Annotated in this window: 53 protein-coding genes (2 of these 53 only partly in view); 31 read left to right on the forward strand and 22 right to left on the reverse strand. The window is 70.5% G+C overall.

Annotation, left to right across the window (positions count from 1 at the left end):
* The 3 genes in view from ACWDNU_RS02795 to ACWDNU_RS02805 are tightly spaced (at most 9 nt apart) and all read right to left on the reverse strand, a layout consistent with a single transcriptional unit that may run on beyond the window.
* Positions 1-55, reverse strand: partial view of a fumarylacetoacetate hydrolase family protein gene (locus ACWDNU_RS02795; protein WP_449667481.1) — the 5' portion only. 857 nt of this gene lie to the left of the window's left edge; only the first 55 of its 912 coding nucleotides appear in the window; the start codon lies at positions 53-55; its stop codon lies off the left edge, out of view.
* Positions 52-834 (reverse strand): cyclase family protein, encoded by a 783-nt coding sequence (locus tag ACWDNU_RS02800; RefSeq protein ID WP_449667482.1) that lies wholly within the window; start codon positions 832-834, stop codon positions 52-54. Before ACWDNU_RS02800 ends, ACWDNU_RS02795 begins: the two co-directional genes overlap by 4 nt.
* Positions 835-843: 9 nt before the next feature.
* Positions 844-2,361, reverse strand: a complete 1,518-nt coding sequence (locus ACWDNU_RS02805; RefSeq protein ID WP_449667483.1) for a CocE/NonD family hydrolase — start codon at positions 2,359-2,361, stop codon at positions 844-846.
* A gap of 107 nt (positions 2,362-2,468) precedes the next feature.
* Between ACWDNU_RS02805 and ACWDNU_RS02810 the strand changes: the two genes are divergently transcribed.
* Positions 2,469-3,086 (forward strand): TetR-like C-terminal domain-containing protein, encoded by a 618-nt coding sequence (locus ACWDNU_RS02810; RefSeq protein WP_449667484.1) that lies wholly within the window; start codon positions 2,469-2,471, stop codon positions 3,084-3,086.
* A 263-nt stretch (positions 3,087-3,349) separates the two neighbouring features.
* Here the strand turns inward: ACWDNU_RS02810 and ACWDNU_RS02815 are convergent, their stop codons facing one another.
* On the reverse strand, positions 3,350-3,997 hold the full coding sequence (locus ACWDNU_RS02815) for an SWIM zinc finger family protein (RefSeq protein ID WP_370937031.1): 648 nt from the start codon (positions 3,995-3,997) through the stop codon (positions 3,350-3,352).
* Entirely contained in the window at positions 3,994-6,462 is a 2,469-nt protein-coding gene (locus tag ACWDNU_RS02820; protein ID WP_449667485.1) for an SNF2-related protein, read from the reverse strand. Before ACWDNU_RS02820 ends, ACWDNU_RS02815 begins: the two co-directional genes overlap by 4 nt.
* A 106-nt stretch (positions 6,463-6,568) precedes the next feature.
* Between ACWDNU_RS02820 and ACWDNU_RS02825 the strand changes: the two genes are divergently transcribed.
* The 5 genes from ACWDNU_RS02825 to ACWDNU_RS02845 all read left to right on the forward strand — a co-directional run bounded on the left by ACWDNU_RS02825 (position 6,569) and on the right by ACWDNU_RS02845 (position 10,368).
* Positions 6,569-7,318, forward strand: coding sequence for a TetR/AcrR family transcriptional regulator (locus tag ACWDNU_RS02825; RefSeq protein ID WP_449667486.1), 750 nt, complete (start codon positions 6,569-6,571; stop codon positions 7,316-7,318).
* Positions 7,319-7,405: 87 nt separating this feature from the next.
* Entirely contained in the window at positions 7,406-8,728 is a 1,323-nt protein-coding gene (locus ACWDNU_RS02830; RefSeq protein ID WP_449667487.1) for an RNA polymerase sigma factor, read from the forward strand.
* Complete coding sequence (locus ACWDNU_RS02835) at positions 8,725-9,543, forward strand: alpha/beta fold hydrolase (protein WP_449667488.1); 819 nt, start codon at positions 8,725-8,727, stop codon at positions 9,541-9,543. The genes ACWDNU_RS02830 and ACWDNU_RS02835 overlap by 4 nt, the downstream gene beginning before the upstream one ends.
* Positions 9,528-9,851 carry a YciI family protein gene (locus tag ACWDNU_RS02840; RefSeq protein ID WP_354741815.1) on the forward strand — a complete coding sequence of 108 codons (324 nt, stop codon included), beginning with the start codon at positions 9,528-9,530 and terminating at the stop codon, positions 9,849-9,851. Before ACWDNU_RS02835 ends, ACWDNU_RS02840 begins: the two co-directional genes overlap by 16 nt.
* 28 nt (positions 9,852-9,879) lie before the next feature.
* Positions 9,880-10,368 carry a GyrI-like domain-containing protein gene (locus tag ACWDNU_RS02845; protein ID WP_449667489.1) on the forward strand — a complete coding sequence of 163 codons (489 nt, stop codon included), beginning with the start codon at positions 9,880-9,882 and terminating at the stop codon, positions 10,366-10,368.
* Between the two features lie 18 nt (positions 10,369-10,386).
* Here the strand turns inward: ACWDNU_RS02845 and ACWDNU_RS02850 are convergent, their stop codons facing one another.
* A complete protein-coding gene (locus tag ACWDNU_RS02850) occupies positions 10,387-10,863 on the reverse strand; it encodes an anthrone oxygenase family protein (protein WP_449667565.1) in 477 nt (158 codons plus the stop codon).
* 114 nt (positions 10,864-10,977) lie between these two features.
* Between ACWDNU_RS02850 and ACWDNU_RS02855 the strand changes: the two genes are divergently transcribed.
* Positions 10,978-11,817 (forward strand): alpha/beta fold hydrolase, encoded by an 840-nt coding sequence (locus ACWDNU_RS02855; RefSeq protein WP_449667490.1) that lies wholly within the window; start codon positions 10,978-10,980, stop codon positions 11,815-11,817.
* A gap of 340 nt (positions 11,818-12,157) precedes the next feature.
* On the forward strand, positions 12,158-13,093 hold the full coding sequence (locus ACWDNU_RS02860) for an AraC family transcriptional regulator (RefSeq protein WP_449667491.1): 936 nt from the start codon (positions 12,158-12,160) through the stop codon (positions 13,091-13,093).
* 86 nt (positions 13,094-13,179) lie between these two features.
* Here the strand turns inward: ACWDNU_RS02860 and ACWDNU_RS02865 are convergent, their stop codons facing one another.
* On the reverse strand, positions 13,180-14,316 hold the full coding sequence (locus ACWDNU_RS02865; protein ID WP_449667492.1) for an FAD-dependent oxidoreductase: 1,137 nt from the start codon (positions 14,314-14,316) through the stop codon (positions 13,180-13,182).
* A gap of 83 nt (positions 14,317-14,399) precedes the next feature.
* Between ACWDNU_RS02865 and ACWDNU_RS02870 the strand changes: the two genes are divergently transcribed.
* The 3 genes from ACWDNU_RS02870 (at position 14,400) to ACWDNU_RS02880 (ending at position 16,746) form a co-directional block, all read left to right on the forward strand.
* Positions 14,400-15,086 carry a TetR/AcrR family transcriptional regulator gene (locus ACWDNU_RS02870; RefSeq protein ID WP_449667493.1) on the forward strand — a complete coding sequence of 229 codons (687 nt, stop codon included), beginning with the start codon at positions 14,400-14,402 and terminating at the stop codon, positions 15,084-15,086.
* A gap of 27 nt (positions 15,087-15,113) precedes the next feature.
* The gene (locus ACWDNU_RS02875; RefSeq protein ID WP_449667494.1) at positions 15,114-15,857 is read left to right on the forward strand and encodes a hypothetical protein; all 744 of its coding nucleotides are present in this window, start codon (positions 15,114-15,116) and stop codon (positions 15,855-15,857) included.
* 82 nt (positions 15,858-15,939) lie between these two features.
* Entirely contained in the window at positions 15,940-16,746 is an 807-nt protein-coding gene (locus ACWDNU_RS02880; RefSeq protein ID WP_449667495.1) for an MBL fold metallo-hydrolase, read from the forward strand.
* Here ACWDNU_RS02880 and ACWDNU_RS02885 read toward each other — a convergent pair whose 3' ends face one another.
* Both ACWDNU_RS02885 and ACWDNU_RS02890 read right to left on the reverse strand, forming a co-directional pair.
* Positions 16,747-17,910, reverse strand: a complete 1,164-nt coding sequence (locus ACWDNU_RS02885; protein ID WP_449667496.1) for a tyrosine-type recombinase/integrase — start codon at positions 17,908-17,910, stop codon at positions 16,747-16,749.
* Positions 17,907-18,602: a TetR/AcrR family transcriptional regulator gene (locus ACWDNU_RS02890; protein ID WP_370937018.1), complete on the reverse strand. Its 696-nt coding sequence runs from the start codon at positions 18,600-18,602 to the stop codon at positions 17,907-17,909. Before ACWDNU_RS02890 ends, ACWDNU_RS02885 begins: the two co-directional genes overlap by 4 nt.
* A gap of 80 nt (positions 18,603-18,682) precedes the next feature.
* Here ACWDNU_RS02890 and ACWDNU_RS02895 point away from each other — a divergent pair, with 80 nt between their 5' ends.
* A complete protein-coding gene (locus tag ACWDNU_RS02895; RefSeq protein ID WP_449667497.1) occupies positions 18,683-19,804 on the forward strand; it encodes an FAD-dependent oxidoreductase in 1,122 nt (373 codons plus the stop codon).
* A gap of 72 nt (positions 19,805-19,876) precedes the next feature.
* Here the strand turns inward: ACWDNU_RS02895 and ACWDNU_RS02900 are convergent, their stop codons facing one another.
* Complete coding sequence (locus tag ACWDNU_RS02900) at positions 19,877-20,575, reverse strand: flavodoxin family protein (protein ID WP_449667498.1); 699 nt, start codon at positions 20,573-20,575, stop codon at positions 19,877-19,879.
* Positions 20,576-20,707: 132 nt separating this feature from the next.
* Here ACWDNU_RS02900 and ACWDNU_RS02905 point away from each other — a divergent pair, with 132 nt between their 5' ends.
* A complete protein-coding gene (locus tag ACWDNU_RS02905) occupies positions 20,708-21,598 on the forward strand; it encodes a LysR family transcriptional regulator (RefSeq protein WP_449667499.1) in 891 nt (296 codons plus the stop codon).
* Here the strand turns inward: ACWDNU_RS02905 and ACWDNU_RS02910 are convergent.
* Complete coding sequence (locus tag ACWDNU_RS02910) at positions 21,595-22,338, reverse strand: AfsR/SARP family transcriptional regulator (RefSeq protein ID WP_449667500.1); 744 nt, start codon at positions 22,336-22,338, stop codon at positions 21,595-21,597. The genes ACWDNU_RS02905 and ACWDNU_RS02910 overlap by 4 nt on opposite strands.
* A gap of 304 nt (positions 22,339-22,642) precedes the next feature.
* Here ACWDNU_RS02910 and ACWDNU_RS02915 point away from each other — a divergent pair, with 304 nt between their 5' ends.
* From ACWDNU_RS02915 to ACWDNU_RS02930, 4 genes are all read left to right on the forward strand, one after another.
* On the forward strand, positions 22,643-23,833 hold the full coding sequence (locus ACWDNU_RS02915) for a cytochrome P450 (protein WP_449667566.1): 1,191 nt from the start codon (positions 22,643-22,645) through the stop codon (positions 23,831-23,833).
* A gap of 40 nt (positions 23,834-23,873) precedes the next feature.
* Positions 23,874-24,848: a GNAT family N-acetyltransferase gene (locus ACWDNU_RS02920; RefSeq protein WP_449667501.1), complete on the forward strand. Its 975-nt coding sequence runs from the start codon at positions 23,874-23,876 to the stop codon at positions 24,846-24,848.
* Between the two features lie 219 nt (positions 24,849-25,067).
* Positions 25,068-28,133, forward strand: a complete 3,066-nt coding sequence (locus tag ACWDNU_RS02925; RefSeq protein WP_449667502.1) for a Tn3 family transposase — start codon at positions 25,068-25,070, stop codon at positions 28,131-28,133.
* A gap of 481 nt (positions 28,134-28,614) precedes the next feature.
* Positions 28,615-29,043, forward strand: coding sequence for a hypothetical protein (locus ACWDNU_RS02930; RefSeq protein ID WP_345408837.1), 429 nt, complete (start codon positions 28,615-28,617; stop codon positions 29,041-29,043).
* Between the two features lie 35 nt (positions 29,044-29,078).
* On the opposite strand, the gene ACWDNU_RS02935 is transcribed toward ACWDNU_RS02930, so the two are convergent.
* Positions 29,079-30,425, reverse strand: a complete 1,347-nt coding sequence (locus tag ACWDNU_RS02935) for an FAD-binding oxidoreductase (protein ID WP_449667503.1) — start codon at positions 30,423-30,425, stop codon at positions 29,079-29,081.
* 51 nt (positions 30,426-30,476) lie between these two features.
* Here ACWDNU_RS02935 and ACWDNU_RS02940 point away from each other — a divergent pair, with 51 nt between their 5' ends.
* The 4 genes from ACWDNU_RS02940 to ACWDNU_RS02955 all read left to right on the forward strand — a co-directional run bounded on the left by ACWDNU_RS02940 (position 30,477) and on the right by ACWDNU_RS02955 (position 34,373).
* Entirely contained in the window at positions 30,477-31,448 is a 972-nt protein-coding gene (locus ACWDNU_RS02940; RefSeq protein WP_345408841.1) for a helix-turn-helix transcriptional regulator, read from the forward strand.
* A 56-nt stretch (positions 31,449-31,504) separates the two neighbouring features.
* Complete coding sequence (locus ACWDNU_RS02945; RefSeq protein WP_449667504.1) at positions 31,505-32,185, forward strand: recombinase family protein; 681 nt, start codon at positions 31,505-31,507, stop codon at positions 32,183-32,185.
* A gap of 500 nt (positions 32,186-32,685) precedes the next feature.
* Complete coding sequence (locus ACWDNU_RS02950; protein ID WP_449667505.1) at positions 32,686-33,714, forward strand: hypothetical protein; 1,029 nt, start codon at positions 32,686-32,688, stop codon at positions 33,712-33,714.
* 170 nt (positions 33,715-33,884) lie between these two features.
* Positions 33,885-34,373 carry a DinB family protein gene (locus ACWDNU_RS02955; RefSeq protein ID WP_370937011.1) on the forward strand — a complete coding sequence of 163 codons (489 nt, stop codon included), beginning with the start codon at positions 33,885-33,887 and terminating at the stop codon, positions 34,371-34,373.
* 128 nt (positions 34,374-34,501) lie between these two features.
* On the opposite strand, the gene ACWDNU_RS02960 is transcribed toward ACWDNU_RS02955, so the two are convergent.
* On the reverse strand, positions 34,502-35,347 hold the full coding sequence (locus ACWDNU_RS02960) for an NmrA/HSCARG family protein (RefSeq protein WP_449667506.1): 846 nt from the start codon (positions 35,345-35,347) through the stop codon (positions 34,502-34,504).
* 102 nt (positions 35,348-35,449) lie between these two features.
* Here ACWDNU_RS02960 and ACWDNU_RS02965 point away from each other — a divergent pair, with 102 nt between their 5' ends.
* Positions 35,450-35,989: a TetR/AcrR family transcriptional regulator gene (locus ACWDNU_RS02965; protein WP_449667507.1), complete on the forward strand. Its 540-nt coding sequence runs from the start codon at positions 35,450-35,452 to the stop codon at positions 35,987-35,989.
* A gap of 3 nt (positions 35,990-35,992) precedes the next feature.
* On the opposite strand, the gene ACWDNU_RS02970 is transcribed toward ACWDNU_RS02965, so the two are convergent.
* Together ACWDNU_RS02970 and ACWDNU_RS02975 are read right to left on the reverse strand one after the other, a co-directional pair.
* Positions 35,993-36,598, reverse strand: coding sequence for a response regulator transcription factor (locus ACWDNU_RS02970; protein WP_370937008.1), 606 nt, complete (start codon positions 36,596-36,598; stop codon positions 35,993-35,995).
* A complete protein-coding gene (locus tag ACWDNU_RS02975; RefSeq protein ID WP_449667508.1) occupies positions 36,595-37,797 on the reverse strand; it encodes a sensor histidine kinase in 1,203 nt (400 codons plus the stop codon). Before ACWDNU_RS02975 ends, ACWDNU_RS02970 begins: the two co-directional genes overlap by 4 nt.
* Before the next feature lie 77 nt (positions 37,798-37,874).
* Between ACWDNU_RS02975 and ACWDNU_RS02980 the strand changes: the two genes are divergently transcribed.
* On the forward strand, positions 37,875-38,279 hold the full coding sequence (locus ACWDNU_RS02980; RefSeq protein ID WP_449667509.1) for a hypothetical protein: 405 nt from the start codon (positions 37,875-37,877) through the stop codon (positions 38,277-38,279).
* A gap of 46 nt (positions 38,280-38,325) precedes the next feature.
* The gene (locus ACWDNU_RS02985; RefSeq protein WP_449667510.1) at positions 38,326-39,126 is read left to right on the forward strand and encodes a pentapeptide repeat-containing protein; all 801 of its coding nucleotides are present in this window, start codon (positions 38,326-38,328) and stop codon (positions 39,124-39,126) included.
* A gap of 345 nt (positions 39,127-39,471) precedes the next feature.
* Here the strand turns inward: ACWDNU_RS02985 and ACWDNU_RS02990 are convergent, their stop codons facing one another.
* Positions 39,472-40,971 (reverse strand): DHA2 family efflux MFS transporter permease subunit, encoded by a 1,500-nt coding sequence (locus ACWDNU_RS02990; protein WP_449667511.1) that lies wholly within the window; start codon positions 40,969-40,971, stop codon positions 39,472-39,474.
* A gap of 99 nt (positions 40,972-41,070) precedes the next feature.
* Here ACWDNU_RS02990 and ACWDNU_RS02995 point away from each other — a divergent pair, with 99 nt between their 5' ends.
* Positions 41,071-41,706 (forward strand): TetR/AcrR family transcriptional regulator, encoded by a 636-nt coding sequence (locus ACWDNU_RS02995; RefSeq protein WP_449667512.1) that lies wholly within the window; start codon positions 41,071-41,073, stop codon positions 41,704-41,706.
* Between the two features lie 103 nt (positions 41,707-41,809).
* Positions 41,810-43,468: an FAD-dependent monooxygenase gene (locus ACWDNU_RS03000; protein ID WP_449667513.1), complete on the forward strand. Its 1,659-nt coding sequence runs from the start codon at positions 41,810-41,812 to the stop codon at positions 43,466-43,468.
* Positions 43,469-43,492: 24 nt separating this feature from the next.
* Here the strand turns inward: ACWDNU_RS03000 and ACWDNU_RS03005 are convergent, their stop codons facing one another.
* From ACWDNU_RS03005 to ACWDNU_RS03025, 5 genes are all read right to left on the reverse strand, one after another.
* Positions 43,493-44,425 (reverse strand): SRPBCC family protein, encoded by a 933-nt coding sequence (locus ACWDNU_RS03005; RefSeq protein ID WP_449667514.1) that lies wholly within the window; start codon positions 44,423-44,425, stop codon positions 43,493-43,495.
* Between the two features lie 12 nt (positions 44,426-44,437).
* Positions 44,438-45,655, reverse strand: coding sequence for a cytochrome P450 (locus ACWDNU_RS03010; protein WP_449667515.1), 1,218 nt, complete (start codon positions 45,653-45,655; stop codon positions 44,438-44,440).
* Positions 45,656-45,824: 169 nt separating this feature from the next.
* A complete protein-coding gene (locus tag ACWDNU_RS03015; protein WP_449667516.1) occupies positions 45,825-46,859 on the reverse strand; it encodes a methyltransferase in 1,035 nt (344 codons plus the stop codon).
* Entirely contained in the window at positions 46,856-47,170 is a 315-nt protein-coding gene (locus tag ACWDNU_RS03020) for an antibiotic biosynthesis monooxygenase family protein (RefSeq protein WP_449667517.1), read from the reverse strand. The genes ACWDNU_RS03015 and ACWDNU_RS03020 overlap by 4 nt, the downstream gene beginning before the upstream one ends.
* A gap of 3 nt (positions 47,171-47,173) precedes the next feature.
* Complete coding sequence (locus ACWDNU_RS03025; RefSeq protein WP_449667518.1) at positions 47,174-48,760, reverse strand: AMP-binding protein; 1,587 nt, start codon at positions 48,758-48,760, stop codon at positions 47,174-47,176.
* 122 nt (positions 48,761-48,882) lie between these two features.
* Between ACWDNU_RS03025 and ACWDNU_RS03030 the strand changes: the two genes are divergently transcribed.
* Both ACWDNU_RS03030 and ACWDNU_RS03035 read left to right on the forward strand, forming a co-directional pair.
* On the forward strand, positions 48,883-50,511 hold the full coding sequence (locus ACWDNU_RS03030; RefSeq protein ID WP_449667519.1) for an FAD-dependent oxidoreductase: 1,629 nt from the start codon (positions 48,883-48,885) through the stop codon (positions 50,509-50,511).
* 13 nt (positions 50,512-50,524) lie between these two features.
* Positions 50,525-51,298, forward strand: a complete 774-nt coding sequence (locus ACWDNU_RS03035) for a cyclase family protein (protein WP_449667520.1) — start codon at positions 50,525-50,527, stop codon at positions 51,296-51,298.
* A 19-nt stretch (positions 51,299-51,317) separates the two neighbouring features.
* Here the strand turns inward: ACWDNU_RS03035 and ACWDNU_RS03040 are convergent, their stop codons facing one another.
* Entirely contained in the window at positions 51,318-51,767 is a 450-nt protein-coding gene (locus ACWDNU_RS03040; protein WP_449667521.1) for a nuclear transport factor 2 family protein, read from the reverse strand.
* A gap of 177 nt (positions 51,768-51,944) precedes the next feature.
* On the opposite strand from ACWDNU_RS03040, the gene ACWDNU_RS03045 reads away from it, so the two are divergent.
* From ACWDNU_RS03045 to ACWDNU_RS03055, 3 genes are all read left to right on the forward strand, one after another.
* On the forward strand, positions 51,945-52,883 hold the full coding sequence (locus tag ACWDNU_RS03045) for an aromatase/cyclase (RefSeq protein ID WP_449667522.1): 939 nt from the start codon (positions 51,945-51,947) through the stop codon (positions 52,881-52,883).
* A 56-nt stretch (positions 52,884-52,939) separates the two neighbouring features.
* On the forward strand, positions 52,940-53,995 hold the full coding sequence (locus ACWDNU_RS03050; protein WP_449667523.1) for a ParB/RepB/Spo0J family partition protein: 1,056 nt from the start codon (positions 52,940-52,942) through the stop codon (positions 53,993-53,995).
* 245 nt (positions 53,996-54,240) lie between these two features.
* Positions 54,241-56,099 carry the 5' portion of a KedN5 family methylcobalamin-dependent radical SAM C-methyltransferase gene (locus tag ACWDNU_RS03055; RefSeq protein ID WP_449667524.1) on the forward strand. The gene runs 118 nt beyond the window's last position, so only the first 1,859 of its 1,977 coding nucleotides appear in the window; the start codon lies at positions 54,241-54,243; its stop codon lies off the right edge, out of view.

The raw sequence follows: 56,099 nt of genomic DNA on the forward strand, positions 1-56,099 counted from the left end.
AGTCGACGATGCCGTAGCGCTGAACATCGTCGACGAGCAAGGAACCGATTCTCATGCCGTCTCCTCGTCGAAAATCGCCACCGCGCGCGTCCAGCCCGCCGATGCCGCGTGGATCTTGACCGGGAAGCAGGCGATCTGGAATCCGGTGGCCGGGAGGCTCTCCAGGTTGTGCAGCTTCTCGAGGTGGCAGTAGCCGATCTCGCGGCCGGCTCGATGTCCCTCCCAAATGACAGAGGCATCGTGGTCGCGGGCATAGCGCTCGGCGGTGAACACGAAGGGAGTGTCCCAGCTCCAGGCGTCGGTTCCGGTCACCCGCACCCCTTGTTCGAGCAGGTGCAGGGTCGCGGCGCGGCCGACTCCGCAGCCGGAATCCACGTAGTCGTCCTGGCCGTAGCGGGCGCCGGCCCGGGTGTTGACCACCACGATGTCGAGCGGGCGCAGCCGGTGGCCGATCCGGTCGAGCTCGGCGTCGATGTCCGCCGGGGTGACGACGTGCCCGTCGGGCAGGCGCCGGAAGTCGAGTTTGACGCCCTGCTGGAAGCACCAGTGCAGCGGCACCTCGTCGATTGTCATGGCCCGGCGGCCTCCGTCCATAGTGGACGCGTAGTGGTATGGGGCGTCGAGATGGGTGCCGGTGTGGGTGGTGGCCTCGATCCGCTCGATCGCCCAGCCTTCGCCGTCGGGCAGGTCCGCGGCCGTCGCGCCCGGGAAGAAGCGGAGCAGGTCCGGGACTGACTGCTGGTGGTCGACGTAGGTGATCGAGGGACGGTGGCAGGGCGGGTCCGACGCGATCCCGCCCTGCAGCGGGACCGAAATGTCCACGAGCTGTCGCATGACGGCTCCTTATCGCGGGATGACGGGGACGAGCAGGTGGGAGGCGTGGTCGCCGCCGAGGTGGATGACCGCGCCGGTCGCCGGGCGGTGGAGACCGGGATGGTCGTGGGTCATGAAGCCGAGGTCGCTGTCCCCGGTGACCAGTTCGAGGCGCAGCCGCTCCCCCGGGGCGAGGGTGATGCTGGTGGGCCAGATCTCGACCTCCAGCAGGGTCGGTTCGCCGGGCACCAAGGGAATTTCGCGGGCGTGGGTGTGCCACGGCCGGTGCGGCAGCGACCGCTCGGGGTCGGTCTCGCGGTGCGAAGCCTTGAGCCAGCCCATGGTCATCGGGACCGGATCGCCCTGGGGGCCGACGCCCGGGATCGGCTCGCCGTCGGCGCCGATGTGTTGCACCCGCGCGAAGACGTCGAGGTCGTCCTGCTCGGCGCTGAGCCACAGCCGCAGCGCGACCGGACCGGTCAGCTCGAGCGGCTCGGACACCGGGGCGGTGTCGAAGCTGGCGGGATAGGGCACCGTCGCGGCGTCCGCGGGCGGGTCCCAGCCGAGGACTCCGTCGCCGAGGTGAAGCTCGCGCCACTGCGTCTGCGGGAGCGGGAAATCCGCGGCGTCCCGCCATTCGACCTCGCGCCCGTGCCGGATCGCCAGCCGCACCGGGGCCACGCCGTCCATCCGCTCTGGCTGGTCTTTGAGGAACCGGTCGAGGAAACGCAGCTGCAGATCCAGCGCCCAGTCGGCGTAGTAGGGATCGATATGGGTGCCGGTGTGCACCACGAGCCACTTGTCCCGCGACGCCGCGCGAGCCCAGCCTTCGATGTTGCCGCGCAGGTGCACATGGAGGGCACCCCAGTTGCCTGCCGACAGCACCGGCACCGTGACCCGGTCGAGGTTGACGATGCGCGCCTGGTGGTAGTCGTCGAGCACGGGGCGCTGCGGGAGCACCTCGCGCCAGTCGTCTCCGTCGTCGCCGTTGCGCTGCGGGGTGATCTGGCGGTTCCACCAGAACTCGACGAAGCCGTGGGCGTACAGGCCGCCCTGGTAGATGAAGTCGCGGTAGAAGTCGGTCGCGCCTTCCCAGGCCACGATCGCGGCGAGGTGCGGCGGCTGGAGCTCCGCCACCCGCCAGCCCATCATCGCGAGCCACGAGATGCCGCTGGACGCCACCTTGCCGTTCGACCACGGCTGTCCGGCCGCCCATTCGACGACGTCGTAGAAGTCCTCGGAATCGCTGGGGCTCATCAGGTCCATCCGGCCGGGCGACTTGCCGGTCCCCCGCGTGTCGGCGCGCAGCACGGCGTAGCCGCGGGCCGTCCACCACTCCGGATCCGGGGTCTCCCAGACCATGTGCTCGCTCTGCGGCACGAGGTCGTAGAGCGGATAGCGGTCCGGCCAGTGCACGTCCTTGCCGTACGGGCTGATCGACGCCAGCACCGGAAACGCGCCGTCGCCGGGGTCGTCGGGAAGGAACAGATCGGCCAGGATCGGCGAGCCGGTGCGGGCGGGGACCTCGATGTCCCGTTCGATGCGCATCTCAGTACTCCAGGGGGGCGTGAGCATTAAAGCAAGTCGGCTTGCGTCAAGGAGTATGGCGACCGGCGCGCGTTAAAGCAAGCGGACTTGTATTAGAGTGGTGCCCCGTGAGCGATGCGGACGTCCGGCGACGGCCCGGTGGACGCGCGGCCCGGGTGCGCGCCGCGGTCATCGAGGCGACCAACGAGCTCCTGCGGGACCAAGGCCTGACGGGCCTGAAAGTGTCCGAGGTGGCGCGGCTCGCGCAGGTGAACGAGACGTCGATCTTCCGGCGGTGGGGCACCCGCGAGAACCTCGTCATCGACGCCCTGCTCGCCGACGCCGCCGAACAGCTTCCGGTGCCCGACAACGGGAATGTGCGCGACGACCTGATCGTCTACGCCACCTCGCTCGCGAACTACCTGACTTCGCCCGCGGGCAATGCCCTGGACCGAACCCTGGCCTCGGCCGGCGACGACCCGATCACCCGGCAGCTGCGCGACCAGTACTGGGACGCCCGCTACGCCCAGTCCGGCCAGATCGCCGAGCGGGCGATCAAGCGCGGAGAGCTGCCCGAGGCGACCGATCCCCGCTTCGTGCTGGAGATGCTCGTCGCACCGTTGCATTTCAGGATCGTGCTCACCCGCGAGCCGCTCGAGCCGGACTTGCCCGAACGCATCGTCGACGCCCTTCTCCGCGGACTCCCCTCGGCCGCCGACGGCCCGCCGGGGTCGCGATCCTCCTGAGGCGGGCAGAGACGAATGCCTCCGCTGGACGTGGGTTCGCCCGTCTGGTGCGACTGCGTTCGCTCGTGAGCGGCGACCGCACGCTGCGCTGCGGCGACCCTGGTCGCGCGGTCACTCCTCGACGGACATTGCCCATGCGCAACGCCGTGAGCACTCCGTTTCCCCCAGCCCAAACCACCGGACGGCCGCCGCTGCCGGGACCAGCAACGCCATACCGCCAGCGCTCTCCCGAGCGCCGCGGAGACCCCGGCTGCGCGAGGGTTTCAGCGGACGCGGGGCACGAACTCCGCGAGATCCGGCAACGGCGGCACCTCCCGTGCGTACGCGTCGGCGGCCAGCACTCCCGTGGTGACCCGGGTGGCGGTGCGGCGGCCGAGTTCGTCCAGGATTTCCTGCTCGGTCCGGCCCCGCGCGAGCAGCAGCAGGAACGGGTCGGCGTCGAGCAGCCACGCGACCTGGAACGACAGCGCGGCGGCGTGCCGGCACGGGAGTTCCCAGCCGGGGCAGTCGCAGTCCGGGTCGAGGTCGCCGATGCCGGGCAGCAGCGGGACGACCTCGGCCAGCTCCGGCGGCAGATGCCGGTCGAGCAGCGCGGCGAGGTGCCCGGAGTGGTCGGCGGCGCGGTCGAGCAGCAGCTCCCAGTCCGTTGCGGACAGTTCGGCCAGGTGCACGCCGGTGCGGTACGGGCCGTCGTCGGCGTCCTCGGTGGTCGCGGTGATCAGGCCCGGGCTGACCGTGATCGGGCCGACCAGCCCGGCCGCGGCGTAGCTCCGGCCCTTCTTCAGCTGCCGCAGGTCGAGCGCGGTGTCCTCCATCGCCTGCAGCCACGCGCGGCCCCACCAGGTGCGGGCGAACGGGCCGCGGCCAGGGCGGGCGGGGAACGCGGGGAATCCGCGGACCCGGTCGGTCATCGCTGCCTCCGGAGGGTCACGAGCTCGGCCAGCTCGTCGTCGGTGAGTTCGGTGAGCGCGGCCTCGCCCGAGGTGAGCACCGCGTCGGCGAGCGCGCGTTTTTCCCGCAGCATCACCGCGATCCGGTCCTCCACCGTGCCTTCCGCGACCAGCCGGTGGACCTGCACCGGCCGCGTCTGCCCGATCCGGTACGCGCGGTCGGTCGCCTGGTCCTCGACCGCCGGGTTCCACCACCGGTCGTAGTGCACGACGTGATCGGCGCGCGTGAGGGTGAGCCCGGTGCCCGCGGCTTTGAGCGACAACAGGAACACCGGCACGGTGCCGTTCTGGAAGCCGCGCACCAGCTCCTCGCGCCGCGCGACCGGGGTGCCGCCGTGCAGCAGCTGCGCCGGAACGCCGCGCGCGGCCAGGTGCCGCTCCAGCAGCCGCGCCATCACGACGTACTGGGTGAACACCAGCACCGCGCCGTCCTCGGCGAGGATCGTGTCGAGCAGTTCGTCCAGCAGCTCGAGTTTCCCTGACCGGCCGGAGAGCGTGCTGTCGTCGGGCTCGCCGAGATACTGCGCGGGGTGGTTGCAGATCTGCTTGAGCGCGGTGAGCAGCTTGACGACCCGGCCGCGGCGGGCCATGCCGTCGCTCGCGGAGATGTCCGCCATCAGCTCGCGCACGGTGGCCTCGTACAGCGACGCCTGCTCGGCGGTGAGCGACACCGGCCGGTCGGTCTCGGTCTTGGCGGGCAGCTCGGGCGCGATGCCCGGGTCGGATTTGCGGCGGCGCAACAGGAACGGCCGCAGCAGCCGGGACAACTGCTCGGCGACCGCCGGGTCGGCACCGGATTCGACCGGCTTTCCCCAGCGGCGGCGGAAATCGGCGAGCGGGCCGAGCAGACCCGGCGTGGTCCAGTCGAGGATCGCCCACAGTTCGGTGAGGGTGTTCTCCACCGGTGTGCCGGTGAGCGCGACTTTCGCCGCGGAAGGCAGCAGCCGCAACGCTTTCGCCGTGTCGGAGCGGTGGTTCTTCACGTGCTGTGCCTCGTCGGCGACCAGCAGATCCCAGCCCACCTCGGCCAGCGGCGCGGGATCGGTGCGCAGGGTGCCGTAGGTGGTGAGGACGAAGCCGCCGTCGAGTTCGTCCAGCGACCGCGAGCTGCCATGGAACCGGCGCACCGCAACTCCGGGCGCGAACCGGCGGATCTCGGTTTCCCACGTGCCCAGCAGCGAAGCCGGGCACACGACCAGCGTCGGCCCGGTGCTCCGGTGCAGGTGCAGGGCGATGAGCGTGACGGTTTTGCCGAGCCCCATGTCGTCGGCGAGACAGCCGCCGAGCCCCAGACCGGTGACGGTGTCGAGCCAGTGCAGGCCGCGCAGCTGATAGTCGCGCAGGGTCGCGGCCAGCCCGGCCGGCTGCGGCACCGGCTCGGGATCGGCCGACAGCCGCGCGCGCAGGTCTTCCAGCCAGCCGTCGGTGCGGACGTCGACCAGCTCGCCGTCGACCTCGGTGCGGCCGGTGAGCGCGACGCCGAGTGCCTCGATCGCGGTCAACGGCTTGAGCGTGCGATCCCGGGCGCGGTCGGCGATGGTGCGGTCCAGCAGCACCCACCGGTCCCGCAGCCGGACGACCGGACGCTGCGCCTCGGCGAGCGCGTCGAGTTCCGCGACGCTCAGCTCGCTGTCGCCCAGCGCGAGCTGCCAGTCGAACTGCAGCACCCGGTCGCCGCCGAAGAACGACCGCGCGTCGGACGGCGCGTCTCCCGGCCGGACGACCGCGCGCGCGGCGAGCCCGGTCAGCTCGGCGGGCCAGTGCACCGCCAGCTCCGCGGCGTCGAGGGCACCGGCGAGCAGTTCGGCGATCTCGCGGTCTCCCAGCGCGACCGACGACGGAACCGCCGCCGACAGCAGCGGAGCCAGCGCGGGCCACACCTCGGCCCCGTGCCGCAACGCCAGCAGGACCTCGTGCCGGGCCTCCTGGCTTCCGGTGCGCCACAGCTCTTCCGCGTCGACCAGCGGCTCGGTCCCGCCGTGCACCTGGACGACGGCGCGGAACCGGCCGCCCGCCAGATCGTCGGACTCGATCCGCAGCGACACGCGCAGCGCGGGCTCCACTCCAGCGACGTCTGCGACGAACCGCATCAGCAGCGGATACGACTCCGGCAACCGCGCCGGGTCGCCAGGGATCGGCGTCGCGTGGGCGTGCGGCGGCATCGCGTCGGCAAGCCGGCGCAGCCACGCTTCCTCGGCCGGGTCGAGCGGTCCGGTCCACCCGGCCGAGGCGAGTCGCTCCGCTGCGTCGGCGGCCAGCGCCCAGAACCGCGCCGACGGATCCGTGAGCGCGCGCAGCACCGGCACCGCTTCCGCGGTCGGCAACCGCAGCGCGGGCACCGTGCGCACCCCGTCCGGCAGCACGACCTCGACCGTGCCGGGCGCCCCGGGACCGTCCGGCTCCGCGCCGTCCGGTCTCCAGAACACGATCCGGCCCGGCTCCACCACTACAGAATTCAGTGCTCCGCCCTCCCCTGGCTGGCCTGTCCGGGATAGTCTACCGGAAAACTCTGTACTGCGTACAAGGAGCGAAATGGACACCGAGGAGCCGGGCGATCCGCGGCGGACCATCGAACTGCTGTGGGGCGTGCCCGGTCCCCCGCGCCGCGGCCCGAAACCGAAGCTGTCGGTCGAGCACGTGGTGGCGGCCGGGATCCGGGTCGCGGACGCGGACGGGCTGGACGCGGTCACCATGCGCCGGATCGCCGACGAGCTGGGCGTCGCGACGATGTCGCTCTACACCTACGTGCCCGGCCGCGAGGAACTGCTGGAGCTGATGCTCGACCACGCGCACGGCGAACTCCCCGGCGAGCTGCCGGAAGGCTGGCGGGCTGGGCTCGCCGCGGTCGCCGAGGACCTCTGGCGGCTCTACCACCGGCATCCGTGGCTGCTGGAGATCCGCGTCGGCCGTCCGACGCTGGGCCCGCACACCTTCGCCAAATACGAGCGCGAACTGGCCGCGATGGACGAACTCGACCTCGACGACGTGCAGCTCGACGCGATCGTCAGCCTGCTCAACGGACTGGTGGCGGGGGCGGCGCGCGGTTCGGTGGACGCGACCCGTGCCGCGCGGCGCAGCGGGATGACCGACTTCGACTGGTGGAACCGCTCCGCGCCGGTGCTGGCCGAGATCCCGGCGGCGGATCCGGTGCACTTCCCGCGCGCGAGCCGGGTCGGCACGACCGCCGGGCAGACCTACGGCGGTTCTTCGGATCCCGAGCACCACTTCCGGTTCGGGCTCGGCCGCATCCTCGACGGGATCGGGCAGCTCGCCGGAGCCTGATCGCGCGAAATTGTCGGTGGCCCGGTTTACCGTTCGGAGGGTGTCGGCGGAACGGGTCCGCCGACCGGCACGAGAAGGGAGCGCGCGGTGACCGGGCAGCACGACGTGGTCGAAGCCGCTGTCGCGCAGGCGTTCCGCGATGAGTGGGGCTCCGTCGTGGCCACGCTCATCCGCGTCACCGGCGACTGGGACCTGGCCGAGGAATGTGCGCAGGACGCGTTCGCGCTCGCCGTGCGGACCTGGCCGCGCGACGGCGTTCCCGACCGCCCCGGAGCGTGGCTCACCACCGCCGCGCGCAACCGTGCCGTCGACCGGCTCCGGCGGGCGGCGGCGGGAGAGGGCAAACTCCGGGAAGCCGCGCGGCTGGCGGTCGCGGACGAACCGGCCACTGTCCACAGTGGAGCCAGCGGAGCCAGTGGGGTAGCGGACGACCGGCTCCGGCTCATTTTCACCTGCTGCCACCCCGCGCTCGCCTTCGAAGCGCAGGTCGCGCTCGCGCTGCGCACCCTCGTCGGGCTCAGCACCGCGGAGATCGCCCGCGCGTTCCTGGTGTCCGAATCGACGATGTCGCAGCGTCTCGTCCGGGTGAAACGCAAGATCCGCGCCGCCGGGATCCCGTACCGGGTGCCGCCCGCCCATCTGCTGCCCGAGCGCACCGCCGCGGTGCTCGGCGTGCTGTACCTGTTGTTCAACGAGGGCTACTCGGCCAGCGAGGGCGACGATCTCCAGCGCCCCGACCTCGCGGGCGAAGCCATCCGGCTGGCCCGGCTGCTGTGCACCCTGATGCCGGACGAACCCGAGGCCACCGGTCTGCTCGCGCTTCTCCTGCTGCAACACGCCCGCCGCAGCACGAGAAACCGGCCCGACGGCGAGCTGATCCCGCTCGACGAACAAGACCGAACCCGGTGGGACACCGCCGCGATCGCCGAGGGAACCGCGTTGCTCGAGGGAGCGTTGCGCCGGCGCAGTCCCGGGCCGTACCAGGTGCAGGCCGCGATCGCCGCGTGTCACGCCACCGCCGCGCGCGCCGAGGACACCGACTGGGCGCAGATCGCCGGGCTCTACCTCCAGCTGCGACGGTTCCGGCCGGGTCCGGTGGTCGAACTGAACCGCGCGGTCGCGGTCGGGATGGCCACCGGACCGGAAGCCGGGCTCGCCCTCGCCGACCAGTTGAGCGAGGAACTGGCGGACTACCACCTGCTGCCCGCCACCCGCGCGGACTTCCTCCGCCGCCTCGGCCGCACCGAAGAAGCCCAGGTCGCGTACACCGAAGCGCTCGCGTTGGCCCGCACCGGAGCCGAACGCAGCTACCTCCGGAGAAGACTTTCGGAAATTTCTTCGCCGGAGGTGTCTGTCTCGGTCTCTTCCGTTCGTCGGGAAGGCGAACCGACCCCGGAAGGACAGCCATGATCACCAAAACCCTGCGCGTGCCCGGCGCGGAACTCCACTACGACGTCGCGGGCTCCGGACCGCTGCTGCTCCTCGTGCCCGGCGGACCCGCGGACGCCACCGCGTTCACCGCGCTGCGCCCGTATCTCACCGACCGCTACACCGTCGTCACCTTCGACCCGCGCGGCATCTCGCGAAGCCGCACCACAGAACTCGACGACGACCTGGTGGGCCAGCACGCCGAGGACGTGCAGCGGCTGCTCACCGAACTCGGCGGCGGGCCGGTCTCCGTGCTGGCCAACAGCGGCGGCGCGATCACCATGCTCGAACACACCGCCCGCTACCCCGGCGCGGTGCGGACGCTCGTCGCGCACGAACCGCCGGTCAGCCGCTACCTCGGCGAACTGCTGGCCGATTTTCCGGACATCCCGGCGATCTACCGGGAGCAGGGCATCGACGCGGCCGTGGGCGCGTTCATGGCTGCGAGCGGATTCGAGATCCCGCCGCCGCCCGAGCACCCCACCGCCGAGGAAATCGAGCAGGGCAAGCAGATGCGCGGCAACTTCGAGGTGTTCTTCGGCAAGCTGATGGGCGCCATCGGAGCCTGGGAACCCGATCTCGACGCGCTCGCCGCCGCAGCCACCCGGATCGTCGTGGCGGTGGGCGACGCCGTCGGAACCCCGGCGTACGAGGCAGGCGTCGGACTGGCCCGCGCGCTCGGCAGCGAACCCGTCCGCTTCCCTGGAGACCACGGCGGATTCGCCGGCCAACCCGAGGCGTTCGCGGTCCGCCTCGCCGAAACTCTCACCGAGGAGACCTCATGCGCTACCTCCTGATGATCGCCGGGTCCGAAGCACCTACCGAGGAACAGCTCGCGATCGGCTGCGGCGGCTGGTCCGAAGACCTGGTGGAACGCGGCATCCTCGTCGGCGGCGGAGGCCTGCACCCGCCCGCGACGGCCACCACGGTGCGCGTGCGCGACGGCGACGTCCTGCTCAGCGACGGGCCGTTCGCCGAGACCAAGGACCAGATCGGCGGCTACGCCGTGCTCGAATGCGCCGACCTCGACGAGGCCGTCGAGCACGCGTCCCGACATCCCGCCGCCGCATACGGAACGATCGAGGTGCGGCCGCTCCTCGGCTGAGGCGCGCCCCCGAACCGAAAGGAACCCCATGCCCTCCATTGTGGAGAGAAACGAGCAACGCTACGTCGGCTACCGCGCGACGGTCGGATTCGACGGCATGGCCGAGGTCGCGCACCGCATCGCCGCGATCGTCGGCGAGCTCGCCGAACGCGGCCTCGAACCCGCCTGCGCGCCGTTCTTCCGCTATTTGGTGCTCGGCACGGACATGGAGACCGTCACCGTCGAAGTCGGAGTCCCCGTCAAGGACGCCGTCGATCTCGGCGACGACTACTTCAACGCCGCGCTGCCCGCCGGGAAATACGCCCAGGCCACCCACCACGGCGCGCCGAGCGGCCTCTTCGCGGCCACCGCCGACCTGCTCGCCTGGGGCGAGAAGGAGGACGTTCGCTGGGACCGCACCGTCGAGGCCGACGGCGAGCACTGGACCGCCCGGCTCGAGATCTACCGCACCAACCCGCAGGTGGAGCCGGACCCGAACAACTGGGACATCGACCTCTGCTTCCGGCTCGCGGACTGACCGCCCGGTGGCCCGGAGTCACGCGCTCCGGGTCACCAAAGCGCCCACGAGACACCCGAACCCGGCCGCGGACGCCACCGTCCGCACCGTGTTCCACCGCACCCACGGCTCCTCGAACTGCGCCCGCAGCGCGGCGAAATCGACCGAGTCCACGGCGAGCGCGTTGTTCATCGGCACGTTGATCGCACCGGTCACGATCACCATCGCCGCCAGAAGCACCGCACCCGCGATGAGCCACGGCAATCCGCCTCGCGCCCCGCTCGTGAAGTGCAGCACCACCGCCGCGACGGCGAGCAGCGGCGCGCCCAGGAACGACAGCATGAACCAGCCGTTCACGATGACGTCGTTGATCCGGCGCATCGCGGTCACGAACGTGTGGTCGTCGGCCTGGGCGAGGCCGGGCATCACCGACACCGTGTACGCGTAGAACAACCCCGCGATCAGCCCCGCCGCGACCACTGCCGCCACGAGAACCGCCTTCGAAACGATCACCATCGTCGTGCCTTCCGTTTTGTCCCCCAGTACGCCCTCAGTCAACCCAAAGATCGCGAGACGATCCATCGGTTATCCGCTCGGAACCATGCGCGATCGTCTCAGCAGGAGACTCCCATGCAGCACACCCTTCCGAACGGCGTCACGCTCGGCACCGAGCACTTCGGCGACCCGGCCGCACCGCTGGTCCTGCTCGCCGGCGGCCCCACGATGCTGTCCTGGCCGGACGCCCTCTGCGAAGCACTCGCCCGAGGCGGACGGCACGTCGTGCGCTACGACCTCCGCGACGCAGGCACCTCGACCACCGCCGATCCGAACGCCCCGGCCTACACCTTGCGCGACCTCGCCGCCGACGCCGCCGCCCTCGCCCGGGAACTCGACGACCGGCCCGCACACCTGGCCGGGGTCGGGGTCAGCGGGATGGTCGCCCAAGTCGCCGCCCTCGACCACCCGTCCGCCTTTTCCGCCCTCACGCTCTACGGAACACGCCCCGTCGCGCCCGGCCCAGTCGACCCCGATCTGCCCGACCACGACGCGAAAGTCATGCGCAAAGTCTTCGCGCTGCCGATGCCCGATTGGTCAGACCGCGCCGCCGTAGCCGAACGCGCCGCCGTAAGCGCCGAAATTCTCGGCAACGACCCCGGCGCGGCCCGAACCGTCGCTGAACGCGTCTTCGACCGCGCGGCCAGCACGGAGCCGGTGGTGCAGCTGGCGAATCACTTGGGCATGGTGTTCTCCAAACTCGACTGCACGCCGCGATGGCGCGAACGCCTGCCGGAACTCGCCGTCCCGACCGTCGTGCTGCACGGGCGCCGAGACGCGTTCTTCCCGCTCGGCAACGGGGAAGCCCTCGCCCGCGAAATCCCCAATGCGCGGCTGGTCGTCCTGGACGATGCCGCCAGCGCGATTCCGCATGCTGCCGCCGAGGAGATCGCGGCGGCGATGCTCGCTGTTTGAACGGTCGCCGGTTCCGGGGAGGTGCCAGGCGGCCCACGCTCGACCGGTGCGACGTCGGCTTCGGCGCGCGGACTCTTTCGCGAGCGAGCCAGCCTGCTTTGGGTCGTCGCTTGCATTCGGCCGGGGCCTGGAACCGACGCGATGGCTGCCGACTTCGTGATTCTGTCGGCACCTTGCGCCCACGGGATTTCCTTAGCCCGGAATGGAACGGCGGGCCGAGAACAGCGCGCGGCAGGAAACACGCTCCCGCCGCGTTGCCACCCGCCGCACCGCGATCCCAACCAGCCCGGAAACCCCGAACCAGCGAGCTTTCCCTTGCCGCACCGCTACTCTCAGCAGCGTGGACCCGCTCACCGCGTTGCTTGAAGGACCTCGTGCGCACGGCGCGTTCCTGCTCCGGTCCGTCCTGCGGCCGCCGTGGTCGTTGCGGATCGAGGACGAAGCGCCGCTGACCGTGCTCGCCGTCGTGCGCGGCGATGCCTGGCTGGTGCCCGACCACGCCGAAGCCGTCCGTCTGGACGCGGGCGACGTGGCCGTCATCCGGGGGCCCGAGCCGTACCTCGTCGCAGACGAGCCCGGGACGCCGCCGCAAGCGGTGATCCGGCCGGGGCAGGAGTGCGTCACCCCGGACGGCGGGCATCTCACCGACTTGACCGAGTTCGGCGTCCGCACCTGGGGCGGCGACGCGGACGGTCCGACGGTGCTGCTCACCGGCACCTACCCGACCGTCGGCGAAGTCTCGCGCCGATTGCTCGCCGCGGTGCCGGGCGTCGTCACCGCACGCGCCGGGACCAGCCCGGATCCGCTCGTCACGATGCTCGCCGACGAGATCGAGCGCGACGTCCCCGGGCAGGAAGCCGTCCTCGACCGGCTGCTGGACCTCCTGCTCGTCCGCGTCCTGCGCGAATGGCTCGACCGCCCGGCCGCGCCCGCCTGGTACCGCGCGCACGGCGACCCGGTGGCCGGGCACGCGCTGCGTCTCCTGCAGGACCAGCCCGAGCATCCGTGGACCGTCGCCGGGTTGGCCAGCGCGACCGGGGTTTCCCGCGCCGCGCTCGCCCGGCGGTTCACCGACGCCGTAGGCGAGCCGCCGATGACGTACCTCGCCACCTGGCGGCTCGCCCTCGCCGCGGATCTCCTGCGACAGCAACCCGACGCGACGCTCACCGCGATCGCCCGGCAAGTCGGCTACCGCAGCCCCTTCACGCTGAGCACCGCGTTCAAACGGGAGTACGGCCGGAGTCCGCAGCACTACCGCCTGCGCGAACCCGCCTGAACCAGTTCCCGCACGCCGGAAGCAGGATGCCCGCGAAACGCCTGCAGTCGCGGGAAATGGGGCGTGCCAATCCCGGGACGGCTAACTCAGTCCTCTTCCCCGAACATCCGCGCGAACAGGCTCCGCACCTTCTCCGCCGCCCCGTCGGACAGGAACAGCTCCAGGTTGTCCGCCGACATCCGCGCCGCCGGTTCAGCGCGCTCGAACATCGCCTCCTCGAATTTCCGCACGTCGCCGCCCTGAGCGAGAACCAGGGCAAGCTCGGCACCGTCCCGCATCGCGAGGTTCGCGCCCTGTCCGGCGAACGGCGACATGAGATGCGCCGCGTCCCCGATCAGCGTCACGCCCGGCGTCGGGTCCCACCGCAGCCCGACCGGCAGCGCGGTCAGCGGATACACCAGCACCGGACCGGTCGTCGCGTCCAGCAGCGCCAGGAACTCCTCCGGCCATCCGGCGTAGAGCTCCTCCAGCGCGACACGGGCGCGATCTGGGTCCTCGAACGGGATCCCCGACGTCTCCACCCAGTCCTCGGCGCACCGCAGGGTCAGGTGGACGCGGATCGTGCCGTCTCCGTTGCGCTGTGCGGAAAGCGTCTGCTGATCCCCGATCGAGGAGAAGCTGCCTCGTCCGACGAGCGCCGACGCCGCCGGGTGCGTTCGATCCGCGTCGTGGATGACCAGCTCCATCCCGTGCGCGCCGCAATAGGCCGGTTCCGCGTCGGTGAGCAGCGGACGGATTCTCGACCGCGCGCCGTCCGCGCCGATGAGGAAATCGCACTCCAGGGTTCCGCCGTCGGAAAGATGGACCTGATGCCGTCCGTCGCCGAGCGGCTCCGCGCGAGTCACCGTGTGTCCCCAATGGACAGTCCCCTCGGGGAGCGCGTCGAGCAGCAGTTTCCGCAGCGCCGGGCGGTCCGCCTCGGGACGGCCCCAGCGCGCGTCGCCCTCGTCCGGGGTGATTTCCTGCCGCAGCAGGGTTCCCGCGGAGTCGTAGAGGACCATGTCCTGGCCCTCGGGACGGGCGATCGCGCGGTAACCGGCCTCCAGACCTGCCTCGCGCAGCGCCCACTGGCCCTCGTCGACCGTCAGGTCCAGCGTGCCGCCCTGCACTCGGGCCTCCGGGCCGGCGTCGCGTTCGCAGACCACGGCGTCGACGCCGTGCGCCCGCAGCACCCGCGCACAGGTGAGCCCGCCGAGCCCGCCCCCGGCAATGACGATTCGCATGATGACTTCCCCTCGATACACCGTATTGACGAGATACACCGTATCGAAGCCGCCCCGGTACTGTCACCCGAAAAGGAGCGAGCATGGACGAACTGGTGTGGGAACGGCCCGAACCGCCGGCGCGCGCGGCGCCGACGCCGTTGAGCCGCGCCCGCATCGTCGAGACCGCCTGCGCACTCGCCGACGAAGGGGGCCTCGAAGCGGTGTCGCTGCGCAAAGTCGCGGCCGCGCTCGGCTCCGGGCCGATGCGGCTGTACGGCTACCTCGACACCAAAGAAGAGCTGCTCGACCTGATGACCGACGCCGTCTACGGCGAAATCCCGCTGCCGGACCCGGAAACCGAGGGCGTCGCCGCCCTCCGCGCGCTCGCGCACGGCTGCCGCGCGGCCGTCCAGCGGCACGAATGGTTCGCGGACCTGATCGGCGGACGGCCCGGGCTCGGCCCGAACGCGCTCGCCTACCTGGAGGCGTCGCTCGCCGCCGCGGCCGGGCCGGGTCCGATCGAGGACGCCGTGATCACGGTCTTCACCGTGCACTCCTACGTCACCGGGGCCGTGCGCAGCGAGATCCGCGAGCGGCGGCTCATCAGCGACACCGGCCTCGACGAGGAAAGCTGGCAGCGCGCCACCGCGCCGTACCTGCAGCGGATGTTCGACTCCGGCCGCTACCCGACCCTCCTCCGCACCGCGCGCGTCGCCGTCCACCCCGACGGCGACGCGGTCTTCTCCGCCGGCCTCGACCGGGTGCTCTCCGGGCTCTCCCTGAGTTGATTACCGCTTAAGCGGCAAGATGGGCGCATGAACACCGCCGCGCTGGGCCCGACGACCCGCGTCATGCACGCGATGGAACAGCTGTGGGCCGAAATCCGCAGGCGGCACGCGGACGTTCCCGAAGCGATCCTCGTGCTGGCGTCCGGAACGATGGGCACCACGACCGAGATCCACGGCCACTTCGCGCGGTCCCGCTGGCACGTCGGCGACGGCGTCGAACCGCAGGCCGAGTTCTTCCTTGGCGCGGAAGGCCTCCGTCGCGGCGCGGCCGAGATCCTCTCCACCACGCTGCACGAAGCCGCGCACGGACTCGCCGCCACCCGCGACATCGTCGACGTCAGCGACGGCCGCTACCACAACAAACGCTTCGCCGCGCTCGCCGCCGAACTCGGCCTGCGGGCGGAACAGGCGGACCGGATCGGCTGGTCGGCAACGACCGCGCTCCCCGCGACTCTCGAGGCGTACCAAGGAGAACTCTCCCGGCTCGAAGACGCGCTGACCGTGTGGCGGCACACCGAACAGGAGGTCGCGCGGCGCGCTGTCGCGGCCCCGCCGGACGATCCCGAAGGCCCGGACGAGGTGGCCGAACCGCTCGTGCCGCCGGTGGTGATCGCCCCGGTCGACGGTCGCGGCGCGCACCGCGGCGGACCCAACTACGTCGCGGCGATCTGCCGCTGCGAACCGCCCCGCCGGATCCGCGCGGCCCGGTCGATCCTGGAGCTGGGGCCGATCACCTGCACGTTGTGCTCCGAACCGTTCATCGAGGCTTGACCGCTGCCGCAGCAATACCTACTGCTTGCATTTTGCCATCACTTCGGGCTACCGTCGCGCATCACGAGCGGAGGGGGTCGCCATGCTGAAACAGGCAGCGGAGGGCGTGCTGGTCCACCAGAGCGAACTGCTGGAGAACAACGCGGTCGTCGTCCAGGGCCGGGCTGGCGTGCTGCTCGTCGACCCTGGGCTCACCACCGGCGAACTGGCTTGTCTCGCCCACGATCTGGGCGAACTCGGCCAGCCGGTCGCGGCGGGCTTCGCGACGCATCCGGATTGGGATCACGCGCTCTGGCACGCCGAATTCGGCGACGCACCCCGCTACGGCACCGCCCGGTGTGCGGCCTACCTGCAGGATCTGCTGGCGAAACCGGACTGGAAAACCCTTCTCGCCGAAGGATTGCCGCCGGAGATCGCCGACGACGTGCCGCTGGACCTGTTCGGCCGCATCACCGGCCTGCCCGCCGGAACCGCGTACCTCCCCTGGGACGGCCCGCGAGCCCGGATCATCGAACATCCGGCGCACGCGCCGGGCCACGCCGCGCTGCTCATCGAGGAACGCGGGGTTCTTGTGGCGGGCGACATGCTTTCCGACGTCCTGGTCCCGATGTTCGACACCGGCGCCGACCCGATCGAGGACTACCTGACCGGGCTACAACTGCTGGAAGCCGTGGCGGACGACGTCGAGGTGGTCATCCCTGGCCACGGATCCGTCGCAGCCGGTCAGGTCCGCGCGCGAATCGACCTGGATCGCGCGTACGTGCAGGCCTTGCGCGACGGTCGCGAACCCGACGACCCGCGGATCGGACCGTCGGCCAAGCCCGGCTGGGAGTGGGTCAGCGATCTGCACCGAGGCCAAGCCCAGAAGGTCGCCGGAATCAGCGGCTGATCAGCCGAGCCACCCGCGGTGCAACGCCGGAGCGAGTTCGTGCGCGGCGGAATCCCGGATGGCGTTCTCGTCGTGGAGATAGCCCTCGGTGGTCGACAACGCGGCGTGCCCGAGGTCGCGTTGCACCTGGCGCGGCGGGACCCCTCGCTCGATCGCGTGCGTCGCGTAGGAGTGGCGCGCCGAATGCGGGTGGATGGTGTCGCACAACGACTGCAGGTGCGTCGCGACGAACCGGGCCTCGGCGGTGTCGAGGAGTTCCCGCAGCCGCGCGGTTTTGGGCGGCTGGCAGAACGTCGCGCACAGCCGCCGCAGCAATGCCGTCACGTGCGAAACGTGCACGCGCGCGCCGGTGCTGGTGACGAACAGCGGCTCGGCCCGGTTCGCGCCGACCTGTCCGCGCAACGCCGGGACCTGCGGCGTGACCCGGTCCGCGAGATAGGCGTCGAGCGCGTCCGCCACCGATGCGGCCAGTGCGACCTCGCGGTCCTTGGATCCCTTGCCGTGCACGCGAAGCACGCCGATGCCGCCCGCGGTCGGCCGCCGGTAGTCGGCCAGATCGACGCCGACGAGTTCCTCCGCTCGCACCCCGGTGCCGATCAGGATCTCGACCATCGCCCGGTCGCGCGGGCCGTTGCGGCTGTGGTCGACCAGCAGCCACGCGGCGAGCAGCAACGCCCGGCACGCGTCGAACGACCAGCGCGCGGTCTGCGACGGCACGCCGGAAGGCCGGTTGAGATGCTGCGCGCGCCGGTCCACGAGCGCGGCGGGATTGTGCCCGGCCAAGCCTTCCCGCAGCAGGTACTTGCGGTAGAACGCGGACACCGCCGACAGCATCCGGCCGCGCGTCGCGTCGCGGTACCCGGCCTGCGCCAGCTCGTCCAGCCACTGCTCGACGTGCTCCACCCGGACGTCGGCGAACGAGGTGAACCCGTTGCGCAGGCACCACGGCAGCCACGCGAGCGCGTCCGGATCGGTCCGCCGCGCCCGGCCGCGGCGACGGCCCGGGTCCGGCGGCTGGTAGCCGGGGACCCAGTCGAGCGGGATGCCGAGATCGGTCGCGTAGGCGACGCGGGTGTTGATCGACGCGTAGACGCGCAGGAACTCCCCGAACCGCTCTCGCGCATCCTTGCCCGCTCCCCCGGCATCGGTGAGCGCGAGGGTCATGCGCGCCCGCCCGGATACAGCGCGGCGACCCCGGCGAGCACGAGATCGATCCCGGCGAGGAACTGCTCGCGGTCGTCGTGCTCGCTCATCTGGCCCGCCATCGCCCGAGTGATCTCGTATTCCTCCGGATCCAGCGCCTCCCACGCTTCCGCCGTGGCGGCAAGGAATTCGGCCCGGTCCGCGTCCGGCTCAGTCACCTGGCTGTTCGCCGCGTTCTGCCCGGCCGCGCCCAGAACGTAGTGCATCAGGACCGACGTCGCGGTGAACCAGTGCTCCTCGGGCACGCCCAGCGCGCGGACCCGGCGGCCGAGGCTTTCGAGGATCCGCGGCGTGACCGGGCCGCCCGGACTGCGCGACAGCTGGAGCAGCAGCTGCGCGGCAAGCCACGGGTGCGCGTCGATCGCGGAGAACAGCCCGAGCGCGACCGCGTGCACTTCCTCGCGCGGCGAGCCCGCCGACTCCGCAGCCAGCGCGTCCGCCACCACCGCGTCGGTCGCGGCGACCAGCAGCTCGCCCTTGTTCGCGACGTGCCAGTAGATCGCCCCGGGGCCGGTCGCGAGCCGCTCGGTGAGCACCCGGAAGGTCAGGCCGCTCTCGCCGGCCGCGTCCAGCAGTTCCACCGCCGCCTCGACGATGCGCTCCCGAGAGAGCGCCTCCGTACGCCGCTGTGCCCGGCGCGTCCCCGTAGCCATGTGCCCATCTTGACACATCTGGAGCGCCGTTCCAATATGGAATGGCGTACCAGAACCCTCTCTTTCGAAGGAGCCGTGTCATGAACACACCCGTCACGATCGTCGGCACCGGGCTCGGCGGTCTCACGCTCGCCCGCGTCCTGCACGTCCACGGAATCCCCGCCGCCGTCTACGAAGCCGAGCCGTCCCCGGCCTCGCGTGCCCAGGGCGGCCTGCTCGACATCCACGACTACAACGGTCAGCTCGCCGTCGAAGCCGCCGGTCTGACCAGCGAATTCCGCAGCCTGATCCTGGAAGGGAGACAAGAACTGCGGCTGCTCGCCCGGGACGGGACGGTGCTGTTCAAACAACCCGACGACGGCACCGGCGGCCGCCCCGAAGTCCACCGCGGCGAGCTTCGGCAGCTGCTGATCGACTCGCTGCCGGAGGGCACTGTCCACTGGGGACACAAAGTCAGCGGCGTGCGCGCCTTGGCCGAGGGCTACGAGGTCGCGTTCGCCGGCGGAACCACGGTGACCACGGACCTGCTGGTCGGCGCGGACGGCGCCTGGTCGAAGGTCCGGCCGCTGCTGTCCTCGGCGAAGCCGGAGTACAGCGGGGTGTCCTCGGTCGAGACCTTCGTCTACGACTCCGACCGCCGGTTCCCCGCCACCGCCGAAGCGGTCGGCGGCGGGATGCTGCTGGTGCTCGCGCCGGGCCACGGCATCACCGCGCACCGCGAGCGAGACGGAATCCTGCACGCGTACGTCGGGCTCGAACGGTCGCTGGACTGGTTCGACGGCATCGATTTCGCCGACGCGGCAGCCGCGACCGCGCGGATCGCGGCGGAGTATGAAGGCTGGTCGACGGCGTTGACCACGCTGATCACCGAAAGCACCACCGCGCCGGTTCTGCGGCCGCACTACGGCTTGCCGATCGACCACCGGTGGGAACGGGTGCCCGGCGTGACCTTGATCGGCGACGCCGCGCATCTCGCCCCGCCGAACGGAGAAGGCGCGAACCTGGCGATGCTCGACGGAGCCGAACTCGGGATCGCTCTCGCCGCCCATCCCGGCGACATCGAGGCCGCGCTCACTGAGTACGAGCAGGCGATGTTCCCGCGCAGTGCGGAAACCGCCGCCGAGGGCGCGCACCTGCAACGGCAGATGTTCGGTCCCGACGCCCCGAACGGCCTGCTCGCCGAGTTCGTCGCCGGTACCTAGGCCTGGACGGGTCCGTGAAGGGCCCCTCGAAGGAATCAGATTCCCTCGAGGAGTCCTTCACGGATCGCGAACTCACCCGGCTTCCCGGAGAGAGGCGGAGAGCGCGCGGGCCTCGAGTTCGGTCATCCGGCCGGTCTCGTACGGCACGCCGTTGACCCACCGCTGCGTCAGCCGGGCGATCCGCTCGCCGTACCGCTGCGCGGTGACCCGGTCGCCGCTCGAACCGGCGTCCTCCGGCCCGAGGTCGGCGTGGCTCTGGCTCATCAGCCCCAGCCACGAGCCGAGCCGGTTGAGGTCGTCGCGGGTCCCGCCGCTCCAGTTGTTGCCCGGCATGTCGCCCACGCCGACCCACTGCATGCCCAGCTGCGCCGCGAACACCGACAGCTGCTGCAGCACCGCGAGCTTGTCGCCGCTCTGTGATGCGGACATGGTGAATCCGCCGGCCAGTTTGTCCTTCCACGCCTGCGTCGTGAACGGCGTGAACGCGGCCTCCATGAACGCCTTGAACACGGCCGACACGCTGCCCATCAGCGTCGGGCAGCCCATGACGATCGCGTCGGAACGGTCCAGCAACGCCATGACCTCAGCGTCGTGCCAGCGGCCCGCGGTGACGTCCTCGGCGCGGATGTCGACGAGGTGCACCTGCACGCCCGGCACCTTCCGCACCCCTTCGGCGAGGTGCTCAGCCAGGAGGCGGGTGTGTCCGTGCACCGAATGGCAGACGACGGTCACGGTGGCGTGCGGGATGTCGTCAACGGCATTGGCTGTCATGCGAAAACTTCTTCCGGTCGTGGGGAAATCCCCTGCTTGCTCCCCATCTCATCCCGATCGCCGGACGCCATCAACGCCGTTCTCCGGCACCCAGCGATCGGTCAGACCGATCGATCGGGCTAGCCTGATCCGGTGGACAGGATCGAGCTGGAAGCGTTCGTCACGGTCGCGGAGGAGCTCCACTTCGGCCGCGCCGCCGAACGCCTGCACCGCGGACAGCCGACCGTCAGCGACGCCGTCCGCCGCCTCGAGAAAACGTTGGGCGGCAAGCTGTTCCACCGCACCAGCCGCCGCGTCTCGCTGACCGATCTCGGCGAGGCGCTCCTACCCGACGCGCACGCCACTCTCGCCCAGCTGCGCCGGTTCCAACAACGCGGCCGCTCCCTGGCCGGTGGCGACCGAGCACGCACCACGCTCGTCGTCGCCCACGCCGAGTACACCGCGCACCAGGTGCTGTTGCGCTGTCTGCCGCAGCTGCGCGAGCGGTTTCCGGACGTCACGATCGTGCCGGAGCCGATGCCGACCACCGCTCAGCTCGCCGCGCTGCGCGCGGAAACCGTCGGGCTCGGCATCGGCTGGGCGACCGGCGGGATCGACGGCGTGCGGGCGAGAGTGCTGTCCGCCGAACGGTTCGTCGCGCTCGTGCCCGCGGCGCATTCCCTTGCCGGACACGCCGAATTGAGCGCCGCCGAGCTGTCGTCGACCGCGTTGCTGACCTGGCCGCACCAGATCAACAGCGGCCTGTGCGACCGGCTGCTGTCCGCGTTCCGGATCAGCGGGGCGGACCTGCGGATCATCCGAACCGCCGACAGCGTGCAGGCGATCGCCGCCCACGTCGCGGCCGGGACGGGCATCGGGATCACCGTCGAGTCGGCGCTGGACCATCAGCCGCCCGGGCTGCGGATCATCCCGCTGACCGGTCCTTCGACGACCGCCGACCAGGTCGTCCTCCTGCCGGAAACTCCGTCCGAAGTCGCGCTGTCCCTGCGAGATCTGCTGCTGAAGGCCTCTTTGCCGGGTTAGGGACACGCGCCGGACAAGATCCGGCCGTGCAGCTCCACCAATCGCGCGCTGGGATCGACTCCCAGTTCGTTGCGAAGGCGGCGGCTCAACCCGGCGTACCGGCGAAGCGCGTCCGCCTGCCGGCCGTGCCGGCACAGCACCGTCATCAGCTGCGCGGCGATCCGTTCGTCCAGCGGATGTTCGGCGGCGTAGTGGTTCAGCGGGCCGAGCAGCTCCGACGACTTGCCTTCCCGCAGGCAGATGTCGAACAGATCCAGCTCCGCCCCGAGCCGTTCGGCGGCGAACCGGGCACGCAGATCGACCAGCCACGCGGCGTCGACGTCGACGAACGGAACGCCGCGGCACAACGACAACGCCGCTTCGTAGGACTGTTTCGCCCTCCGCCGGTCGCCGCCCGACTTCCGCGCCCGCGACACCAGGCCGCGGAACCGGCACAGATCGATGTCGTCCTCGTCGACGATCACCACGTATCCGCGGTGCCCGCGCGTCAGAACCAGCCGGTCGCTGTCCTGGAACACCGCGCGGAGCCGGGAAACGTAGCTGTAGAGCGCGTTGTGCACGCGCGCCGGCGGGGAGCCGTTCCAGACCCGGCTGATCAGCTCTCCGGTCGAGATCTGGACGTTCGGCTGGATGAGGAGCGCCGCGAGAAGCCGGCGCTGCCGCGGCGGGCCCAACGCGAGAATCCGTTCGCCGACCCGTATTTCGACCTCTCCGAGAACCCTGACCTCGGTGCCGCTCACGGAACCTCCCTGGGTTGTTTCCGGGATACCAGTCCCGCCGCCGCGGTTTCAAGGTGACGGCAAGGTTTCGACAAGGTGCCCCGGCCACGATGGGCCACGGCCCGGGCAGCGTCGCCCCGCATCGGGAACGCGCCCGCCGGCTTTCGCCCGCCCCGGCGCGATTCCCTGCTGCCGCGAACGGAAATCGGGAGGTGAAAGCCCCATGCTGTACCGCCACTGACCCGGCAAGCCCGTCGCGGGCGCGTCGCAGGCCGCGGCGCGCCCGCTCCGACCTCGGCATGCTCGCCTGGAGGACGTCTTGGCAGTGCACGACGACCCGTACTACGAGCCGCTCGACCCGCGCGTGCTCGCCGATCCGCACCCGTATTACCGCAGGCTGCGCGAGGCGCATCCGGTGTACTGGCACGGAATGCTGGGCTCCTGGGTCGTCACCGGACACGCCGCCGGACGCCAGGTGCTCGCCGACACCGCCCGCTACGCCTCGGACTTCCGCCGCGCCGGGATCGACGTTCCCGCGGCGTCGGTGAACCTGCAGCAGCTCGACCCGCCGGAGCACACCGGGATCCGCCGCCTGCTGGTCTGCGCGCTGCACCAGGTGCCGCAACGCGCGATGGCCGACCGCCTGCGCGCGACCATGACCGCCCGGCTGCTCGCGCTCTCCGACGACCGCCCGGCCGACCTGGTGTGGGGCTTCGCCCGCCCGGTCGCGCTCGACGCGATCAGCCGCTATCTCGGCGTGCAACCGCCGGACGGCGAGGAGTTCGAGCGTTACTCCAACGCCATTGTGCGCAGCATGGATTCCGGTCTCGACCCGTCCCGCGCGGAGGCCGGGGACCACGCTCGGGCGCGGTTGAGCGAACTCGTCGCCGGCTGGCTGGCCGACGACAATCAGACCGGTTTCGTCGCCGCCGCCCGCCGCGCCCGGTACGTCCGCCCCGGCATCTCCGCGGACCTGCTGGCGAACTCGCTCCGCGCCGTCCTGCACGCGGGTTACGAGTCGTCCAGCCGCCTGCTCGGTGCGGCTCTGCTGCGCCTGGCGCGCCGACCCGGCCTGCTGGATCCGTTGTCCGCCTTGGACGGCGCGGACGATCTCGCCGACGAACTGGTCCGCCTCGACGGTTCCGTGCAAGCCGACGGCCGAATCTGCGTCGCCGACGGAGAACTGGGCGGCCAGCACATCCGGCGCGGCGACGTCGTGATCGTGCTGCTGGCCGCCGCGAACCGCGATCCCGCCGTATTTCCCTGCCCGGACGAGGTGAATCCGCGGCCCCGGCGCGGCCTGCACCTCGGATTCGGCCGCGGCGCGCACTCCTGCCTCGGTGCCGCGCTGGTCGGCCTGCAGTTGCGCACGCTCTTCGACTGCCTGCGGGACAACGGAATCACACTGACCTTGGCCGGTTGTCCGGAGTGGGAGGACACCGCGACCCTGCGCGGGCTGACCTCGCTGCCGGTCCAAGTGTCGATCCGGCGGAAAACCTCGGCGCACTGGCGGTAGGTTGCCCGGAAGGGGCGGGTTTTCCGGGCAGGGGGCGACGGTGCTGGACGTGCGGCTGTTCGACGTCGACCGGGCAAGCGAGCAGGACTGGGATGAACTGCACGAGCTGCAGTTTTCCGTCTATCAGCTCGAATTCCCGGAACGTCCGGCGTTGACGCGGCAGGAGACGATCTCCGCGTTGCGCGTGCCGCAGGGCCAAGCGGGCGAGCAACTGGTGTGGACCGCGCACCGGGACGACCGCCTCGTCGCCAGGGCGATCGTGAACCTGCCCGCCGACGGGCGTCTCGCCATCGTGCGGATCCAGGTGCATCCGGACGTGCGCAGGCAGGGCATCGGGACGGAGTTTCTCCGGATTGCCGAGGCGATGCTGCGGGAACGCGGCCGGACCCAGGTGGAGGGATGGAACCTCACCGTCGGCGGTCCCGGCGAGAGCTGGGCTCAGGCGCTCGGCTTCCGGTTCGTGCACACCACGATCCTGCAGATCCTGGAACTGAGCGACGTCGACCGCGAGCGGTGGGACGTCGCCGTGCCCTCGGGGTACCGGCTGGTGCGGTGGATCGGCGCCGCGCCGGAGGAGCTGGTCGAGGCGTTCGCCAAGGCTCGTGCCGCGATCGGTGACGCGCCGCTCGGCGAGTCCGAGCTGGGCGCCGTGGAGTGGACCGTGGACCGGGTCCGCCGGGTGGAAGCGTCGTATCGCGAGCGGGACATCGAGCACCGGACGGTCGTGGCGGTCGGTCCTGGCGGCGAGATTGTGGGCCTGACGGAGATGGAAGTGCGTCCGCTGCTGCCGCAGCGGTTGCGGCAGGGCGACACCGCCGTGCTCGCCGCGCATCGCGGACACGGGCTGGGGCTGGCGATGAAGGCCGAGATGCTGCGGTGGTTCACGGCGGACCGGCCCGACGCGGCCCAGGTCTGGACCTCCACCGGCGCGGGCAACACGCACATGATCGAGGTGAACCACCGGCTGGGGTTCGCGACGGAACGGAAGTTCAGCGTGGTGAGCCGGTCGCTTTAGGGGACTCACTGCCAGGGGGCGTCTGCTAGCGGCGGGGCCGCTGCCTCGACTCCACCTCGGGTTCGGCGGGCCGCGCCCGCACTTCTGGGGGTGGCACCCGAATACCCCGGAAAGGGGCCACTGGCCTGAATCTGAGCTGGTCAGGCGCGGTGGTAGTGGGGTGGGTGTGGATCTTTAGGCTGGTGCGGTTCGGGTTGGTGATCGTACTGGGGTGGCGGGTTGACTGCGATCGATCGGACCGCGTATCCGCAGTTTAAGCGGGTGGTGTCGTCGAAGGAGTTGTCGGAGGCGTTCACGCCGTCGGGGGCCGAGGTGGCGTGGGCCAGGTCGAAGGTGCGGTCCGGGGCGCCCGAGCAGGTGGTGGCGCTGTTGGTGTGGTTGAAAGCGCATGCCCGGCTGGGGTACTTCCCGAAGCTGGACGCGGTGCCGCGGGTGGTGATGGAGCATGTCGCGGCCGCGATCGGCGTTGACGCGGATGTAGTGGCGCGGGTGGGGGCGGTGCGTACGGCGAAGCGGTACCGCGAGTACGTGCGAGAGTTCCTCGGTGTGCGGTACGAGGCGGCCATAGTGCGGAAGATCGCCGAGGAGGCGGTCCGGGAGGCGGTGACGAAGAAGGACAACCCGGCGGATCTGATCAACGTGGCGCTGGATGAGTTGGTCCGGGCGGGCTGCGAGTTGCCGGGGTATACGACGCTGGACGCGCTGGTGGCGGGGATCCGCACGGAGGTCAATGGCGGGTTGCAGGCGGCGGCGTACGGGCGGATGGCGTGGGAGTCCCGTGGCCGGTTGGAACGGTTGCTGGTGGTGGACCCGGCGACGCGGCGCAGCGAGTTCGACCGGCTGAAGGATCCGGCGCCGGCGGCGACGGTGTCGAAGTTCCGGGCTCGGCTGGCGCGGTTGCAGGTGCTGGACGCGATCGGCCCGACCGAGGAATGGCTGGCCGGTGTCACCGCGGCGAAGATCGCGCATTTCGCCGGGGAGGCCCGGGTCGCCGATGCCGATGACATGCGTAAAACCGGTGAGGCGAAACGGTTCACGCTGCTGGCGTGCCTGGTGCACCAGGCACGGATCGAGACCCGCGATGACGTGGTGACGATGTTCTGCAAACGGATCGCGGCGGTGCACAAACGCGGCAAGGACAAGCTGGATGAGCTGCGCGAAGCGCACCGCGGGGAGACCGAACGGCTGATCGGCGTGCTGGGCAAGGTGGTGGCCGGGGCCCGGGACGCCACGACGGTGACCGCGACGAGGCGGGGGCGGCCGGTGGGGGTGGCGCGCCGTGAGCAGCAACTGGGGCAGTCGGTGCTGCACACCCTGGAGGGCGAGGGCGGGATCGAGGAGATCGCCGCGGCACTGGAGGCGGTGACGGCGTATCACGGCAACAACTATCTGCCGCTGCTGGAACGGTTCTACCTGCCCCACCGGCCGATCCTGTTCGACATGGCCGCGTCGCTTCAGTTGGTGGCCACGAGCGCGGACCGGGACGTGCTGGACGCCCTGGAGTTCGTGCGCGAGGTGCGGGACCGCCGCGCCGAGTGGATCCCGGACGCCGTCCAGGTCGAGCGGGATGGGGCGACGGTGACGCTGCGGGCCCGGGTGGAGAACTTCGCCTCGCACACGTGGCGGAAGGTGTTGCGGGACAAGCACAAGCCGGGAATGGTGACGCGCCGACACCTGGAGGTGTGCGTGTTCTCCCACCTCGCCGCCGAACTGCGGTCCGGGGACATCGCCGTGGTGGGCGCGGACTCCTACGCCGATTTCACCGCGCAGCTGTTGCCGTGGGAGGACTGCGAGCCGCGCTTGGCGGAGTTCTGTGAGCAGGCCGGGATTCCCGCCGATCCGGATGAGCTGGTGGCGCATTTCCGGGAGCAGCTGGCCGATGCCGCCGAGACGACGGACGCGGGGTTTCAGGTGAACACCGATCTGCGGATCGTGGACGGCCGCCCGGTGCTCACCCCGCGTCGCGGCGGTGAGCGCAGCGCCTCGGCGATCGCCCTGGAGCAGGCGATCCATCAGCGGCTGCCGGAGCGCAGCCTGCTCGACATCCTCACCAGGGCCGCGTATCTGACCGGCTGGCACCGGCACCTCGGACCGGCGTCGGGGTCGGATCCGAAGGTCCGCGGGGACCGGATGGGCCGCTACGTGCTCACCGCGTACGCCTACGGCACCAACCTCGGCGCGACCGAGGTCGCCCGGCACATGCGCGGCACCGTCTCGGCGCACGAGATCTCCACCGCGGGAAACAAGCACTCCACCTCGGGCAAGGTCGCCCGCTGCTCGACCGATGTGATCAACGCCTTCGCCGAGCTGGACGTCGCCGGCGTGTGGGGCGACGGCAAGGTCGTGGCGGTCGACGGGTCGCAGATCGACACGTGGGACAACAACCTGCTGGCCGAAACCCACATCCGGTACGGCGGATACGGCGGAATCGCCTACCGGCACGTGTCCAATACCTATATCGCACTCTTTTCCCGATTCGTGCCCTGTGGCATGTGGGAAGCGATCCATATCGTCGACGGGCTGCTGAACAACGATTCCACGATCGACCCTGACACCATTCATGCCGATGCGCAAGGCCAGTCGCTGCCCGTGTTCGGTCTCGCCGCGTTGCTGGGATTCGATCTGCTTCCCCGCATCCGGAACTGGGCGGATCTGAACTTCTACCGTCCTGACACGACGGCCGGTTACCGTCACATCGACAGTCTCTTCGGTGACGACGTCATCGACTGGGACCTGGTCACACGCCACTGGCAGGACTTGATGCGCACCACGATCTCCATCCGCGAAGGAGCCGTCTCGTCGGTGACGCTGCTGCGCCGCCTGGGCAATCACTCCCGTAAGAACCGCCTTTACCGCTCGTTCCGGGAACTCGGGCGGGCCATCCGCACGATCACGCTGCTGCGTTTTTTGAACGATCCGCGACTGCGGGAGCAGATCACCCCGATCACCAATAAGGCCGAAGGGTTCCACAAGTTCTCGGACTGGATCATGATCGGCGGAATGCTCGGGCACAACGATCCGGATGTGCACGAGCGGATCGTGAAGTTCAACGAGCTGGCCGCCAACTGCGCCATTTATTCGTCCGCGCTGGACATCACCGACGCGGCGAACACGCTGGCCGCCGAAGGACACCCGGTCGACTTCGACGACCTCGCCACCGTCACCCCGTACCTGACCCACACCATCCGCCGCATGGGCGACCTGGTCCTCGACCTCGCCGAACCCGAGCAACCCCAGACCCGTCTCGATCTGGAACCCAAGGTGCTCTTCCGCGCCGGTGTCTGACAACACTGGCGGGGTCGCCCCGCTCGGGGGGCCTGTCCTGGCAGACCAGGCCGGTTTCCGGCGGTAACTCGCTGGTCGGGCAGGATGGTGATCGCCTCGGGCACCAGGTCCGGGGCGGTGGGTGTCCCCGGCGGTCGCTGGATCGGCGAGCGCGGGGGACCTGCCCGCACAGGGTCAGTCTTCGTCGTCCTCGGCCCAGTACTCCCGAAGCTACGGTCAGGGGGCAGGTAGCTGAGCTGTAGTCCACTGACCTGGCGGTTTAGGTACGCCTAGAGCTACGGCCAGCCGCAAGGTAGCGACGTTCTAGCAGGTCAGCCGTGGGGTCGTTGACGGGAGAAGAGCCGTCCGTGTCGAGGTCCTCGCCAAGGCGCTTGGCGTGACCAAGGGCGGCTTCTACGGATAGTTCGCCGACCGCGACGCACTGCTGGCGGCGCTGCTGGACGCCTGGGAACACGAGAGCATCGACGACGTCCTGGACCGTGTGGAACGCGCCGAGGGCGACGCGCGGGCCAAAGTCTGCCTCGCGGGCCGGCTCACCCTGTCCGCCGACCGCCTGCTGCCGATCAACCTCGCCATCCGCGACTGGGCACGCCGTGACGAGGCGGTCGCCCAGCGCCTGCGCCGCGTGGACAACCAGCGCATGGACCTGCTGCGCGAGATGATCGGCACCTTCTGCCCGGACCCCGACGAGGTTAAGGCCCGCAGCCTGCTCGCCTTCTGCACGGCCATCGGCAGCCACTTCCTCGCCGCCGACCACAACGGCCGCACCCGCGCCGAGGTCATCGCCCGCGCCGCCGACCTGCTGCTCAACCTCCCGCCCGACGCCCCGGACAGGCCTGACCGCCTGGTTCCTGATCGCCGCCTCCGAATCGCTGACTCACCGGTACCTGGCCGACTTCCCGGACGGTGACCGGCCGGCGTTCCGGGACGAACTGATCGTGCTGCTCACGCGGTTTGCCGCCCGGGAATCGGATGGTTGACGTGCCACCGCCGGTCCGGGTCGACCTGGGCTTTCAGCGCGGTCAGCCGTGGCCAGTCCCCGGGGGCGAACGCGGACCGGACGTGGTCCTCGGTCATCGGCCCGAAGCTTTGGGCGAGCAACCGTCCGATCGCCTGCCCCGCGACCAGCGCCATAGCCGCCTCCAGCAGCGGCCGAACCACCTCCTCTCCGTTGTCCACGATGGACAGCACGTGCAGGGAGTACGCGGCGTCCCGGTGCGCCACCGCACTCGGGATCTCGGGCGACCGGGCGAGTGCGCCACCGAGATGCCGCAGCGCGATCACCGAGAACGCCGGGGCCGACGGACCGGCCAGTGACACGAGTTTGGCGAGGGCCTGTGAGTCGAGCCCGTTCAGCAGCCGGTGCTCCGACCGGTAGGGATGCGGCTGCTTCGGCTCGTCGAACACCTCGCCCGACTCCACGAACGGCAGTTCACGCAATTTGTCGGCGAGGACCGGTCCTGCTGCCCGCAAGGGCCGCACCAGCCGCGCACCATCCTCGGCGGATCCGGCGTAGGAGATCTGGACTTGCGCGACGTGCCTGCCCCGCAAGTGTTCCGGGAACATCGGAGCGTCCGGATAGGACAGCACGGACACCGCCGAGGTCATGTCTTCCGGCACCGTGCGGGTCCACTCGTGCCAGACGTCCATGATGTCCGGAGCCTGGGCGAGATCGAAGGTCAGCCCACCGCCGTACAGCCGGGCGACCGGCACCAGCCCGATTTCCATCCCGGTCACCATGCCGAAGCTGCCGCCACCACCCCGCAACGCCCAGAACAGCTCGGAGCCAGGGGTGACCTCCTGCACGCCGCCGTCGGCGGTGACCAGCTCGAAGCGGCGCACCCAGTCCGAGGCGTACCCGTATCGGCGCCCGAGCAGCCCGATTCCGCCGTTCAGTGTGTAGGACACCGCACCGACCCCGGGTGAGCTTCCGGACAGCGGCGCGAGGCCGTGCGGCGCGGTCGCGTCGACCACCTGCTGCCAGGACGCTCCGGCCTCCACCCACGCGGTGCGGGCCTGCGGGTCGACACGGACACCGGACATCCGGCGGGTGCTGATCAGCACGCCGCCCTCCAGCCCGGCCCCACGCCCATGCCCGCTGAACTGCACGGCGACCTTGGCGCCGGTGCGGTTCGCGTACGCCACGGCGTCACGCACATCCTGTGTGCTGGTGATACCGGCGATGAGCGACGGCCGGTGCGGGTGGTTGAGCTGGTACCCGGTGGCCTCCTCGTCGAATCCGTTCGTCCCCGGGAGGAGGACAGGGCCGTTGGTGGTGAGTGCTTTGGTCATGGCCTCACATTAAGTAGCCTTGCGGACATAGAATGTCCGCAAGGAGGTCGGGTGAGTAAGGACATGCCGGGCCGGATGTTGCGCCTGCTGTCGCTGCTGCAGGGCAGACGCGAATGGTCGGGGACCGAACTGGCCGAACGGCTCGGCGTGACCGGCCGGACCGTCCGGCGGGACATCGACCGGCTGCGGGCCCTGGACTACCCCGTCGACGGGACGACCGGCACCGCCGGTGGTTACCGGCTCCGGTCGGGCCGCAATATCCCTCCCCTGCTGCTGGATGACGAGGAGGCCATCGCGATCGCCATCGGCCTGGTGACCGCCGCCGGGAGCACTGCGGGCGCGCCGGACAGTTCGATGCGGGCGTTCGCGAAGCTGGAACAAGTGCTTCCTGCCCGGCTGCGGCCCCGGCTCGCCGCGATCACCGGTACCACCACGGCAATCCCGAACCAGGGCCTGCCGCAGGTCGACCCGCCGACGCTGGCGTTGCTGGCCGCGTGCTGCCGTGACCAGGAGGTCTTGTCGTTCGACTACCGCAGCCGCGACGGCTCCCCCAGCATCCGGCGGGTCGAGCCACGCGAACTGGTGACATTCGGCGGGCGCTGGTACCTGCTAGCTTTCGACGTCGATCGGGATGATTGGCGGACCTTCCGGATCGACCGGCTCGAGCGGCCGTTGGCCACGCATCGGCGGTTCAGCCCACGCGAGCTGCCCGCCGAGACCGCGGCCGACTACGTCGCCACGGTGTTCGCACGGGCGTCCTACCGGTACACCGCCGTCATGGCCGTGCGCATGTCAGCCGAGGCCGTGCGCGCCGGAGTGTTCGGCCCATTCCGCTGGGGGGTCACCGACACCGGGCCGGGGGAATGCTCGGTCCGGCTCAGTGCGGACTCCCCGGAGCTGGTGGTCCAGCACATCGCGGCGATCGCCGCGCTCGGCGCCGGGTTCACCCTGGACGCTCCGGCCGAAATCACCGACCGCCTCCGTTCTCTCGGCGCCAACCTGATGTCGTCTTCCGGAACATGAACTGTCGGCTCGCTGTCACCGCACCACTGAGTCGCTGCCGGGTATCCCGCCCCGGCTTGCCGTGGACGCCTGGCCCCGCCGTCGACGACGCAGGCGTCGAGCAACCCGGTGATCCGATCCGAATCGGCTACGCCCGCTGCTCCACCGCCCAGCAGGACCTCGACATCCAGATCGCGGCCCTGCGCAAGGCCCGCTGCCGCACCATCTTCTCCGAGAAGATCTCCAGCCGGGTCAAGCAGCGCCCTGAATTCGAGAAAGCCCTCGCGCTGGCCCACCAGATCAAACAGGCCGCGCCACACCAGCCAGTGATCTTCACCGTGCACGAGTACAAACGGCCTGCCCGCAACTCCGCCGAGCTGATGAACCTGGCCGCCGACCTACAGGCCGCCGGGATCCAGCTCGAACTGCTCACCGGACCACTGACCGGGATCTACGACCCTCACGGCGTCGGTTCGATGCTCTTCGCCGTGCTCGCCAACTCCGCCCAGCTCGACCGCAACTACATCCGCGAGAAAACCCTCGAAGGCCAACAGGCCGCCGCGGCCAAAGGCCACCACGGCGGCCGCCCCAAGGTCATCGACGAAGACGACGTCCTCTTCGCCCGCGCCCTGCGCGACAAAGGCACCCCCATGCCCGAGATCGCCAAGAAGCTCACCATCAAGACCGGCAAGAACGCCGGCCGCAACCCCTCGGTCGCCTCGCTCTACCGTGCACTCGCCGAGCAGGCAGCTTCCTGATCAGGATCTACGCGACCCAGTGGCCCCTTTCCTGGGTATTCGGGTGCCACCCCTTCTGCACCGGCACCCATCTCGCGCCTCTGCACCAGCACCCATCTCGCGCCGCGAGACCGGCACCCTGTCCATCGACCTCCCGCACAGGCGCTTCCCAGCTCCTGCGATCGATGTACCTCAAACGGCATCCTCCGGCTGCCCCTCGTAGCCGGTCCGGTCCCAGCCTCCTCGCCAAGACGCGAAATTTCTCCCCGGCACCCGCCTCCGAGGGCCTTCGCAGGCTCGCCGAGCCACCTGCGCCGCGACAATATTAATAATCTCAGTTATCCATATGATTGACACTACCCAAGTCTTGGCCTCGGGTTTAAGTTTCAAATCACGAACCCTCTGTTTAAGTATTGATACTGAAACTGTAGGGTGGGCTCCACCTGCGGAAAGGGGCATCGATGGAGACGGGCGGGCCGCCGATTCGGCGTGGAAGCCGGGAGGAACGGCGGGAGGCGACCGTGCGCGCTTTGGCCGCCGGAGACGAGGCGGGGTGTGCCTACTGCGGCCAGCCGCTGCCGCCTATCCCCCGCCAAGGCGGGCGGCCGACGCCGTACTGCCCGGCCGATCCGGAGCGGTACGGCAAGTGGGGCGCGAAGGTCGTCACGTGCGCGATGCTCGACGAGCAGCGCGAGATCTGGGTGACTGTCTACGGGCCCGACCAGCCGATGACCCTGCTCGACACCCAGGCGCTCGACGAGCAGCTCGGCTCCGCCCTGTCGGCGCTGGACCCGTTGCACGCGGAGCTGTCCGCGCTGCGCACGCACGTCACCGACCAGACCGCGGCCGCTCTCAAGGCACGGGAAGAGGCCGAGGCGGCTCGCGACGAGGCGCTGGAGCAGGCCCGGGTGGCGAACGCGGAGCGGGCGCAGGCGGTAGCGACCGCGGAGGACGCGCGGGAGGCTGAGGCAGCAGCCAAGAAGCAGTCCGAAGTGGACCGGGCCGAACGGGACAGCGCGCTCGAGAATGCTTCTGCGGAAAGGAAAGCGCAGGAATCGGCGCTGGCCGTCCGCGACCAGGCCGAGAACAACCGTCAGCGTGCGCTGGAACAGGCCGCCTCGGCGCATGACCGGGTGACGGCGTTGCAGCGCGAGATCTCGGCGTTGCGCGCGACGGCGGTCGAGGATCTCGAACAGGCCCGTCGCGACGCCGCGGAAGCGCAGCAGGAACTCCGGGCGTCGCTGACCGCCGAGCACGAAACCCGGTTGCGCGACCAGGAACGGCGGCTGCGGGAGCAGGCAGCGGAGGCGGACGAGCGGGTGCGCGGGGTCCAGCTCGCGGCCGATCAGCGGGTCGCCGAGTCTGCCGCGCAGTTGAGCCAGGCGACCAAGGGATATGCCGAAACCTTGGCACCGCTGCACGCTGAGCTGGGAGAACTGCGCGCTCGCGTCTCCGCGCAGCAGGCCGAACTGGACGAGTTGCGACGGCTCCGCGAAGCCGAGGAAGCTCAGGAATCGGAGCAGCCGGAAGAGCAGGCGACTGGGCACTGACGAGGCCCGGGTGTGGTTGAATGACCTCAAGTCGCTGGATCTTCCCGGCGGACTGTCCCGCCTGCGGTGCTTTTCCTGGCCCGCATCGGCGCGCTCCCTACAGCGAGCACTTCACCGATCCCGGCCTCGTCAGGTCGTCCCCAGCCATGCCCACGAAACGGAGCAGAACCATGCCCACCGAACGCCTCACCAACGGCACCGAACGAGAACTCCTCGAAAACACGCTCGACCGCAACCGCGAAGCACTCGTCGAAACCCTGCGCGGCCTGTCCGAAGCCGACGCCCGACGGCGCCTCGTCGCGTCGCTGTCGACGCCGATCTCTGTGGTCAAGCACGCCGCCGCAGCGGAACGCATTTGGTTCCAACGCTTCTGGGCCGGGCTCGAGGAGTCCGAATGCGACGGTTACTCGAAGCGCGATGTCGGCACCTTCACCGTCACCGACGACGAGACCGTGGCCGACGTGATCGCCGAGTACGAACGCGCCAGCCAGCGGTCGAGGGAGATCGCCGCGCGCTTCGAACTGGACGACACCAAGGATTTCCCTGGCGAGGGAACCGTCAGCATGCGCTGGACGCTGCTCGCGATGATCCAGGAATTCGCCCGCCACGCCGGCCACGGCGACATCCTGCGCGAGCAGATCGACCAGCCGCTGCCCTGACTCCCCTGGCTGCTGGTGTTCGGCCAGGAACGGCAGGAGCACGTCGGCCTCCCGTCGGGCACTTCCCCGGCGAGAGGCCGACGTCGAACCGCGGCCGGTGACGTCTCGGCGACGACCTGGTCCGGCTGTCATCCCAGCCAGGCGGCGAAGTCCAACAGAGCGGGGTGTTCCTTGCGCAGCGCTGAAATGTCCGCGTGCCAACCACCGTTGTTGGCGAAGTCGTAGCCCGCCACCGCATCAGGATCACGGCCGGTCAGCGCTTCGCGCGGGATCGGCCGGTAGGCGACCGGCTCCCCCGTCGCCCGCGCGATGGCCTGGGCGATCCGCGGCATGGTCAGCTCGTCTCCGGCCAGTTCGATCGTGCGTCCGGCGTACTCAGCCGGGCGGGTGAAGGCCAGCGTGGCGAACGCGCCGATGTCGGCGGCCGCGATGAGCTGGACTGGCGTTTCGGGCAGGAAAACGTCGGTCAGCACGCCGTCGCGGACGCCCAGCTGCGGGTGGATCTGGTTCTCCATGAACCGGACCGGACGCAGCGCCGTCACGGGAAGGCCCAGGTCGCGGGCGTAACGCTCCAAAGCGGACTTGGTCTGCCAGCGCGTGATGCCATGCGGGGCGTCGGCCGAGGCGACGGACGCGTACACGAAGGTGCGGACACCGGCCGCTGCGGCAGCGTCCGCGATGTTGCGGCCGTAGCGGAGTTCGTCGTCGAGGGTGAAATCGGGCGGCGTGCCGGGATAGCCGAGGGTCGGCTGGACGCTGAAGACGCCGTCGGCCCCTTTGACGGCCACGTCGAGCGAAGCGCGGTCGCCCAGGTCGCCGCGGACGAGTTCGGCACCGGCGGCTTCGAGTGCTTGTGCGGCGGAAGCGTCCGGGTCGCGGACCAGCGCGCGGACGCGTTGTCCGGCGGCCAGCAGCCCGCGAGCCGTCGCCCCGCCTTGGGCGCCGGTCGCTCCGGTGACGAGGACGGTGGTCATTTTTCCTCCTGCTGCACGGATTTCGTCCAAATGGGGAGAGCCCCCACTTTTCTTCGGCTACGATACGGGGACAGTCCCCGATTAGGCAACCAGGAGGCGGCGATGCGGGCCGACGCCCAGCGGAACTACGACCGGCTCGTGGCGGCCGCGCGGGAAGTCTTCGCGGAGCAGGGGGCCGACGCGCCGCTGGACGACATCGCGCAGCACGCGGGCGTCGGGAATGCCACGCTCTACCGCCACTTCCCCACTCGGCAGGCGTTGCTGGAAGCGGTCTTCCACGGCCACATCGACGCCCTGTGCCGACAGGCCGACGAGTTGCGGTCCGCGTCGTCGCCGGGTGCCGCGTTGAAGGAATGGCTGGGCGAGGTCGTCGCGTACGGGAGCGCGAAACGCGGGCTCGCGGCCTCGTTGCTGGCGGCCTTGGGCGAGGAAAGCTCAGCGTGTCGTGCGGCGGTTTTCGAGGCAGCGCAAGGGCTTCTGACCCGGGCGCAGGACGCTGGCGAAGTCCGGGCAGATGTGTCGGCCGGGCAGGTGTTCAAGCTGGTCAACGCTGTCGCGCTGGTCACCGAGACGGAGCCGGACGCGCCCGGGCAAGCGACCAGTCTGCTCGACCTGATCTTCGACGGCCTCGCCAAGCCCTAGCCGCTACAGCCACCCGCTCGTTTCGGCGACCCGGACCGCTTCCGCGCGCGTGCGCGCTTGGGTCTTCCCGATCGCCGACGACAGATGGTTGCGTACTGTCCCCGCAGACAGGCCCAGCGCGGTCGCCATGTCCGCGACGGTTCCGCCTTCCGCGGCGGCGCGCAGGACGTCCGCCTCGCGGTCGGTGAGCGGGCTCGCGCCGCTGGCCAGCGACTCGGCGGCGAGGGCCGGGTCCACGAACCGCAGTCCGGCGTGCACCCGGCGGATCGCGTTGATCAGCTGTTCCGGGCGCGAATCCTTCACCACGAACCCGGCCGCGCCCGCGGACATCGCGCGCGACAGGTACCCGGGGCGGCTGAACGTGGTGCAGATCAGCACGCGGCAGTCCGGCAGCGCGCGGCGCAGGTCGGCGGTCACGGCGAGCCCGTCGCGGCCGGGCATCTGGACGTCGACGAGCGCGATGTCGGGCGTGGTCCGCTGCGCGGCGGGCACGACTTCGAGGCCGGAGCCGACCTCGGCGACCACCTCGAGGTCCGATTCCATCCGCAGCAGGGAAGCCAGCGCGCCGCGCACGAGCGCCTGGTCGTCGGCCAGCAGGACCCGGATCACGCCGCACCCGCCGGGCCGCGGGCCAGCACCCGGAATCCGCCGTGCGGGCCGCGGCCGTGTTCGAGCGAGCCGGACACCGCGGCCATCCGCTCGGCGAGGCCGGTGAGACCGTGTCCGGGGACGACGCCGTCCGGGACGGTGCCGTCCGGGACGGTGCCGTCCGGGACGGTGCCGTCGTCCGCGACTTCCAGCCAGTCGCGGCCGACTCGGATCGTGCAGCGCTGAGCATCGGAATGGCGGAGCACGTTCGTCACGGCTTCCCTTACTACGTAACCGAAAACGCCCTGCAGTTCGGGGGCCGCGGCATCGGGCGCGGGCAGGTCGGCGTGGACTCCGGCGGCGCGCAGCGCCATCCGGGCGCCGGCGACTTCGGTCGCGAGCGACACGGTGCGGTAGTCGGACACGGTGGCGCGGACGTCGGAGAGGGCTTCCCGGCACAGGTCGTCCAGGTCCCGGATCTCCCCGAGCGCCGCACGGGTGTCGCCGGAAGTCTCCAGGATCCGCCGCGTCAGGCCGAGTTTCAGCGTCATCGTGGAGAGGCTGTGGCCGAGGACGTCGTGCAAATCCCGGGCGACGCGCTGCCGTTCCTGGTCGACGGCCATCCGCCGGATCTGCTCGCGGGCCAGTTTGAGATGGCCGATGGTGAACGTCAGCGCGTAGACGACGCCGAGGATCGCGGTGACGGCCACGAGCGTCAGGACCTCGCCCCAGCTGACCCGGCCGTCCCCGATGGCCATCCACGCGATCTGCGCGGCGGCCGTCCCGAAACCGAGCAGGAGCGAGAACCGCAGCGGCAACAGCATGAGCCCGGTCGCGATCGCGTAGGTGAGCCCGGTCAGGTACTCCGGGGAGCCCAGGATCAGTGCGGGCGTGGCGCCGAGCGCGAACATCGCCGCCACCATCGCGATCCGCCGCCGGCGCAGCGCGAGCGGGCCGAACCACAGCACCACCAGGTACGCCAGGGCGTAGCAGCCGAGAAAGGCGAAAACGAGCCCCGTGCGCACCGGCCCGTACCGCCCGTCCGAGAGCGCGACGACCCAGGCGGCCAGGAAGCCCATCATGAGGCCGTTGACGACCACGGACCGGACGCGGCCGCGGTGCCGACTGGACGCTCCGCTCCGCGCGTCCGTCCAGAAACTCCAGTCCGGCCATTGGCGGGCCGAGAACCGGTCCGGATCGGGTTCGCGCACGTCGATCATGGTACGGGCACCTCGCTGATGATCACCCATGACAAACGGCACGGGCGGTCCCGGCGGGGCGATGCTGGGGTGGCTGCATGTTGCGCATAGAGAAGTCCGGGCTGGCGAAGTACGCGATCACCAGGGACGGCCAACTGGTCACCGTGGTCGAAGGCCGGTCCGGAGGACAATTCCGGCTGGACGGCACCAGCTACCGGATCCGCCGTCGGCTCGGCACCTACCAGTTGCTGGCGGCCGACGGGTCGATCGTCGCCAGCGTGCACCGACCGGGCACGCGCCGCTGGAGCGTCGAGAGCGGCAGCGAGGTGCTTCGCTTCCGGCGGACCGCCCGCCACGACCACGCTCGGATCGACGAGGCCGGTGCCGTCTCCGCCAATGCTGCCGACCTGCCCGGCGTCGAACCGCGGCTCCAGGTGTTCGTGCTCGCGACGCTGGCAATGCGTACGCGCCGCCGCCGCGTCGTGGTCGTCGCCGGGAGTTGAGCGGCGACTACGCTGGACAGGTTCGCCCGCCTTCGCTGGAGAGACCTTGTCCGACCGCCGTGCCCTGACCGCCGACTGCGCGAGCTGTTTCGCGCTCTGCTGCGTCGCGCTCACCTTCACCAAATCAGCTGACTTCGCCATCGACAAGCGCGCCGGCGACCCGTGCCCGAACCTGCGGCACGACTTCCGCTGCGGCATCCACGATCAGTTGCGCCCCAAGGGTTTCGCAGGCTGCACCGGGTACGATTGCTTCGGCGCCGGACAACAGGTTTCCCAGGTGACCTTCGGCGGCCGAAGCTGGCGCGAGGCACCCGAAACCCGCAAGCAGATGTTCGCCGCGCTCCCGGTTATGCGGGATCTGCACGAGCTGCTCTGGTATCTCACCGAGGCGCGCTCGCTGGCCGCCACCCGCGAGATCCACGCCGAGTTGGACGCGGCGATCGCCGAAATCGAGCAGGTGACCGCCGGAAACGCGGACACAGTGCTGGCGATCGACGTCGACGCACGCCGCGCCCAGGTGAACCCGCTGCTGGCACGCACCAGCGAACTGGTCCGCGCCGGAGCCGGGCGCAAGAAGGACCGTCGCGGGGCCGACCTGATCGGCGCGAAATTGGCCGGAGCGGACCTGCGCAGCACAAACCTGCGCGGCGCGTATCTGATCGCGGCCAATCTCCGGGGCGCGGACCTGCGCCGTGCCGACCTGATCGGCGCGGATCTGCGCGACGCCGACGTCCGCGGCGCCGACTTCACCGACAGTCTTTTCCTTACCCAGTCCCAAGTGAACGCCGCCCGCGGCGACGCCGCGACCAAGCTGCCTTCACGGCTGACCCGGCCCGAACACTGGTAGTCAGCGCGGCCGGGTAGATCCCACGACCACTCCGCCGAGCCGGGCGATCCAGCTGCCGCACACACAACGCACGTACTCAGTCCGGCTGGCCGCCGACGCGGGAACGACAGCGGAAGCGGGCAGCTCGGCCAGGGGCCAGCTGCAACGGGGGCAACGGTTTTCTTCCATGCCGCCATCGTGCGGTAATGGTTCAGTGCAGTTCAACCCTTACCGGACAAGACCGGACATCTTCCCGGCCGGCCGGGAAGATGTCCGGCTTCGCAGCCGGCCGGTGCGACCGTCGTGCGGCCCGCCGAGGCCGGTCTGCCCGACCGGCGTGCGGGACCGCACGCCGGTGCGATCGCGCTAGCGGGCCTCCGACTGCGCCGGCTCGACGCTCTCCTCGGCCGGCGGCCCGCTGTTCTTCTTGTGCGGCAGCAGCAACGCGGGAATCAGCGCCGCGCCGGTCAGGCCGATGGCCCACCAGAAGGTGCCGCCGAACGCGGCGGCTTTCGCGGCCAGGTCGTGGCCCGGGTTCGCGGAGAACTCGCGTTGCAGGATGACGGTCAGCACGGCGGCCCCGAGCGCGCCGCCGACGAGTTGCAGAATCCGGCTGGCGCTGGTGGCCGGGCCCATCTCGGACTTGCGCAGCTCCGCGTACGTCGCGGTGGTCGCGGCAAGCGGAGCCGCGCCGAGGCCGAGCGCGCCGACGAACTGAGCCACCGCCAGCACGACCAGATCGGCGTCCGGGCCGCCCAGCGCGTAGGGAATGGCGCCGCCCGCGGCCAAGGCCATCCCGGCGATCGCGATGGCCCGTTCCGCTCCGATCCGGTCGATGAACTTCCCGGCGAACAGCGACGCGACGCCGATGCCGACCCCCTGCGGGATGAGCAGCATGCCCGCGGTGAAGACCGAGGCTCCGTGCACCTGCTGGTAGTACAGCGGCAGCAGCAGCGCGGTCCCGAACAACGAGGCTCCGAAGAGGAACAGCACCAGCGTCGACGCGGCGAACGACCGGATCCGGAAGAGCCGGACGTCGATGATGGGCGTCTGCTTGGTGAAGAGCGCGTGGAAGACGTAGGCCGTCACCAGCACGAGGCCCAGGATCAGCGTGGTCAGCACGAGCCAGGACCCGAAATCGCCGGTGCGGCCCACCTCGGACAGCGCGAACACGATGGCGGCGAACCCGACCGACAGCAGTGCGAGGCCGAGCACGTCGAGCCGGGCGGCGCCGCGCTTGCGGTCGTTCGGCATCAGCACCCAGGACAGCACGAGCGCGAGCAGGCACACCGGAATGTTGATGTAGAACGCCCACCGCCAGGACAGCGAGCCGATGACCAGGCCGCCGAGGACGGCGCCGAGCACCGGGGCGAGGCTGCCGGGCACGGCGACGAAGATCATCGCGCGGCCCATCCTGGCCTGGCCCGCCGCGGGGGCGAGGATCGTGCGGACCAGAGGCAGCAGCATGCCGCCGCCGACGCCCTGGACCACGCGGAACGCGATCAAGCTGCCGATCGACCAGGCGAAGCCGCACAGTACCGAGCCGATCATGAACACGACGATCGACACCAGCCACATCCTCTTGGCCCCGAAGCGGTCCACTGTCCAGGAAGTGACCGGGATGATCATCGACATCGCCAGCAGGTAGGCGGTGCTGACCCACTGAACCGTCGCCACGGTCGTGTCGAAAGACGTCTGCAGCGTATTGATCGCGACCGCCACGATCGTCGTGTCCAGCATCGACGCGAACGCGCCGAGCATCAGGACCAAGGCGAGTCGGATCAGGGCCGGGTCAAGCCGATCGCCCGGCGCGGGCCCGCCGGCGGCCTGGCCCCCCTCGTTCGGGGTGCCGCGGGTACCTGTCATGGAAGATCGGTTTCCTCTCGATGCGATTAGACTAGACCGACCAGTTCAGTCTTACTCTAGACTGACCGGTTCCGTCTAGTGGTGCGTTATGCTCGGCCCATGACTCAGCCAGCAGCGGCGCCGCCCGAGGGAAGGTCGGCCGCCAAGTACACGGCGATCCTGCGGGGGGCGACCGAGGTCTTCCTTCGCGAGGGCTACGTGCGAGCCAGCGTCGACGCCATCGCGGCGGCGGCCGGAGTCGGCAAGCAGACCGTCTACGGCCATTTCGGCAACAAGGAACGGCTGTTTCTCGCGGTCGTCGAACGGGTGCGAGCCGAAGCGGCCGGCCCCGGCGTCTGGAGCAACCTGATCGTCGACACCGGAAACCCGCGGGCCGACCTGGAAGCGACCGGCGAGCGGCTCCTGCGGATCCTGCTCGCTCCCGAAGTGGCCGCGTTGCACCGGCTGACCGTCGCGGAACTGACCCATCTGCCGGATCTGCAGCGGCTGTGGCGGGACAGCGACTCCACGCAGACCGCGATCGGCCTGATCGCCGACTACTTGCGCGACCGCGACCGGGCAGGCGATCTGCTGGTCCCGGATCCGGTGCTGTCGGCCCACCAGTTCAGCAACCTGCTCGGCATCGAAGGGCGCACCCGTTCGATGTACGGGGCGCAACCGATCACCGCGGCCGAGCGCGCGACGATCGCCCGCGAGGTCGCCGACCTGATCGTCCGCGCGCACCGGCGGGTCTGAGGCGGGCGCGGGGGCGCCGGCTCGATCGCCGCACCAGCCATCGCCGACCGGCTCCGCCAAGATGGCGATCCAGCGCGAGCCGGATCGAACCGCGGAGGTCCCTATGTCGAAGCAGCGGGTGCCCGTCTTGGTCGCCGGCGCCGGAACCGTCGGTCTCGCCGCCGCCGCTTTCCTCGCCCAGCACGGAGTCAGCCCGCTGGTGGTCGAGCGAAGGACGGGGCTGTCCGACCATCCCAGGGCGAGCAGCATCGGGCCGAGAGCGTGGGAGGCCGTGTTCAGCCTCGGCGTCGGAGCCGAGGCAGAGGCGGCCGCCGAGAAACGCAGCGAGACGCACGGCATGATCAAGGCCAGGACCATCGCCGACGCGGACCCGGCCGAGATCGCCCGGAAACCCAACCAGTCCAAGGCGTTCGCGGATCCGATCAAGGAGTTCACCCCGCGGTCCGACCTCGGCGGCTGCGGCCAGGACCGGCTCGACCGGATCCTGGCGGACGCGTACCGCCGCCATCGCGGGGCCGGCATCCGGTGGCGGACCGAAGTCGTCGAGATCCGCCCGGCCGCCGACCACGTCGAGATCGACCTGCACGACCTTGCCAGCGGCGAGGTGTCCACAGTGGACGCGGAACACGTCGTCGCGGCGGACGGCGCCGACAGCACCGCCCGGACCTGCCTCGGCGTCGGCAGCACCGGACCCGGCCCGGTCGGCGGCTACGTGATCAATGTGCTGTTCCGGGCCGACCTCAGCGATCTGGTCGCCAGCAAGGGATTCTTCTCCCCCGCGTTCATCACGCATCCCGATGCCGCCGGCGGGCTGGTCGCGCTCGGCGGGGACCGCTGGTGCTACCACATCCAGCTCCCCGGCGAGCACGACGACCCGCTCGCCGGCTATTCCGAGCAGCGCTGCCGGGAGATCATCCGCACCGGGCTCGGACGCGCCGGACAGGAGCTGGAAATCCTCTCCCGGCTGCCGTACCGGTTCACCGCGCGGCTGGCGGACCGATTCGCGCAGGGGCGGGTGCACTTTGTCGGCGACGCCGCGCACACGCTGCCCCCGGCGGGCGGCTTCGGGCTGAGCACGGGCCTCTGCGACGCCCACAACCTCGCGTGGAAGCTGGCGATGACCGTGGCCGGCCTCGCGGGGCCGCGCCTGCTGGAGAGCTACCACGCCGAACGGTTCCCGCGCGGCAGGTTCGTCTTCGACCAGGCGATGATCCGGCTGGCCAATCCGGACCTGCACTGGAATCCGGAGAAGGCGACGCCGGAAGCGAGGAAGCGGGTCGGCATGGTCGACCATTCGGTGGCGCACCTATGCGAACTCTGCGATTCGAGCGCCGTGGTCGAGCCGAGGACGACGCCGTTGTCCCCCGACGAGGTCGCCGCCAACCTCGACGGCTCCCCCGGCACCCGGGTTCCGCACGCCTGGGTCGAGCGGCCGACCGGCGCGCGGATGTCGACCGTGGACCTCGCGGGCCCGGAGTTCGCGCTGCTGACCGGTTCGCAGGGGGAACCCTGGCGCGACGCCGAGGCCGGCGCGGCGGCGCTGGGAGTCCGGCTGGCCGTGCACGTCATCGGACCTGACGGTGATCTCGCGGATCCTGCGGGCCGGTGGGCGGCCGGATCCGGGATCAAGCCGGACGGGGCCGTGCTGGTGCGGCCGGACGGCATCATCGGCTGGCGTTCCGTCGCCGCGGCCGAGGACGGGCCCGCCGCCGTTCAACGCGCGCTGCGCCGGATACTGGACTTGCCCGCGGCCGGCTCGTGATGCCGGGAGACCGGCCGCGGGAGATCACCGCGGCCCCTCGACCTCCTCCTTGACCGCGCGCAGGATGTCCGCCGCTTCGGCGCCGAGTTCCGCGCGCAGCCGGCCGCGAGCGACTGCGAGTTCTCGCTTGTTCGCCAGGCGAGTCGCGAACACCACGGTCTGCCGCGCGGTCACCGCGACTCCGTGCGGGAGTTCGGCGAACTGCCATCGGCCGATGTGCTGGGCGACTGTGCTGGGAAGGGCGAGCTGCCGGTACACGATTTCGGGCTCCGGCAACGAGATCCATGCCATCCGCCGGGCGCCCGGATAGCCGCCGCTGTCGTGGACGTCGAGTTCGACCAGGCTGGTTTCCGGGTTTTTCCAGGTCTGCGCCACCCGCTCGACGTGGGCCACCCGGGCGGGCCACTCGCGCACGGCGTCGACGACCTGGCGGGCGGAGGCCGCGGTGCCGCGGATCGTGAGGGAATCCTCGAACGTCAGCGTCAATGCCTCGAACTCGGCACGCCGGGCCGAACGTTCCGCCAACGCGTCCAGTTGCCGCCGGCTCTGCCGGCGCAGGATGCCCAGCACGCGGTCGCGCAGTCCGGCGTCGTCCTCGGCGAGCCGGAAGGACTGCTCGGACCGGATCTCGGTGCGCCGGTCCGCCAGCGGCCGGAAGCTCCAGCGGCCGGTCAGTTTCCCGACCTCGTCGACCGCCTCCTCCTGTTCGAAGCGGACCTCCAGCGAGCCAGGATCGAGTTCGACGCGGGTGGCCCAGGTCCGCACGGTTCCGTCCGGCCGCAGTGCCCAGCACCGGAACCGGGACTTGGCGCCGTCGCGGGCGAGCCATCGCGTGTGCAGGATCCACGGAAACAGCGTCGGCCACGCGGGGATGTCGGCGAACAGGGCGTAGACGACGGCCGCGGGGACGTCGACGGTGCTGCTGATCCTGTTGTGCTGCACGTCTGCGAGCGGCACGGTCGTTTCCTTTCACCAGGTGACTGGGAGCCGGTAAAGGCCGAAGTTCCCGACGTCGTCGAACGGGAGCTCGGCCACCGGGACGGACAGCCGCAGCCCGGTGACGCGCTCGAACAGCCGGCGGCACGCGAGTTCGATCTCCAGCCGTGCCAGATGCTGGCCGAGGCACTGGTGCACGCCGTAGCCGAAAGCGAGGTGGCGGCGCGCGTCGCGGCGGATGTCGAACTCGGCGGGGCGATCGAAGACCCGCTCGTCGTGGTTGGCCGACGCGCTCAGCACGAAGATGCCGTCTCCCGCGTGCACCTCCTGGCCGCAGATTTCGATGTCTTCCAGCGCCATCCGGTCGAAGGCGGCCCAGTCGACGACCGAGTGGAACCGCAGGAGTTCCTCGACCGAGCCGGGCCACAGCCTCGGCTCGGCCCGGAGCGCGGCCAGCTGGCCGGAGTATTCCAGCAGCGTCAGCACCGACATCGCGATCATGGTCGCGGTGGTGACGAATCCCGCCCCGATCAGCATCGCGGCCATGTTGACGACTCCCTGGTGCGACAGGTCGCCCGCGGCCATCCGCTGGGTCACCAGCCGTCCGACGAGGTTGTCGGCCGGCCGCCGTTCGGCCCGCGCCACCAGGTCGTCGAGGTAGTTCTTGAGCTCCAGCCGCGCCGAGGCCGCGGCCTCGGCGGACGTGGTGACGCCGAGCATCCTGGTGGCGCAGTCGAGCAGCGTGCCGCGATCCGCTTCCGGAATGCCGAGCAGTTCGCTGATCACCAGCGACGGCACGGCGCGGGCGAATCCGGCCACCAGATCGGCGGGCGGCCCCGCCGCGAGGACCGCGTCGATCTGCTGGTCCACGACCCGCAGCACCAGCGGACGGAGCGCCCGCACCCGGCGAAGGCTGAACTCGGCGGTCAGCATCCGCCGGTATACGCCGTGTTCCGGCGGGTCCATGTCGGCGAACCGGCCCTCGTGCAGGAGCCGCTGCTGCTCCGGCTCCAGTGCCGCGTCGGACTGTCCCAGCGGGAATCCGGGGCGAGTGCTGTCCGTGCTGATCCGGGCGTCGCTCAACACCCTCCGCGCCGTTGCGTGCCGGGTCGCCAGCCACACCGGAACGCCGGTGGGCAGCTCGGCTCGGATCAGCGACGCTCTCGCACGAAGGTCGGCGTACACGGCGGGCGGTGCGAAGGGACAACGGCCCGGCAGCGGCAACGTCGGGACAGCGTCGTTCTCTGTCATGCGGCACTCCCTTGTGAAAACGGTGGAGAACGCGGTCAGCTGCGCCGGGGCGGCCAGGGGGGAACGGATCGCGCGGCCGGCACACCGCGACGGACCGCCCTCGCCCGGACTCAGCGCGAGGCGAGCCGCCGCCCGGCAGCCCGTCCGGCGTCTTCGCCGGCGGCCGTGCTCATCGTCGAGGGACCGCGCATTCGACGAGGTGCAGGTAGGACGTGATCGGTGCGACGTCGACGGTGGTCAGGCCTGCCTCGTCGATCAACGCCAGCAGCCCCTTCGCGGTGTGCCGTTTGCCGCCGATGTTCAGCATCAGCAGCAAGTCCATGGCGATGGACACGTCCGCGCCGCGGCCGCCGTCCAGCAGATTCTCCACCACCAGGACCCGCGCATCGGGCTCGGCGGCGACGGCGATGTTGCGCAGCAATGCGAGGGTGGCCTCGTCGTTCCACTCAAGCACGTTCTTTACGAGGTACGCGTCGGCCGTCACCGGAATCCCCTCGAGGCAGTCGGCGGCGACCACCTCGGCGCGATCCGAGAACTCGCCCCCGTCGCGCAGGCGGGGATCGGCGTCGGCCACTACGCCGGGAAGGTCGAGCAGCACTCCCCGCAGCGCGGGATGCCGGGCGAGGCACGCCGCCAGCTGATGCCCTTGTCCGCCCGCGACGTCGGCCAGCACCTTCGTCGACGAAAGATCGAGGGCATCGGTCACGGCCCGTACCGAGAGAGCGCTGGCCTGGGACATGGCGCGATCGAAAACGGCCGCGGATTCCGGTGCGTCATCGTGCAGATAGTCGAAGAACTTCTTGCCGTGCACCGCGAAGAGCATCGGCGAGCCGGTGCGGACGGCGCGATCGAGCAACGGCCACAGCTCCCAGGTCCAGGGTTCGGTGCTCCACAGGACGAGGTCCCTCAGGCTGTGCGGCGAATCCGCCCGCAGCAGCCGGGACAACCGGTTGTGCGCGAACCGGTCGTCCTCGGCCTCGGCGAAGACGCCGTGGCACACCAGCGCCCGCAGCAGCCTGCGCAACGAATCGGCGTCGACGCCCAGCGCTTCGGCCAGGACGGCCGCTCCGGCCGGTCGCTCGCCGAGCGCGTCCGCGACGCGGAGCCGGGCAGCGGCCCGCACCGCGGCGGCGCGGGCTCCGCTCAACGCCAGCTCCCGCAGCTGCCTGGCCGCTTCCGCGGTCCCCGCGTCCGGGCCGGTCACGGCCGCGGGCCCGGTTCCGGCTCGGCGAGCTGCTGCGTCACCTCGACGAACGGCCCCGGGTTCACCGTGGCGAGCGCGCCGATCTCGCGCACCGGGATCCGGAACCCGTCGCTGCTGGTGGCCCGCCGGTGCGCGGCGGCGTCGACCCATTCCGCGGTTTCGATGTACACGTCGGGATCGCGGACCGATTGGTAGAGCCGGTGGGAATGCCATCCCTCCTGCTGCCGCATGTGTTCCTTGATCCGGCCGAGCACCCGCTCGAAGGCGGCGCGGTCACCCGTCACGGAATACCGATTGATGAACACGAACACCGTTCACGCTCCTTCCTTCTCGGCCCGGATCCGCTGGTTCAGATCGCGCCGGGACACTTTTCCCGTCGGCGAGCGGGGAATGCTCGCCACCAGGTCGATGGCGGCGAGCTGCTCGTAGTAGGGCACCTGGTCGTTGACGAAGGCACGCAGCAGCTCGACGTCGACGCCGGCGCGCTCGGCGACGACGAGCCCGCGCGCGACTGCGCCGCGGAACGGATCGGGCCGCTCGAGCACGACGCAGTCCCGCACGTCCGGATGGCGCAGCAGGACCGCTTCGATCTGGCTCGGCGAGACCAGCCAGTTGTCGCACTTGAAGACGTCTTTGATCCGGTCGACCACGAACAGGTGTCCGTCGCGGTCGAGGTAGCCGACGTCGCCGGTGGCGAACCAGCCGTCCCGGTCGACGTCCTCGCGCAGGTCCCGGCCGAGGTAGCCGAGCATCAGCTGCGGGCCGTCGACCTGGATCTCGCCTTTCTCGCCGATCGCGACGACCTCGCCGGTCTCGAGGTCGACTATGCGGCAGCGCGCGCCCGGCACCAGGACCCCGGACGAGCCGGGCTTCGGGCGGTCCAGCTCGCCGAGATGGGTGGCAGGCGAGGTCTCGGCGAGACCGAACCCTTGCACCACCGGGACTCCGAAGTGCGCGGACAGGGTTCCGGCCAGCGAAGCGGACAGCGCGGAACCGCCGGAGAGGATCGCCCGCAGAGACGGGACGGCCGCGGACGGCAACCGGGCGTCGACGGCCAGCCTGGCCAGCCGGACCGGAAGGCTGTACAGGTGTGTCGCGCCGGAGCGGGCCGCGGCGCCGACGGCGGCTACCGCGTCGTCACCCGCGTACAGCACATGCCTCGCGGCGACGCCGACGCCGGCGTTCAGATGCATCAGATGGAACGTCGGCAGGTAGTTGAACAGCACCGAATCGCCGTCCAGCTGATGCCCGTGCGCGATCTGCGCCGCGTTCACAGTCAGGTTCCGGTGCGAGAGCCGGACGCCTTTCGGCGCACCGGTCGTGCCGCTGGTGAACTGGATGCAGGCCACCCCGTCCGGATCCGGACGGGCCGGTCGCGCGCCGCCGCCTGGCTCATGGGCGAGCAGATCGCCGAAGGTGCGGGTGCGGCCGTCCCCCGCGCCGGACCGCATCAGCACGACGTGCCGCAGGTCCGGCAGCCGGTCGAGGACGCGCATCAGGCGCGCGTGCGGCACCGGCGGCACAATCGCCATCACGGCGCCGCACATCCGCAGCAAGTTGGCCAGCATTTCCTCGCGCAGCAACGGATTGACGATCGCGACGGTCTTGCCCGACCGGCAGATCCCGTAGAAACCGATCGCGAACAACGGATCGAGCTCGCCGGCGAGGGCCACCACCGTGCCGGTCTCGCCGAGCGCCCTCCGCACGCCCGCGGCCGCGCGGTCGGCCTGGTCGTCGAGTTCCCGGAAGGTGATCCGGGTGTTCGCCGCGGCGAGCGCCACGCGATCCGGGGCGACCTCCGCCGCCCTGCGCACCAGATCGTCGACCCTCGGCCCGCCCGCCAGTTCGGCGAGCACGTCCAGCGGCGGCCCGGTTGCGATGGAAGCGGCCGTGCTCGGCATGAAGGTTCTCCTCGTCGCCCGCGGGGCCGCCGAAACTCCCACGTTCCGCTCAACCGTCGCTGGAGCGGGCTGTTCGAGCGGGGCTCGGTCCCGCGTCGAAAGCCGTCGCGATTCTTCTGGCCATGGCTGAAGCACTCGTGGTCGGTGCGGGACCGGTCGGACTGACCGCGGCGCACGAACTGCTCCGCCGCGGCGTCGCTGTCCGGATCGTCGACCGGGCCGCGGGCCCGGCCCCCACCAGCAGGGCGACCGCGAACCACGCGAGAACCCTGGAGACCTACCACCAGATGGGCGTGCTGGACGACCTGCTCGCGCGGGGGCAGCGCGCCGAGAACTTCACCGTCCACATGCGCGGTCGCGAACTGACCCGGCTGGGCACGGACTACTCCCGGCTGCCCACCCGGTTCCCGTTCACCCTGCAGGTCGACCAGACGACCGTCGAGCAGGTCCTGCGCGATCGCTTGCACGCGTTCGGAAGCGACGTCGAATGGTCGACCGAACTGGTGTCCTTGCGGCAGGAACCGGACCGGGTTTCGGTACGGCTGCGGGGACCGGACGGCACGGCCGAAGACCTGACCACGCCGTGGCTGGTCGGCGCGGACGGCGGGCACAGCACGGTACGCGACCGGCTCGGCCTGCGGCTGTCCGGCGAGTCGTCCGAGCAATGGCTGGTGGCGGACGCGATCGTGCACGCCGACCTGCGCCGGGACAGCCTGCACTGGATGCACACCCGGGCCGGGTCGATTCTCCTGGTGCCGTTCCCCGCGCCCGGCAAGTGGAGGTTGCTGGACACCGCCGACGCCAACCGGAACGACACCGACGAGACGGTGCGCCTGCGGTTCGCGGGCAAAATCTCGCAGGCGCTCGGCACGCCGGTCGAGGTGGATCCGCCGACCTGGGTCTCGGTGTTCACCATCCAGCAACGGATGATCGACCGCATGGGCATCGGGCGGTGTTTCGTCGCGGGCGACGCCGCCCACGTCCACAGCCCCGCGTCCGGGCAGGGCATGAACACCGGAATTCAGGACGCGGTCAACCTCGCCTGGAAACTCGCGGACGTGATCCGCGGCCGGGCCGGAGCCAGGCTGCTGGACAGCTACAGCGCGGAACGGGTCCCGGTCGGCGCGGTCCTGCTCGGCTCGACCAAAACGGCCACCTCGCTGATCGCCTTGCGCGAGGCCGCCGCGCCGGTGCTGCTGCCTGCCGGACTGTGGCTGCTGAACACGCTCGCCCCGGTCAAGCGCGGGGTCGAGCGGAAGATCCTCAAAGGCATGTCCGGACTCGCGCTGCACTACGCAGGCAGCCCGCTCACCCGTGCCGCCGGCGGACGGGCGGGAATCGCGCCCGGGCACCGGGTCGCCTGTTCGGCCGGGACGGAGCGGCGCAGCCGGGGCTGGCAGACATTGTCGGCGGAGCTCACCGACCCGCGCTGGACCCTCGTCGGGTTCGCCGGCGATCCGGCGCTGCCGGCGGCGCTGGCCGAGGTCGACCGACGTTACCGGCAGGCGGTTTCGGTGCGCACCGCGTCGGAGACCGGCCGGCCCGCCGGGCCGCATCCGCTCGCGGATCCCGGCGGCACGCTGCGCGCCGATCTTCTCGGGCCGGCGGGCAACTACGCGCTGATCCGGCCCGACGGCTACCTCGCGGCGCGCGGAACAGCCCGCGAGGCGGCCGAACTCGAATCGCTGCTGCGGGGAATGCACTTGATCCCCGCGACGCCCGGCGAACGCGATGCCCCGGCAGCGGGCTGAAGGAGGCACGCCGATGCGCATGGTCGATCTGTCCACGCCGGTGGACGCCTCCCGCTGGGAACCGAATCCGATCGTGCACGAGATCCTCTCGCCTGCCCAGGGCGCCGTGCACATGGCCGAGGGCATGCGGGAACGGCACCAGCTGGACTTCGATCCCGCCGTGCTTCCCGACCGCGAACTGCTGTCGCTGGACACCATGACCCTCACCACCCACACCGGCACGCACGTGGACGCCCCGTCCCACTACGGCACGAAGGCGACGTACGGCCGGGCACGCCACATCGACGAACTGCCGCTGGAATGGTTCTTCGGGCCCGGAATCGTGCTCGACCTCACCGGCGCTCCAGCGGGCGCCGTCGGCTCCGGCGCGCTGAACCGCGAGTTCGAGCGGATCGGCCGGGCTCCCCGGCAGCGGGAGATCGTGCTGCTCAACACCGGAGCGGACCGGCTGGCCGGCACTCCCGCGTATTTCACCGATTTCGCCGGTATCGACGGCTCCGCCGCGAAACTGCTGCTCGACCTCGGCGTACTGGTGATCGGCACGGACGCGTTCAGCCTGGACGCGCCGTTCCCGCACATGATCGCGGAATACCGGCGCACCGGCGACACCGGCGTGCTGTGGCCCGCGCACTTCCTCGGCCGTTCTCGCGAATACTGCCAGATAGAACGCTTGTCGAACCTGGACCGCCTGCCCAGCACCGGTTTCACCGTGTCGTGCTTCCCGGTGAAGATCGCGGGCGCGGGAGCGGGCTGGACCCGGGCTGTCGCGCTGCTGGACGAGCCTTGACGCTCGGGAGACCGCCGCCTCACGGCAGATCGTCCCGGGTCACCACCCGCGTGGCGACCCGGAGTTCGCCCTCTTCGCGAACCAGGACGTCCCGGCACACGCACACCCGGTGCAAACGCGAGCCTTCGCCGCGGCTCGACGCGAAAACCAAGGCATAGCACCGCACATCGAGCCCGCCGTCCGGACGGACCCGCACGTCGATCATTCCGTGCCAGTGCCGGTGCCGCTCGCCGGCGTCCTGGAGCTTGCGGACCGAGGCGGCCAGCGCCTCGGCTATCGCGGCACGCCCCACGACCGGATCCGGCGCGGTCGGCACCGTGAACGAGCCGGACCGGCTGAAAGTGGCCGCCCACTCGTCGGTGGCCCCGGAATCCAGCAGATGCATGTGCCGCGCGTAGAACTGCTGAACCTCGGAATAGGTGTGCCCGGAGCAAATACCGTTGCCGGACTCGTCGATATCCGCGGACATGGCCGTCTCCTGACCTGGGGCGAACGAAAAACGACGCCGCGCACTGTGCCTTGGCCCGGTCGAAATCCGGTGGTGCGCGAAGCCCTTCCGGCGCGCTCCGGCAATTCTCGAGAGCGCCGCGGAATCTCTTCCATGCGAAAGCCGACGCCCAGCGCACGCAACGGAGGACTCGAGCCCATGTCGCAGACGTACAGCATTGCCGAGCAGAGCGTGGTGGCCGCTCCCCCGTCAACTGCCCGCGAGGTGGCGCTCGATGTGGCGAGGTGGCCGCAAATTCACCCGAGTGCGGTGCACGTCGAATGCCTGGAACGAACGGAGAACTCGGATCTGCTGCAATACTGGTCGGTGCTCGACGAACACACTGTGCGAACCTGGCGCGCGCGGCGGCGGGTGGCGGATTTCCAGGTGCGGTTCGCCCAGGAACCTCCCGAGGCTCCGTTCGCGTCGGCCGCCGGCGGCTGGAGTTTCGAGCCGGTCAACGGCGGGGAAACCCTGGTCACCAGATTCGAGGAGTTCATGCTTCGCGACGATGCCCGGATCACTGCCGACGAGGCACGGGAAAACGTGCTGAAGGACTGCCGAGAAGATCTCGCCGCGCTGCGGTACGCGGCGGAAGACCGCGACGCCCTCGAACAGCTGACTGTTTCGTTCGAGGACCCGTTGTTCATCGTCGGCGCCGTCAAAGACGCCTACGACTACCTCTACGAAGCCGAGAAATGGCCGGCTCGCCTGCCGCACGTCACCCGGCTCGTGCTGGACGAAGAGGTCCCGAATATCCAGTTCTTCGACATGGACACCGTTTCGGCCGACAACTCCCGGCACACCACCAGGTCGGTGCGAATCTGCTTGCCCCAGCACAAGATCGTGTACAAGCAGCTGCAACCGCCCAAGACCATGGACGCGCACACCGGGCATTGGGAGTTCGCCGAGGCTCCGGAGGGCCTGGTGGCCACCGCACGGCACACCGCGACCATCAAGCCGAGCGGCCTGCACCTCTTCGGAGACGGAACGACGGTCGAGCACGCCCGCCGCTGCCTGCGGCGAGTCCTGAGCGCAAACAGCATGGAAAACCTGAGGCTCGCGAAGGCTTACGCGGAGGCCAGGGCAGGATTCTGAACGGAGACGTCCGCCTCGCGCCGGCTTTGGCCGCCGGGGCGGACCGAGGGGGGTTCATGACTCTGGGGGATCGAGCGTCGCGCGGGGCCGACGCGGCGGTGCTGCCGGAAGACAGCGAGCGGCGGCCGGTCCGCTGGCAGGATCCTCCCGAAGACGCCGATCCGTTCGCCGTCGTCGTCGTGCCGATCAGTTCCCTGCTGCCGGGGGATTCGCCCCGGATCGGCGGAGAGGACGCCGAGCACGTCCGGATACTCGCGTCGGCGGACTTCGAACAGCTTCCCCCTGTCCTGGTCCACCGCCCCACGATGCGGGTGATCGACGGCATGCACCGAGTACAGGCCGCGAAACTCCGCGGCGAGGAGACCGTCGCCGTGCGGTTCTTCAACGGCAGCGCGGACAGCGCGTTCGTGGAGGCCGTCCGCGCCAACGTCGCCCACGGCCTGCCCCTGTCCCTGGCAGACCGCGAGGCCGCCGCGGTGCGCATTCTGGAAGCCCATCCGGATTGGTCGGATCGGGCGGTCGCGAAGATCTCCGGGCTGGCCGACACGACCGTCAGCGGGATCCGCAAGCGTTCAAGTTCCACGGTGCCGCAGTTGAACACGCGAGTGGGCGCCGACGGCCGGGTCCGCCCTCTCAACAGCGCCGAGGGACGGCGAGCGGCGGGACGGATCATCGACGCGTGTCCCGAGACGCCGCTGCGCCAGGTGGCCCGCGAGTCAGGGGTCTCCCTCGGCACCGCCCGGGACGTGCGGGAGCGGTTGCGCCGGGGCGAAGACCCGGTTCCGGAAAGGGCCCGGCGGCAGCCGCCGCCGAGCCGGCCTCTCCCGGCCCAGCGGTCCGCGGCCGACGGCATGGACAGCGCGACCGACGCCGGCCTGGACACCGCCCTGCGGAATCTGCGCAACGACCCGGCCATCCGGTACACCGAGTCCGGTCGGGCGCTGTTGCAGTGGCTCGGCGTCCGCCGGCTCCGGGCCGAAGGCGTCCGGGACCTCGTCCAGACGGTTCCCTCCTACTGGACCAACGCGCTGGCCGACCTCGCGCGGGAGTGCGCCGGAAAATGGCAGCAGATAGCGGAAGTGCTGGACGGCGACGACGCCGGAGACAATTAGCGATCGGCTCGCTTCATCGGCTCGAACATTGAGCACTGCCGAGTCAATGGTTGCCACTCGGCGCGGGCGCCCCTAGCCTGGAAAATGCGGGTAGAGCAATTTTCGATATTGATCGATATTGGTGTCTCATTGCTTTTTCCAGTGCGGCCCGAGCCATTCGCGCGCCGTCACGGACCGGCTGATCCGCATCCACAGACCGCGCTCAGAAGGGATGAATGGTGACCGGCTACACGAGGCGGTGCCGCGTGGACATTGTCCAGCAGGGCGTATGGGACATGCCCCTGGAGTCAATGCCGCTCGCCGCGGGCTACATGAAGGCTGCCATCGACAGCGATTCCGGGCTGGCCGGCGAGGTCGACTGCCGGATCAGGAACTTCCGAGGAGGCGCCAGCACCGACGCGATCTGCACCGCCCTGTTCCAGGACGACGTGCCGGACGTGCTCGCCTTTTCCGTCTTCGGCTGGAACTTCCAATCGTTCGGGATCCTCGCCGAAACGTTCAAGCAGCTGAACCCCGGAGGCATGGTGGTCTTCGGCGGAACGCACGTCGCGAACCAAGGAAACCGGGTCTTCCGGCTGTTCCCCTCGGTCGACGTGGTGGTCAACGGGGAAGGCGACTTCGTACTGCGGGATCTGGTCGCCGCCTGGCTGGCATCGGAGGACCGGGCCGGATTCGGCGGGGTTCCGGGAATCGCTTTCCGCTCCCCCGAAGGCAGCCTGGTCGAAACGTCCGCGACGGAGCGGATCAGCGACCTCGACACGATCCCGTCGCCGTTCCTGACCGGTGCGATCGAGATGGCCGACCACACCGGCCGGTTCAGGTACGACGTTTCGCTGATGGAGACGAACCGCGGGTGTCCGTACCGGTGCTCGTTCTGCTACTGGGGCGGCGCGATCGGGCAGAAGTTCCGGTGCTTCTCCCGGGAACGGCTGCGGGAGGAGCTGGCTTTCCTCGCGCACTGGAAGGTCGACACGATCGCGCTGTGCGACTCGAACTTCGGCATGCAGGAAGCCGACGAGAACTTCCTCGAGGACTTCATCGCGACGAGGTCGAAGCACGGCTTTCCCCGGCACCTGATCACCTCGTGGACCAAGAACAAGTCCAAGCGGTTCTACCGGATCGTCGACCGGATGCGGGAGGTCGGCATCAAGGGCTCGTTCACCCTCGCGCTCCAGACGCTGGACGAGTACGCGCTGGACGAGATGAAGCGCAAGAACATGAAGATCAACGAATGGAGCGGGCTCTCGACCTGGCTCAGCGAACGCGGCATGGAGGCGTACGCCGAGCTGATCTGGGGCGCGCCGGGCGAAACCGTCGAATCGTTCCTGCGCGGGTACGACTACCTCGCCGAACACGTGGCGAGCATCGCGACCTATCCCCTGGTGATCCTGCCGAACACCGACTACTCGCACCGGCGGGACGAACTCGGGCTGGTCACCGTGCGCGGCGACCGCGACGACTTCGAATACGTGCTGGCGCACAAGAGCATGTCGCTCCAGGACAACCTGCGGATGCACAAGTTCCTGTTCTGGTCGCGGATGCTGACCGAGTACATGCTGTTCCGGCACATCTGGGTGCCGCTGGTCCGGCTGGCGGGAATCACCCAGTCCGCGGTGATCCTGAGCGTCGCGGACTGGTTCGAACGGTCCAGCTCCGCGGAAGCCGCCGAACTCGGCCCCCGGCCCGGGCTGTTCGACTTCAAGCAGCTCTACGAGTCGCTGCACCGGATGTACGCCCAGCCAGGCCTGACCGAGCTGTTCCGGCAGTGGTGGACCGAGGAGATCCAGCCCCGGCTCGACGACCGGGTCCGGCCGTTCCTCGACGAGCTGTTCCGCTACGACCTGCTGACCCGGCCGCTCTACGTGGCGCCTGGCTCCGAATCCGACCTCCCGGTCGACGAGATCGGCTACACCGAGTACTACCGCGTCGAGAACGAGGAGTTCGGATACGACATCCCGGCGACGGTCGCGGCCGTCCGGCGGGGCGACGCCCTGCCCGAGCCCGGCCGGTGGAGCGAACCGCTCTACTACCGCACCGGCTTCTGCAATCACATGTTCAGCAGCGAGGAGGTGTCGCGCTACTGCGGCATCCCGGACGCGACGCT

This window comes from Amycolatopsis sp. NPDC003676 (genome assembly GCF_053587275.1).

Coding starts and splice junctions, on each gene's coding strand:
- ACWDNU_RS02865 (WP_449667492.1), bottom strand. CDS start 14,316: ATGCGAATCGTCATTGCCGGGGGCGGGCTCGGCGGGCTCACCTGTGCG.
- ACWDNU_RS02845 (WP_449667489.1), top strand. CDS start 9,880: ATGCCCTCCATTGTGGAGAGAAACGAGCAACGCTACGTCGGCTACCGC.
- ACWDNU_RS02990 (WP_449667511.1), bottom strand. CDS start 40,971: ATGACAGGTACCCGCGGCACCCCGAACGAGGGGGGCCAGGCCGCCGGC.
- ACWDNU_RS03040 (WP_449667521.1), bottom strand. CDS start 51,767: ATGTCCGCGGATATCGACGAGTCCGGCAACGGTATTTGCTCCGGGCAC.
- ACWDNU_RS02980 (WP_449667509.1), top strand. CDS start 37,875: ATGTTGCGCATAGAGAAGTCCGGGCTGGCGAAGTACGCGATCACCAGG.
- ACWDNU_RS02900 (WP_449667498.1), bottom strand. CDS start 20,575: ATGACAGCCAATGCCGTTGACGACATCCCGCACGCCACCGTGACCGTC.
- ACWDNU_RS02935 (WP_449667503.1), bottom strand. CDS start 30,425: ATGACCAAAGCACTCACCACCAACGGCCCTGTCCTCCTCCCGGGGACG.
- ACWDNU_RS02965 (WP_449667507.1), top strand. CDS start 35,450: ATGCGGGCCGACGCCCAGCGGAACTACGACCGGCTCGTGGCGGCCGCG.
- ACWDNU_RS03035 (WP_449667520.1), top strand. CDS start 50,525: ATGCGCATGGTCGATCTGTCCACGCCGGTGGACGCCTCCCGCTGGGAA.
- ACWDNU_RS03010 (WP_449667515.1), bottom strand. CDS start 45,655: ATGACAGAGAACGACGCTGTCCCGACGTTGCCGCTGCCGGGCCGTTGT.
- ACWDNU_RS03025 (WP_449667518.1), bottom strand. CDS start 48,760: ATGCCGAGCACGGCCGCTTCCATCGCAACCGGGCCGCCGCTGGACGTG.
- ACWDNU_RS03000 (WP_449667513.1), top strand. CDS start 41,810: ATGTCGAAGCAGCGGGTGCCCGTCTTGGTCGCCGGCGCCGGAACCGTC.
- ACWDNU_RS02800 (WP_449667482.1), bottom strand. CDS start 834: ATGCGACAGCTCGTGGACATTTCGGTCCCGCTGCAGGGCGGGATCGCG.
- ACWDNU_RS02995 (WP_449667512.1), top strand. CDS start 41,071: ATGACTCAGCCAGCAGCGGCGCCGCCCGAGGGAAGGTCGGCCGCCAAG.
- ACWDNU_RS02975 (WP_449667508.1), bottom strand. CDS start 37,797: ATGATCGACGTGCGCGAACCCGATCCGGACCGGTTCTCGGCCCGCCAA.
- ACWDNU_RS02835 (WP_449667488.1), top strand. CDS start 8,725: ATGATCACCAAAACCCTGCGCGTGCCCGGCGCGGAACTCCACTACGAC.
- ACWDNU_RS02840 (WP_354741815.1), top strand. CDS start 9,528: ATGCGCTACCTCCTGATGATCGCCGGGTCCGAAGCACCTACCGAGGAA.
- ACWDNU_RS02955 (WP_370937011.1), top strand. CDS start 33,885: ATGCCCACCGAACGCCTCACCAACGGCACCGAACGAGAACTCCTCGAA.
- ACWDNU_RS02885 (WP_449667496.1), bottom strand. CDS start 17,910: ATGACCCTCGCGCTCACCGATGCCGGGGGAGCGGGCAAGGATGCGCGA.
- ACWDNU_RS02890 (WP_370937018.1), bottom strand. CDS start 18,602: ATGGCTACGGGGACGCGCCGGGCACAGCGGCGTACGGAGGCGCTCTCT.
- ACWDNU_RS02815 (WP_370937031.1), bottom strand. CDS start 3,997: ATGACCGACCGGGTCCGCGGATTCCCCGCGTTCCCCGCCCGCCCTGGC.
- ACWDNU_RS02960 (WP_449667506.1), bottom strand. CDS start 35,347: ATGACCACCGTCCTCGTCACCGGAGCGACCGGCGCCCAAGGCGGGGCG.
- ACWDNU_RS02805 (WP_449667483.1), bottom strand. CDS start 2,361: ATGCGCATCGAACGGGACATCGAGGTCCCCGCCCGCACCGGCTCGCCG.
- ACWDNU_RS02875 (WP_449667494.1), top strand. CDS start 15,114: ATGAACACCGCCGCGCTGGGCCCGACGACCCGCGTCATGCACGCGATG.
- ACWDNU_RS02880 (WP_449667495.1), top strand. CDS start 15,940: ATGCTGAAACAGGCAGCGGAGGGCGTGCTGGTCCACCAGAGCGAACTG.
- ACWDNU_RS02825 (WP_449667486.1), top strand. CDS start 6,569: ATGGACACCGAGGAGCCGGGCGATCCGCGGCGGACCATCGAACTGCTG.
- ACWDNU_RS03030 (WP_449667519.1), top strand. CDS start 48,883: ATGGCTGAAGCACTCGTGGTCGGTGCGGGACCGGTCGGACTGACCGCG.
- ACWDNU_RS02855 (WP_449667490.1), top strand. CDS start 10,978: ATGCAGCACACCCTTCCGAACGGCGTCACGCTCGGCACCGAGCACTTC.
- ACWDNU_RS02895 (WP_449667497.1), top strand. CDS start 18,683: ATGAACACACCCGTCACGATCGTCGGCACCGGGCTCGGCGGTCTCACG.
- ACWDNU_RS02870 (WP_449667493.1), top strand. CDS start 14,400: ATGGACGAACTGGTGTGGGAACGGCCCGAACCGCCGGCGCGCGCGGCG.
- ACWDNU_RS03045 (WP_449667522.1), top strand. CDS start 51,945: ATGTCGCAGACGTACAGCATTGCCGAGCAGAGCGTGGTGGCCGCTCCC.
- ACWDNU_RS02850 (WP_449667565.1), bottom strand. CDS start 10,863: ATGGTGATCGTTTCGAAGGCGGTTCTCGTGGCGGCAGTGGTCGCGGCG.
- ACWDNU_RS03050 (WP_449667523.1), top strand. CDS start 52,940: ATGACTCTGGGGGATCGAGCGTCGCGCGGGGCCGACGCGGCGGTGCTG.